The sequence below is a fragment of the Lysinibacillus sp. 10T31 genome (assembly GCF_056394365.1).
In genome coordinates, this window is record NZ_JBFTHS010000005.1 from 1 (window position 1) to 57,671 (window position 57,671).

Sequence of the window (57,671 nt, forward strand, 5' to 3'; positions counted from 1 at the left end):
TATCTGCTATATGCACTGGATAGGGAGGGGTAATGGGATACCCCAATCTTGAGAACTGTTCAAAACAGAAATGGACTGCGAACGCATAGTTACTCAGGAATCCCACTGACATTAGTCAGCTTGTCCCTTTAGGGGTGGGAGTCTCAACACGTTTCATAAAAACATATTGCATTTAATGTTAATTTAGAGGATTTAAAGAAAGCTAAAATATCGTTAAAATAGCATGGAATCATTACAAAAAATAGTAGGACGCTCAATGTATAAATAGATTGAGCGTAGTATTTTGATCCTAAAAAGGAATTATTAAACCTGTATTCATTTAAGACAATAATTGAATTTCTATTACTCTTCTTTTTTAAGATTCAAGAAATTACTAATTACCTTTATATATTCATTTTTTGGATATTTCTTATATAATTCGCTGGATAATCGAATCGGGTCGCCAAAAAAGTATCGCTCATATTGGGTTTGTCTTGTTCCAAATGAACTCATTGTTAGATCCCAAGCTAAACGAAATATTTTTACTCGTTCCTCTGCGGTCTTAGTAGCTCCTTGAAGATAAAAATCTAAGTCATTTCTAATAATAGAATGAAATGCTTTCTCGGTTGGCAATGTAATCATTCCACTAGCTCCGATTAGCTGAATAATTTCAGTGAAACGAGGATAGATTTTAGGAAAGATGTTACCAGCAACTTGAAGCGGGAAAATTTCTGGACGCATATATCCCCATTCATCTAATTTTGCGTTATTTTCAGATTTTTCTAATAAGGCTTTCATCGTTTCTAGACCAATGATGATTTCTGACATCTTTTCTTGGATATGTTGATACTCGCTTATATTAATCGTTTCTATAAGAAGCTCAGCAATACCTAAGACGAACTCTGTTTTTACAATTTGTCTGGTCAATACTTGGTGCTTAGTAAAGGGATGGAAAGAGCTTTGAATTGGGAATTCTCCGGCTACTTCTGCATTGCTGTAATAAAATACCCTATCCCAAGGTACTAATACATTGTCAAAGACAACGATAGAATCCATTTCTTCGAACCGCGAGCTTAATGGATGATTAAAAGAAGATTGTCCGCCGATGAATGTTTCCCTACAAATAAACTTTAATCCTTTTGTGTTAGAAGGGATCGAAAAAGCAAAAGCTTCATCTTCATTAAATAGAAATTTACCTACGCTAAATACTAATACTTCATCTGTTAAACCACCTTGCGTAGCAAGAAGACGTGCACCTTTAATGATGATTCCTTCTTCATTTTTATCAATAACTTTTGCGGCGATTGGCTCATCCGTATTTTCAATGTAGATATAAGAACGATTCACTTGTGGGGTAATAAAGGTATGTGTAAACGACAGGTCATTTTCCCTAGCCAATTCATAAAATGCTTGCAGATTGTTTGGAAAACATTTGTCCTTATTATTTAAAAAGGATACTGAAGAGGCAAAGCTCATTAAAACTGTGTTCAAATAATCTGGGCTTCTTCCCATGATACCCCCTGAATACCTAGCCCAATGTTCAATCATCTTTCTTCTTCTTATTAAGTCCTCTTTCGTTTTTGGTTGCAAATAGGAAAGACCAATAAGCTCTCCTGATACTGGAGAAATAAAAGTCATCTCATTTTTTATTTTTGGATCATGTTGCAAATCATAAAGATCCGCTTTGGACTGAATAAGTCCCTTGAAGGCAGGGTGTTCTGATAACAACCCCTCAATTTTTTCACCGTCGTACCAAATTTCATTATTTAGCTGATTTAATCGGTTAATGTAATCTTTTCCATTAATAGCCCCCCATGTTCCACTCCCCAATTTTAATTGATATTTAAATAAAATTATTCGTTTATAGCTGTTTTAACAAGTTAAGTCGTCGAATATTTTTTACTATTATTAAAATTATTCTATGTAACTAGAGCTTGCTAATATTCTTTCTATAACTAACGGAACAGGTTAGTTTAGGAACTTCCTTCCATTTATAGCGTCAAGTTTATAAAATTTATGCAGTTATTAACTATTAAAAGAGGTGGTATTATTAAAAAATTTTTTATTCTATTTACAGTAATTAGTGGTCTGTTAGTTGGTTGTTCGCAAGAAAAAAGCTATAACGTATGGGTTGATTCATCAACACAAACTCAAGAAAGTATTGATTCAGCGATAAAAAGGCTTACTAATGCCGAGGTTGATTTCATTATTGATGATAATGATAGTGTTTTAGTAAATGAAAAAGATATGGATAAGGCCGTGATGTGCTGTTCTTAAGCTAAAGGGATACGATTGTTCAATTAGAGCGATCGCTTCTTGTGCTAACGATGCAGTTTAGTTGAATAAGTAACTTTTAGTAGATAATTAGTATTCTATATAAACAAGGGGTGATTGTATTATAAAAAAACTGTTTATTTTCTTTGTGGTAATTAGTTTTGCATTAGTCGGCTGTAATCAAGAAGAAACAATAAAAGAACCAAAAGAAATACAAGCAGAGACACCATTTACAGTTGAAGAACGTCAAAGCAAAGGGTATAAAATTATAAAAGAAGTAGTTAAATCTGATGAAATAAAGACCGTTGTTGAAATAATTGAAAGCGCTGAATGGCAAGAAAACATTAAGGTAGAAAAGGCACTTCCTCCTGAATATCGTTTTAGTTTGAGTTCGATTAACTATGCTATATGGGTGACTCCAAATAGAGATAGATTGGAGATAATTCCTGAGGGTCAGTCAAAATATATAAAACTACCAATTAAAGACTCAGAGGTTTTATATAAAATAATTACTAGAAAAGAACTTTAAGGTAATAAACAGTTCTTCAACTAACGGAGTGCATTAATTGAACAGAGAAACATTTATTATGGTGTTTCCCTGTATTAAATAAACTAAAAATATTTCTGATAAAATTCCTTCCTAAGCTTTCCACTTATTTGTGCATAAATTCGAGTAGTTTCACTTTTTTCATGCCCCATTGTTTAATAGATATGTAGCTTAACTATGTCTTAATTGATGGGATGTATATCTTTATTAATTCCAGCACGACTGGAGATTTGTTTAATGATATACCTCATTTGCGCAAGACTCCTACGATGTGGATTTCTTTCAGTAACAAAAATCGCTGGATCTCTATCTTGACGACTTTCAATGTATCTTTTAAACCAAATATTACAGCGAATATTAAAGTAAACTTCTCTTTCTTTATCTCCTTTACCTCTAACGATTGCAGAGCGTTCTGACCAATTAATATTATTCTTCTCTAGTGAAGCAACTTCTCCAATTCTACATCCTGTTGAAAACATAAACTCAATTCATATGTTTCCCATGCTTTTGACATTAACAAAATACATTCCTCCAAAAATATTATTTATAGAGAAGTTATTTCCAATTTGCTAGAAAGAGTATACATAGAAAAAAATACTTCACTAACGGGCAGGATAGTTGAAGAAGGTTATAGAACTTTTTAGTGTAATATTTACACGCAGATGGAGGGAGAAAATGAGGTTTGTTATTATTGGATTGCTTTTGCTATTAATGGCAGGATGTCAATCAAATAATATTGAAGAAGTGATAAATGAGCACGGTGATATTCAAAATTTAGAGAGTCTAGATAGATTTGTTGAGAATATAAAAAATCAAAAAAAAGCTGAAATTAACTATGTACAGTATGGAATAGAGGGACAACGAGGGGTTAGTACTTTAGCATTTGATGGAGAACAAATTAATATTTCTCATAGTGTTGATGGGGATATTATTGAAGAATATAGCTGCAAAAAAATAATAGTTGAGACTGAAGAAGGAATCAATAAATATATTCTTAACGAATGTAAAGGGAATCTTAACGAGAATATTGAATTTTTATCAGTCCCCATTTCAAAAATAATACAACTAAACCATCTAATAGTTAGTTTGTGAAGAATAGTACTTAAACAAACGGGGGCTTTAAAATAAAGATTGATCAGTTGTAATAAAGTCCGATAATTTGAAAAAAGGTTTGAAACAATTGCATTGACAAGATGGACAATTCAACAAGGCCATTTTGCGGAACAAGGATTAGAAATCACAGGGAAAAAAGAGTTAGTATGGGTGAATATTTTGTGTACTCTATTTTGAGAATTATGGAAATGATATTTGGAATGTTTTAGGCCATGTGTGAAAGTGGCTTGTCTTAGGAGAGGAGATAAAAAATGATTGAATTACGAAAAATAACCGGGGATAACATAGATGAAGTAATAGCACTTGAAGTTGGAGAAAACCAGAAAGACTTTATAGAAACTACTAACCTCAGAAGCTTTGCAGACGCTCATACGTTGAACGCAGACGGGATACCAGCGACTCCCATTGCCATTTATGCCGATGGAGTTGCGGTTGGATTTTTGATGTATATTTATGATACGTTGGATCACGAATCATTTGAAAACGAAGTTTTTTACGGGAAGAAGAGCTATTTTATTTGGCATATTATGATTGAAAAGAGTTATCAGGGGAAAGGATATGGCAAACTTGCCTTTGAAAAAATGTTGATGGATATTGAAACTATGCCATTTGGGGAAGCAGAATATGTATCCCTCTTTTATCGAACAAGTAATGTCATAGCTAAAACATTATACGCTTCATTTGGTTTCATAGATACAGGCATCATTCAGGATAATTCGATATTGGCGATTAAAAATCTAGATGGGAAAATAGCAGAATCCTTAGTAGAATAGGATATCTCGGAAAGAAATGTAAGCTATCAACGTCTTGACCTATAATAAATACAAATATCCATAAGAAAAAACTGATTTTGTTAACACTGTCTTAGCAAAAATATAATATTTATACCGCAATCGGGCGCAATTCTTGTACAAGGAATTGTGTCTTCTTCAGTTATCACCTTCAAAAGTGGTATTGCTTACTTACTTGAAGCAAATTGTCCAGTAAATCAAAATGAAGAGACTAATGAAATAAAGCTTTTTAATAAGCAATTACGGTTACAAGTCCGCAGATGATATACTGGTATTCGTAGTATAAGATAAGGAGTAAAACTATGAATGAATTTAATAAAACGTTAACATATGTAAATAAATTACTTTATGAACCTAATCATTTGATTATAAAAAACATCCAAGAGGAAACTCAAAATTCTGATTACGGGGCTGGGATTTTTCAGTTGAATTCTAAATCTGTTAGATTTAGAGTCGCAAAAATAACACCTACCAAGGTAGGACAGTTTGTTTCCTTTTGGGAAAAGGATGCACCTAATAAAAACCAAGCTTTCTCATATGAGAACGCCACTGATTTACTGGTAATAAACACTTTTAATAATAATGGTGATTTTGGCCAATTTGTTTTTCCAAAAGAAGTTCTTTTAAAACAAAACATCCTTAAAACTGCTAATACAAAGGGGAAAATGGCTATTAGAGTTTACCCTAGTTGGGATACTCCCACCAGCAAACAAGCAATAGCAACTAAAAAGTGGCAATCACCATATTTTGTTAAAGTGGACGCTACTACTAGTTTATCAATACATGAGCTATTAAAATTATACTCTTTCTAAAATGAGATATCTTTAACTGTGTCATTCAAATATTTACTGTACATTTCGAGGGCATAAGCGTCAAATTTATAAAATTTATGCAGTTATTAACTATTATAAAAGAGGTGGTATTATAAAAAAATTATTTATTCTATTTACAGTAATTAGTGTTCTGTTAGTTGTCTGTTCGCAAGAAAAAAGCTATAACGTATGGGTTGATTCATCAATACAAACTCAAGAAAGTATTGATTCAGCGATAAAAAGGCTTACTAATGCCGAAGTTGATTTCATTATTGATGATAAGGGTAGTGTTTTAGTAAATGAAAAAGATGTGGATAAGGCCGTGATGTGCTGTTCCTAAGGGGGTGATTGTATTAATAATGGGTAAGGTTATTTTAGGGAAACTTCGTAATATATGTAAACGTTAAATCTAAAAGGAGCTGATTTAATGTTAGTAGATGTTTTTAATTATCTAAAATTTTCAATGGGTGTTTTTATTTTTAGTTTGTTAGTTACATTAATTTTAATATTATTAAAAAAATCTGTTGTAAATGGATATTCGGTCATTATGTTGGCCTTTGTTTCTTGTATCGTATCAGGGGTACTTATGATTATTGCGGGATACATTGCTGATGAAGTTCCATCGGGTGGAGACCCAATCACCTTATATATGTTTTTAGTTGTTCTATTACTAAGTATGGTGAATATGATTTTTGTTTCAAGAAAACGAAGGGAAATATAGTAAATAAAATAGAAGATAATCAACAAATTTTGTGGAAAATTGTACTTAAACAAACGGGGTGCGTTAATTAAAGATCATTGAGTTGCATCGGCAGCTCTTTTTTCTTTATTGAACTAACGGAGCCGGTTAGTTGAATAAGGAATATTCTCAATATAGAAGATTTTGATTTTCTAAGTATAAAGAAACTGATGTAGATTTAAAATAAAGATTGATCAGTTGTAATAAAGTCCGATAGTTTGTAAAAAGGTTTGATACAATTGCATTGACAAGTTGGATTATGACAATTCATCAATCGGGCCAGATTGTTGAATAACATTCTTTTATATATAGTTACTACGCGATGCTTTGGTAACTATTTATTACAAACTTGAATTATTCATAAATATTCCAATTGTATTTTATTAACATATATTGTATTATTAATTCAATTTAAAAGGAGGTAAAAATTATGGTCGTATATTTCTCAATAATTAACAAAACTACACATCATCATATTGATTAGTCTTGCTATCTTTATTAATTTTTTAATATTGAATAGGAAGACTTTTTCCCGTTGAATCGTATAATTAAAGCCGTTTTGGAGCTTTAGTGTTATACGGTTTTTTTATTTGCTAAAAACGAGGAGGAAGATATGATGAAAAAGATGGATTACCAAAATGTAAGAGGAACACAAGATTATTTACCTAAACAAGAAGCTATTCGCCGTACAATTCGTAGAACATTAGAAGATACGTTTATTTTATATGGCTGTAAAACATTGGAAACACCGATTCTTAATTATAAAAATTTAATGGCATCTAAATATGCAGGTGGGGCAGAGATTTTACAGGAAATGTATACCCTAACGGATCGTGGGGAACGTGATTTAGCGTTACGTTATGATTTAACAATTCCATTTGCAAAGGTTATTGCTATGAATCCAGAATTATCGATGCCATTTAAACGCTATGAAATTGGTAAAGTATTTCGTGATGGACCAATTAAGACAGGTCGTTTACGTGAGTTTACTCAATGCGATGTGGATATTGTTGGTATAAAATCACAAGCTGCTGAAGCAGAGCTTATGATGATGGCAGTTGATGCATTTCGTAAGCTGGACGTAGACATTCTCATTCAGTACAACAATCGAAAGTTACTTTACGGTTTGTTGCAATGTTTTGCTGTACCTGAAGCAGTGATGAATAGAGTTATATTAGTACTTGATAAAATGGAGAAAATTGATCGAATGACATTAGTGAAGGAGCTAGAAGAGTTAGCGTTAACGAGCGATTCATTAGCTGCAATCGAACAATTTTTAGATACTGAACCAGCACTTGATTATTTCGAGCAATATGCAACGTTGAATAAATTTGTGCAAGAAGGTATTGTAGAGCTGCGTGAGTTAGATTCGTATTTGCAAGCTCTAAATATAATGGACAATTGCATTTTTAATCCATTTTTAGCACGTGGCCTTGAAATTTACACAGGGACTATCTATGAAATTTTTTTAAAGGAAGGTTCCATTAAATCAAGTATTGGCAGTGGTGGTCGTTATGACAATGCAATTGGTGGGTTGATTGGCAGCGATCAAAGCTTTCCGACAGTCGGTATTTCATTTGGTTTAGATGTGATATTTACAGCATTTGAATTGAATGGAAAAGTTGCTGCTGAAAGTGAAATTGATGTTTATATTATTCCTATGGGCGTTGAAAAGGAAGCATTACAGCTGGCCACAACACTTCGTCAACAACGAAAACGTGTGGTCGTTGAACTGAGCGACAAAAAACTACGCAAGGCGATGGACAAGGCAAATCGAGAAAATATACCTAACGTTATTGTTTTAGGTGAGCAAGAAGTTAAGAATAACACATATCAACTGAAGAATATGATGACAGGAACGACTGAAGAAAAAAGTTATAATTTTAGTAAACCATTACTGAAAAGATAAACGGAGGCATAGGTGAAAATGCAATAATCTCCTGATGTTGCAACAAATAGCTTTAATTTCAGCTGTTTTGGAAACAGATAGAATTTATTCACCTTCTTATTCCACAATCGGGCGCTTTTCTGAAATAAGAAAGCGTCTTTCTTAATGAAAAGGGCCATTTAGTAGAATAAGAAGGCATGTAAATAAAGTCAGCAGAACATTAATGAATTTAAAAAGGAGGGATATCATATGAGGTTTGAAAATAAGGTAGCTTTAATTACCGGCGGGACTTCAGGAATCGGATTAGCCGTTGCCCAAAGTTTAGCCCAAGAGGGATCGAAAGTAGTTATTGTAGGAAGAAATCAGAAAAAGGGAGAGACAGCTTTACAAAGACTAAAGCAAATACATTCCGATGTCATGTATTTATCTGTTGATGTAAGTAAATCAAATGAAGTAAAACAAATGGTCCATAAAACCGTATCAACTTTTGGTAAATTAGATTTTGCTTTTAATAATGCTGGAAATGCTGAAAGTAAAACAGCACTCACTCATGAATTTAGCGAAGAGGATTTTGATAACATGATGGGTGTCACAATAAAAGGTGTTTGGCTTTGTATGAAATATGAGCTTCGAGCAATGTTAGAAAATGGAGGGGGTTCTATCGTAAATACGTCCTCGCTTGATGCTTTTTTATGCTCACCTGGTACTACCACCTATGCTACAGGTAAAAGTGGTATCATTACTCTAACAAAGTGTGTTGCCCATGAATACGGGAAGCAAGGAATAAGAGTTAATACTCTCACACCAGGTGCAATTAGAACTCCTATGATCGATAGTAAATTTGAAGGTTTATCAGCAGAAGAAGCAATAAGGCTCGAAGATAAATATAATAATCTAAATACTTTGGGTAGAATAGGAACACCTAAAGAAGCAGCGGCAGTCGTGACATGGTTAATGTCTGATGAGGCGACTTATATAACTGGACAAAATATCATTGCTGATGGTGGGGTAAGCTTTGTTTAGTGAAAAAATCATAAAATTACCTCTCTAGCATCTTTATGTATTATAAATGCATAAGAAATATCGGTCTTTTAAAATATAAATCTGTTTGATCTATTACCTTCTTCAATTACCATGTAAGAAAGATATTTTATATTCTGTGGTGAAGCGCTAATTTTATTCTTATTGAATAGCTAAAGTGGAGCCTATCTTAAATCATAATTAAAAAATACTCTAAAACAATCGGGCGCGATTGTTTTAGAATTACTAGGTAGAAAATGATCAAACTTTATTATAAAAATCGCATAGTATTTCACAAAGATTTAACCCGTTTTGATCAATCATTTTTCAAAACGAGTTCTTATCATTTAACTTAACCAGCCTATTCATGTGTTAACAAGTAGAGGGCGAGCAGTTTAGTTATCGGGACCAAGTCCCACGGGTGCTTCCGTTCTACTCCGGCTACTATCAATCTATAAATTGAATAAAAAATAGTCAACCAGATTTCTCCGGTTGACCTTATAATACGAATGGGAGCTTTACTTCAATAAGGAGTAGTGCATTTTTCTACCGGAGCAGTTTGGTTAGTTTAAGTACATGTATTCACAAATTTATATATTTTACTAAAAACATTCAGTTCACTTATTACAGGAAAGCACCTCCAATTATTGTGCCTCCCTATATAAGAAATAAAGGTTTATGAATTCTACAAAATTTACGAAATGAAAAATCCAACTATATAATGACTAACAAAAATTGCAACATAAATTAAAGTAATATAAGGTTGATAATCAATATAAAATTCTTTATGTGTTAACCTAAATTTATGGGGAATTAAAACCCAACTAATATAGTCAATTATTATTGAAAGTGTTGTCCATTGGATAACGGTAATAAGCATAAATTCTTTTACATTATCCGTATCAATCCCTTTACTATATAGCCATAGAAAAATTGGAAATATTAAAACATTGTAAAGAACCTGGAAGGGTCTAGATTTTACATAAACTGGTGATTTTAAAAAAGTTGTTCCTGCTTGTTTCGCATTTTGAACACCAAAAAATTTGTTGGAGATTAACATATGTATAAAAACTACTAACGTTGCGACTGTATAAGCAAGTAACATCCATATAAAAGATATACCTAAATTATTGAACAATTAACTTCACCTAACTTTCGTGTTCTAACAAATTATACCAATTCATTAAATTATCCTATAAAATAAAGTGATTGTAAATGAAATATTCCGAAAAGATATCCTATTACTTCGTTCGCTTAATGCGAATTTTAATAAAGGAAATCCGTTATTCAACGAACCTGTTCCATTAGTTGAATAACGGATAGAAAAAATTACAGATACTATACTTTTATTAAATATACTCAAACTATATCTTTAAACAAAAATAAAAGCTGAATTAATATCAAAATTAGTTCAGCTTAAAAATAGCGTATTATAATGTTGCACATTGTATATAGGATACGTGTTAATTACTTTACTCTTGACTATTAATAAAAACCAGTATCCTGTGTGAATAGGTTATAGTAAACCACTAAGAAGATAGAAAGCTGTTGCCCAAATAAAAATCGCTGAGCATTTATTAAAAATGTTCATAAGTTTCCCAGAGCTATCAAGTTTTTTCAAGGATGCTCCAGCAATGATAAGACCGAAAAACCACAACCAAGAAATCAAAACACATGCAGTAGTGAACAACATTTGCTCCGTCCCACTATATTTTAAAGCACTCGTCCCGATAACACCTACTGTATCTAAAATAGCATGTGGGTTTAAGAGAGAGACAGAAACCGCAAATAAAATTTGTTTTTTTATAGGAAGTGCTTCGTTATTATCGGCAGATGCAGGATTTGAGCGCCAAATTGTATAGCCCATATAGAGTAAGAAAAGTATCCCAACACTCATCAAGGTGATACGTAACCACTCAAATTGCAACACAATTATTGATAAACCGAATACCGCAAGCAGTATCAGAAGCGTATCACAAATTGAGGCAGTGATGCTGGCGGGTAAAGCACGAACTAGTTGCGGCTGTGTTGCACCTTGAGAAAAGACAAAGACATTTTGTACGCCTAAGGGCAAAATAAGTCCAAATGCTAAAATCATTCCATGTAGAAATGCTTCCAATGAAATTCCTCCTTTCACTAAACATTTTAAATATGTTATAACTAAAAGAAAACGACCAATTGGATGGTTATTGAGCCATCCAATTTCGAAAGTTTGAGGTGATACGAATGAGCTGGCAGCCAAGTAGACACGGTGAAATGACACTACAGCAGCAAATTATTCAGTGGATTACTGAACATATTGAACGGGGAGATTGGGTGGCAGGAACAAAGCTACCGACACAAAGACAGTTAGCTATGCAGTTTGGGGTCAATCGTAGTACTGTTCAACAGGCTTTAGAAGAGTTAAAAGCAATAGGAATATTGGAATCGAAGGTAGGCTCAGGTATTTATGTAGCACAAAATTCCTGGGATTCATTAATAACACAAACACAACCAAATTGGCAAAAGTACATAGAAACAAGTCTCCATAAGCCCAATTATCATACCATTCAATTAATCAATGAATACGAGCAGCGCGATGATGTTATTCGATTGGGAACTGGGGAGCTAGCACCAAGTTTATTGCCAACCGCTGAAATTGAAGCGTCATTGAAAGAGCTCTCTTTACAGCCGAAAGCTTTAGGCTATTCATCACCACAAGGTAGCGATAAACTTCGAGAAGCGATTTGCGAATACGTTAAAAAAAGAGGAATCCATGCAAAGCCCCAAAATGTATGTATTGTTTCAGGTGCACTTCAAGCATTACAGCTCATTGCTGTAGGACTGCTTGAGCAGGGGTCTATCGTATTCCAGGAACAGACGTCATATTTAAACTCAGTACATCCTTTTCAGTCTGTTGGTATGAAAATGCTATCTATCGATCGTGATGAACAGCTTGCACAAACCTTAGCTCAAAAGAAAAGAAAAAGGCAGGCTGTATTTTATGCTGTTCCTACGTTAAACAATCCGACTGGTGGGGTATGGACGTCGCTTGAAAAAAGGGAACTTTATCAAGCGTGTAAAGCGTCTCGCATTCCTATTATTGAAGATGATGTCTATCATGAATTGYTATTTGAAGCGGCGACGCCTCCAATTAAATCAATAGATGATAGCGGGCAAGTCCTTTATATTGGCAGTGTCTCGAAAACATTAAGCCCTGGACTTCGCATTGGCTGGTTAATCGGTCCAACTACAGTTATTGAGCGATTAGCAGATATAAAAATGCAAACAGATTACGGTTCAAGCGCAATCTCACAGGAAATTGTGCTGCATTGGTTGCAAACGGGTAAGTATGAAAACCATATTAAAAGTTTAAGGAAAGAATTATTACGGAGAGCCAATTTTGTTGAGGGTATATTACAAGAAAAATTTACGGAAATTGCTAGTTGGGATAAACCGAAAGGTGGCTTTTATATTTGGCTAAAGTTTCATGAGCCAATCGTTGATAAAAAGTTATTTACCAAGCTATTGCAACGGCAGGTCCTCATTAATCCTGGCTATATTTACGATCCTCAAGATACACAGCATATTCGGTTATCATATGCATATGGAACATATGAAGAGTTGGAGATTGGACTACAAATATTATTCGAATGTGTTGTTGGGGTGTAAAACGTAGAAAAGAATAAACCATCGCATCTTTAGGGATGTGATGGTTTTAATTGCTGAATTACCTTTTAACCCTAATTAAATTGTATTTGAATAATAGTGTCATTCCGATATTCATCAAAAAATGTACAAGAAAAGGTACTAAAATATTGTTTGTTTCAAAATAGATCCATCCGAAAATTAAACTTGGAACGGTTATATTTATTAACATTATAGGTTTTTTGAAGTATTGAGTATGCATCACTAAGAACAATAAAGTTGTTATTATAATTGCGGTCCATTTATGTTCTATAAATTCAAAAAGCAAATTTTGAATAATTCCCCTAAACAAAATTTCTTCAAATAATGCCCCTATAAACATAAAAGCAACAATACCTAACAACGAATAATCTTGATAACTTTTGTTAGTTTCGTCTATGTATTTCGATGGGATATACCATGTTAAAATTACGCCGAACAGAACAAAAGTAGACCAAATGAAGCGAGGACTACTCTCATTACCATTGTAAATGGCTGATTGAATGATAGGTAATCTTGTATTGTGAATACATCATAAACTATTAAAGCGAAAATGATTGCTACACAAACGAATGTAAAAGAAGAGAATACAAAAAAAGCGTCTTTCGGGCTAAAATCCTTCTTTATCTTTTTTGATTTGTTTTTATCCATATCTTTCCTTCTTTTCTAATGCATAAAAAATAAAGATATATTTTACCATAATGTTTTTGCGAAAAATGCAGTTTCTACTACTTATCCGATAAATCGTATGTTTTGAGAAAAAATCGAGGTTAGTAAAGGAAACCATGTATTCATTCAAATTCATATTTTCTAAAATTAGTAAAGGGAGCGAAGTGGTATGACAGGGGTTTTAGGTAATCCTAGGAAAGGTTGTTATCTTTGCTAGTGGGGTAAATTACACAAGGGGAAATGCTTAATGTTTGAACTTGTTTTTTGGTAGGATATATTCAAAAATATGCCAAATTACTATTGTGAAATAGTCCTTATTATGTATTAATGGTATAGTGTATTTTCTTTAAAAATGAAGATTTTATTGCGCCTTATAGCATTATTTCCAGTTGCTATAATGAAACTCGCCACAACTAAAAACTCACTGTCCTAAATGTGTAGCCTAAACAATAATTAGGGAAGATCTCTTTTCTAGGATTGGTTTTGCTGACTTAATTCTACCAAGAAAAGGTCTTCCTTTTTGTCGTTTTATCCATTTACACAAAATATTTTATACTCTCTTTTTTAATTGTCTATTAATGCTCACTAATAAGCTAATAATAATAGAAAGTAAAGTAACTATTATTAGCCCAATAGACATTATTAGCCCATCTATATAATTAAGGAATCCTGCTGCGGCTAAAGCCAAAAAGCTGATGACACTTAAAAATAAAGTAAGGAAAAAAACTTGGAAATAATGCATGTTATCCACCTCCTAATTTTTAGATGTGGAACGGATTTTATTTAACTGTGGTTATTTTATGTTAGCTAATTTATAAAAATTGGTTAAGAGAAGCAAAATGTTGATCGAAAGAAAAGGTTTTGTTAACAGTGATATTAGGGTAAAACAGTTCCTATACCGCATGAGAAATTTCTTTCTTTTTATATTAATTTTTCATCCAAGTAAGTAATCTTACAATTTGAAAAGGGTCGTACCAAGTAATGAAGAAACTACAAAGGAAAAATGTTAGTACAGGCAAAAACTTGTATTTCCCCGTTCTCTTTTAAATACAGCACAAAGACTTAACAATAAACTTATAAATAATAAACCGAATCCAGATATCATAAGAATCTCAAAATTGCTGAATAAATGTAAGAGAAACTTAATAGAACAGCACCGATTACTGCGAAAATAATGGATAGTTTGCTAAACATTTAAAATCTCCCTTCGGAAAAAATAATTAAATTTCCAATTTATTGTAACAAACTTTTTTATAAAATTCTTTCGTGAGCTAAAGAAAAAGTTAAGAGGATTAGTTGAAAGAAAATGTATAGAATCTCCGGTTAGATCCTGTTCTTTTGCTTCTTACCAGTTTCAACACCTATTTCATAAATAAAGAGGATCATAATAAAGAAAAATGCAATTTTTATAGTAGAGTTAGTTGACCAAAAGCCCAAATAATACATAAACACAAGAAAGATAGATAAAAGCGTTTTAACAATCTTTAAAGTCATTGTGATACCTCCTAATATTTGGGTTATTAACTTGTAAAACAATAACATAGTCAGGAAGTTTTTAGAACTATGAATTGATTCATTTACTGAACAACATGAGTATTAAATGAAAAAAGAGCGATTAAAATATCGCCCTAAAATCTAATTTATCTATTTGTTTTACTAACTTTTTTAAAATTTAAATTTGTCGAATATGCCACTGACGAAAATAAAGACAGCCTTTAGTAAAGCAGGAATAGATACTCCATTCATCGGCACAACTCCTCATTTTTATCTTTATTATAATATGAAAAGCTGCAGCCTTTGCACACACTACAGCTCAGACTTGAAAGGCATTTGATGATTTCAAACAAGAAAGGTATTGCGGACCTCAGATACTACTGGATATATCGGTGGGATAGCAAACTGCAATGACGTTTGGGGCGATGCATAAGGTAAGCTATCCCGAAGTAAATATATGTAAAAGCGATTAATAACATTCCAACTGTAAATATGGTTTAAAAGGGAATATAAAATGAGATGGGCTATTACTAAACAAGCATTTTAGGGAGGCGCCAGGTTAAAAACGATATACATAAGTAGCGATACTTTGATAAAGATTTTGCTATCCTTGCAACTAAGCTGAAAGGAAAAGGGTGATCAAAGTAAAGAATCCATACATATTATATAATGATTTCTTTATGAAGAGGTGAATAATTGGAGAACATGCCCGATGGTTATTCTTATGTTCCGCAGCCTATTCGGAAAGATGGGGCGGGGTGGGTGGATAAAGGGCCGAGAGATATTATGAGGGATTTGGAAAATCCTGATATGCTTGTCCCTCCAAAAACAGATGCTGGACTTGTACCGAATTTAAAATTTTCTTTTTCTGATACGCATATGGTTTTAAAAAATGGCGGTTGGTCTCGAGAAGTTACTGCTCGTGATTTGCCAATTGCCACTACATTAGCAGGTGTCAATATGAGTTTGACACCTGGTGGAGTTCGTGAGCTGCATTGGCATCAACAAGCTGAATGGTCGTATATGCTTCTTGGTCATGCACGTATTACAGCGGTCGATCAAAATGGGCGTAATTTTATTGCCGATGTAGGACCGGGGGATTTATGGTATTTCCCGCCAGGAATTCCGCATTCCATACAAGGTCTTGAGGATGGCTGTGAATTTTTGCTGGTGTTTGACGATGGGCATTTCTCAGATCTAAGTACTTTTTCAATATCTGATTGGTTTGCTCATACTCCTAAAGATGTGCTGTCCTCCAATTTTGGTGTTCCAATGAGCGCTTTTAATCATATCCCGAAAGAACAGGTCTATATTTATCAAGATAAGGTTCCAGGACCTCTTGACACACAAAAAGTACAATCCCCATACGGTACAGTCCCCCAAACCTTCAAGCATGGCTTGCTTGCACAAACTCCTATAAAAACTCCTGGTGGCAGTGTCAGAATTGTGGATTCGACAAACTTTCCTATTTCTAAAAATATTGCCGCAGCACTTGTCGAGATCAAGCCTGGTGCAATGAGAGAGCTGCATTGGCACCCAAATAATGACGAATGGCAATATTACCTTCAAGGAAAAGGGCGTATGACAGTGTTTACAGCAAATGGTGTGGCTAGAACATTCGATTATCGTGCAGGAGATGTCGGATACGTGCCCTTTGCAAATGGTCACTACATTCAAAATACCGGTACTGAGACATTATGGTTCCTTGAAATGTTTAAAAGTGATAGATTCCAGGATGTTTCATTAAATCAATGGATGGCTCTTACTCCATCCGAGCTAGTACAAAGCAATTTAAATGTTGGTCCTGAACTTCTTAATGTATTAAGAAAAGAAAAGTGGCCGGTAGTGAAATATCCTGGATTTTCGTATTATCCAAGGTGAATATTAAAACAAGTAGGTGAGAAAATGTTTTTTCTCACCTACTTGTTTTTAATATTGATATTTATTTCTAGTAGCAAGCAGTATACCGATTGCTGGGACAGAACAAATAAGCATTGCTGCAAATGATAGTCCTGGTGAAATCTCGTATAAATAGCCGCCTAAAAATGTAAGAATAGCTGTACTTAAGCCCATTGCTAATGCAGAGTATAGGCCTTGTGCATTTGGAATTTGCTCCTTCGGCAATGTTTTTGTTAAATAGCCGATAAAAGCGTAATGCGCAAGAGCAAAAGATAATGCATGTAATGTTTGAGAAGCGATAAATACCCAGACATTCGGGAATAGGAAAATGAGTAGCCAACGTAATGATGAACCACTTGCTGCTAAAAGTAATAAAGAAGATGAGCGCCATTTTTTAAATAGTGTATCAGCCTTCATAAAGTATAAGATTTCACAAATAACGGCGATGTTAATAATCATCCCCATATAGAATGGATCAACATGTAAATCACCTAAATATATATAGCCATAGCTGTAATAAGAAGCATGTGCGCCTTGCAACAGAATAACGACTAATAAAACAATTGGGAAGCCTTTAATAGTCCATAATGTTTTCATCGACAATGAATTTGCACGTTGTTCTTTTGTCGGTACAACGAGTAACTCTTTTGGTGTAGCCATTTGCTGCATCAACAGCATACCGATCAGGCCGACCACCATACTCCAAAAGATAATGTTATTGCCAAATGCACCTGTTAGCATACTAATGATTAATACTGCAATGACAAAGCCAAGGGAACCATAGGAGCGGCTTTTACCATAATGTACATTTCCATGCTGTACGAGCGTTGCCGCGCTACTTTCAACGGCAGGTAACAGTGCTGGATAGAAAACACTAAATAAAAGGGTAACAATAAGAAGCGAGATAAAGCTTGTGCTTAGTAAGTAAAATAAAGTTGTGATTAGGGCACCTATTGCTAGAATACTAACGAGTTGTTTTTTGTTCACATATTTTGCAAGAGTCGGGAAGAAAAATAGATTTGAAATTGCTCGTGCTAAAAGACCGCAGCCCATTACGATGCTGGCCTGTGAGACAGTGAGGTGTTTGGCATCTACAAGCCAACCAGTCCAGTAAGGTAAGAAAATACCCCATGTAAAGAAAAATGCAAAGAAATTTTGAGAAAGCCATCGTTGATTGTTCATAAATTTTCCGTACCTCCAATTTAACTATGTTGAATAATAGCACGTTCATCGGTACAATAATGTGAGATATCTCACATTTTTTTCGGAGGAGAGAGAAAAATAATGCATATACTGACAGCTGAGGAACGTTCATACTATCTCGATAAATATCCAATTGATGATTTTTTTTCTTTTGATATTGATCCATTTTTGGAAGTATGTAAGTTTGATAAAGGCGAATGGATTTTTCAGGAAGGATCATTTCCAGATACGCTATACTACATGATTGAAGGAAAAGCGAAAATATATATGACGCATAAAAACGGAAAGGTATCGCTTATCGAATACCCAGAGGCACCGCGTTTTATGGGTGAAATTGAGTTGCTTAATGAGGCGAGATATACGAAGGGGATTCAGACAGTAACTGAGACGATTTGTTTTTCGATTACACAGTCCTGCAAAGAAAAGTTACTCACGGATGTACTATTTTTACGTAAACTTTGTGTGTTTTTAGGGGAAAAGGCGACCAAAATGACGTCAAAATATACACAAAATCAAGCATATCCACTTGAAAATCGACTTGCTGCATTTATCCAGTTATCGTCAGATCAAGGAATCTATAAAGAAAAGCATACGGAAATCTGTGAATATTTAGGGGTTTCTTATAGGCATTTATTATATGTACTTGCACAATTTTGTGAAGAAAAAATTTTAGAAAAGAGAAAGGATGGCTATCACATTATCAATGAAAATCGTCTTTCCGAATTGTCACAGGAGATACTTTGAGGAATACTAAAGCTTATTGTATTCACTTTTTTTAATCAACCAGCGCGCTATCTCCTTGCCGCTATGGTAGAAATTAACCGTATTGACTCTTTGATTTTGTACGGAGATATTTAGGGTTTCTTCTATAACGCCAAAAGGTATAATCCCTAAACATTGGTGTGTGTTGGATGGAATCTTTTTGTGCTTTACCTCAGTTTTAATGTGAGTTTTAGCAGATTTTTGTGCATTTCGGAATGGACAAGCAAGTAATTCTCCTTGTTCCAATGTTGTGCTTGGTGAATAACAATTACTTTTCATTCAACATGCCCCCTTTGTCGTTAATGTTATTGTACAAGACATGCGGTCGGAATAGTCTTCATTTACAAGGCTTTAACGAAAACTTAAAGATTTGTCAGTCAATTATGTCTTGGCATAATGCAGGTCGGTTAGCCGTTATCGCATGGATGAGATGATTTTAGGCAAACATTCTTAAAGAACTCTTTACCGATTTCCGTGACATCCGCCGCAGGCTTTAACTTATTTCAGCGGGTACGCCCGCTGAAATAAGTTAAAATTAGTAAAATGTAACCGCATTCATGCTTTTAACGAATAAAAATCATAGAAAACTTGTATAATTTCAAGAGAAAAACACGTACTCAAACTATTGTGAATTTTCCATACACAACGTATTATTGTAAGTAGGTTTAACGTGAAAGGCTTCACATAGTCACGTAATCGCGAGGAGGAATTTTTAATGAGTGCAATTCGAGTAGGTATTGTAGGTTATGGAAATTTAGGGCGCGGAGTAGAGTATACTATCTCGCAAAATCCAGATATGGAATTAGTAGCGGTTTTCACACGTCGCGATCCTTCAACTGTAAACATTGCAAGTAATGCAAGTGTATATTTAGTGGATGATGCTGAAAAATTCCAAAATGACATTGATGTAATGATTTTATGTGGTGGCTCAGCAACAGATTTACCAGAGCAAGGCCCACACTTTGCACAATGGTTTAATACAATTGATAGCTTTGATACACATGCGAAAATTCCTGAGTTTTTCGAGGCTGTTGATGTAGCAGCACAAAAATCTGGTAAAGTATCAGTCATTTCAGTTGGCTGGGATCCAGGTTTGTTCTCATTAAATCGTATACTCGGGGAGACAGTTCTACCAGTAGGCACAACTTATACTTTCTGGGGAGACGGTTTAAGTCAAGGTCACTCAGATGCTATTCGTCGCATCGAAGGTGTTAGCAATGCTGTACAATACACATTACCAATTAAAGAGGCTGTGGACCGTGTTCGCAACGGTGAAAATCCTGAGTTAACAACGCGTGAAAAACATGCACGTGAATGCTGGGTTGTTCTTGAGGCAGGTGCAGATGCTGCGAAAGTTGAACAAGAAATTGTGACGATGCCAAACTATTTTGACGAGTATGACACTACAGTAAACTTTATTTCTGAAGAGGAATTTAAAGCAAATCATACAGGCATGCCACACGGTGGATTCGTTATTCGTAGTGGTGAAAGTGGCGCAAACGAAAAACAAATTCTAGAATTCTCATTAAAACTTGAAAGTAATCCAAACTTCACGTCTAGTGTTCTAGTTGCTTTTGCACGTGCAGCTCATCGCTTAAACCAAGCTGGAGACAAAGGTGCTAAAACAGTATTCGATATCCCATTCGGTCTGTTATCACCAAAATCAGCTGCTGAATTACGTAAAGAACTTTTATAATATACTTATACAAAATCCCGATTATCGTATTATTTGATAATCGGGATTTTCATTTTTAGCAAGTCAATTATATAAAATAACATATAGAATATGGTAAACTGTCAATAATTTAACTCTTCTCAAGGATTTTTTATTTTTACTATGAAGTTGAAACCTTACATAACCAGTTGAATGGGGAGGTTATCACCAAATGACAACAGACATTATTATCCAATCAAAGTGTATTCCACCGAGTCCTTCCAATCATTGTATTAGTAGAGCTACATTAATGAAAACATTAAAAAAAAGCCTAAACCATTCTTGCACACTTATTCATAGTGGAGCAGGGTATGGTAAAACAACAATCCTTACACAATTTCTACATGCTCAATCAAGCAAATTTTCCTGGTATAGTGTGTCGGAGGAAGATGATAATATATTGCCGTTTTTAAGGCATTTATTTTTTAGTATCACACGTATTGTTCCGAACTTCGGTCAAGAATTTGATGCATGGAATCAATTATCCCGTTTTCCAAAAATAGAGGAACTTAATCGTTGGTTTAAGCTGTTTGTCAATAGTTTATGTGAAATCGAAGGGCCGATTTTAATTGTCATTGACGACTACCACCTCGTTGACCATGAATTTCATATTAATTATGTGATGGAAAAAATCATTGAGTTTTCACCACCGAATGTTCATTTTATCGTCGCCTCTAGAACGATGCCGAATTGGGATATTACGAGAAGATTAAAGCTACAAAAAAAATTACTCGTTATTGCAGAAGGAGAATTAGCGTTTTCTTCAGAGGAAATCGCTGTTTTTTTCGAGGATTACGTAGCAGTTCATTTAACAGAAGATGAAATATCTAAGGTTTTGGAAATTACAGAGGGTTGGGCAATTAGTATTTCTTTATTAGCTGAACAATGGAACAAGGAGACATTAGCTCATTGGCTAAATATCTCTCCAAATGACCTTTTCACCTATTTATCGGAGGAAGTTTATCTTAAGATGTCAGCATTCGAGCAAGAAGCCTTATTAAAGCTGGCGATTTTCCCTACTTTCTCAGAAGAGTTTATCACACAATTTTATGGCACGGAAATTGCAAATACGTTAAAACTGTTTGTCCACCGACATTTATTTATTCAACCGATCACGACGGAAGGTTTATATCGTTTTCACGCCTTGTTCAGTAGATTTTTAGAGCTAAAATGGCAACAAAATGCTTCGAAGTATATTGCATTGCATAAACAAGCAGCATTGTATTATGTAAAACAAAACAATATACAAGCTGTTCTTCATCATGCATTTAAAACGAATGATCATGATTTTTGTGGTGAGCAATTACAAAATCATGCTGACAGTCTAGTTCGTGCTGGGCAATTTGAGTGGTTATTAGAAAAAATAAACCGATTTACAGCTGGTGAAAAATCCGAATATTACAAATTGCATTATTTTGAAGGTGAGTGCCACCGCTATCGTGCTTATTATGAAAGAGCGAAGCAGTCCTATGAAAATTGTGCAAACATCGCAAAAAGTAAGAATGATTATCTCTTTATGACGAAAGCACAAGCAGGTTTAGCACATATTTATCTCGATACAATCCAGCCAGCATTGGCAGAACCGCATTTAAAAAGGGCGTTAGAATTAGCAAATCATACGCCGTTAAACGAAGAGGAACTTCACGAATTGCAACGTCAGTATGCTGAAAATTTGGTGAATCTAGGGAAGGCAAAAGGAGCGCAAATTTTTACAGATGAAGTTGCATTAACGGAGGATGTGCTACAAAGAGCAAATGTTGACGTTCGGATATTGTTAAGAACAGGGCAGCTTCTAGAAGCAAAGGAATTGCTGACGCAGAGATTGGAATTACCGCCACAGCTTGTCGCGACGCATAGAGAGAGTGAGTTGTTAGCATCATTTGTTTATGCGTTATTAGGGCTAGGGAAGGATGCTTGGTATGCCGCTCAGCATGGGATTCGTAGGGGGTTACGTGAAAAATCGGTGTTTATTGAGGCTGTTGGCTATATTCGCAAAGCACATGCCTTATTATTAGTAGATTTTCCAGACTATCAAGGAGCGTGTAATGCATATGAGAAAGCCCTTACATTAATGAATACCATTAATATTTCTCGCGTAAAGGCCGAGCCATATATGGGACTAGCAATTGTCAAACATGCGCAAGGAGATATTGTCACTGCTAAAAAATATGTAGCACTTGGATTACGTGAAACGGAGCAAGTACAAGATGCATGGATGACTGCTCTTATATTAATCGCTGAGGTAAAAATTATTATTTCTCAACAAGAATTTGAACGGGCACGGCAATTATTAATAAAGGCACAGCGACTTTTTAACGATTGTGGCGATCAAAATGGCGAGATGCATGTATTATTCTTTCAATCTGTCATTGCCTTCAAAGAAAATAATCCCCAGCAATTTAATCATTATTTTCAGCAGTTTGCACAGTTATGTATTAATAATGGCTATGACTACTTTTTACAGAGGAAAACCATACTCGGTCCACCGAATCGAATGATTTTTTATGAGCTTTTACAATTTAGTAGAAAATGTGATGGAGAAAATGCAGCTATTTTGACGATGCGTAGCTATTTTCAAGTTGAGGACAATATTGTTTATCCGCAGGAGGAAGTACAGGTGAACTTTTTAGGAAGTTTAGATTTAATTAGAAAGCATCGAAAGCTTGAGGATAAAGAATGGCAGCGCGATAAATCGAAGGAGCTCATCGTCTATTTATATTGTCATCGCAATCGGTTTACCCCAAAGGAAGAGATTGCACAGGCACTATGGCCAGAGCGGAATGTTGAATCGCTAGATCGAGATTTTAAAGTTGTCTTGAATACGTTATTAAAGGTTCTTGAGCCAAATAGAAATGCGCGTCAGGACAGCTTTTTCATCCAGCGTAAAAATAATATGTACCAATTGCAGCAAATTCAATTTCTGCAAATCGATGTCGAACGCTTTCTTTATTTTTATGAATTAGGGATGGAGGAGTTCGATCCACAATTATCAAACGAATGGCTACATCTTGCTGAATATAGCTATACGGATGTACTGTATGCTGAAAAAAAGCAGTTAGATTGGCTTATACAGGATCGTGAAAAGCTACAATCATTATATATTGAAGTACTGGAAAGGTTAGCACAAAATGCAACGCGGCAACAAAATTATAAGCAAGCTATTCTTTATGCAGAAAGAATGATTCGTGAGGATGCATTATGGGAAGAAGGCTATCGGTTGTTGATGTATAGTTACTATCAATTACAAAACCGCTCCCTTGCGTTAAAATGGTATGAAAAATGTGTGCAGCAATTAAAAAGTGAACTAAATACAACACCAATGGAATCGACGATGGGTGTTTATGATTTAATAATGGGTTAGTGTATAATTTGTGCAACAACCATTTTTTGTAATTATGGCTCGTGAATTGGATTGGAGACTGGGCGACTCCTAGGAAAGCGTCTCAGTCGGAACGGAAATCCACTTTATTATAATATTCGGAGGAACTACTATGTCATTTTGTAAGGTAAGTTAGGCGAATATTTACTATGAAATAATTGGGACTGGAACACCAATCGTTATGCTCCATGGATATTCTCCTGATCATCAACTAATGAAGGGATGTATGGAGCCCGTTTTTGCAGAAAGGGAAGGCTGGAAACGAATTTATATTGACCTTCCAGGAATGGGCAAGACGACAGACTATGAAAAAATCAATAACTCAGATGAAATGCTCGAGGCCGTAATAGAACTAATTCACTCCTTAATACCAAATGAACGTTATTTATTGGTAGGAGAATCTTATGGTGGATATTTAGTGCGTGGAATCATGAGGGAGTATCATGAACAAATTTTAGGGGCTGCGTTTATTTGCCCATTGATTATTCCTGATAAACAAAGTAGAACAGTACCACCACAAAGTATTGTCTCGGCGGATAAAGCGTTTTTATCGACACTAACGAGACAGGAACTTGAGGATTTTAGCTCCCATTTAGTTGTTTTAGATGAATATAATTGTCACCGTTACACAAATGAAGTATTGGCTGGTCAAAAAAATGCGGATGTGGAATTTTTAGAAAAAATCCAAAAGAGCTATAGTTTTTCTTTTCTTGTAGATGAGATTTCATTTGATAAACCTTCCTTATTTTTGTTAGGTAAACAAGATTCCATGGTGGGCTATAAGGACGCTTTTGCCATTTTAGATAAATACCCAAGAGCAGCCTTCATAATTTTAGATAAGGCTGGGCATAACTTACAAATCGAGCAAGCGAATTTGTTTAATAGCCTTATGCATGAATGGTTGGATCGGGTAGAGGAATTTATCGATTGAAATACTTTTCTTATTTATGAATTAAATAAAGACAGAAAAAATCCATGAATAATCAATATTTAATGGATTTTTTTCTGCCTATTTATTGAGACCCTACATTAAAATAAGAGTCGCTACGCTGGATATGACCCTAAAAACCTGAGAGGTGTAGAATACATCTTTTATAACTATGAAACAAAAGAAAGCCATTGTTCTAGCAAAGTACGTACTTCATTATTACTTTTGTGTAAAATAATTTTATTGAATAAGACCTCTACGTAATGCTTCAGCTACTCCTTGTACACGATTGAATGCATCAAGTTTGCGAATGGCGGAACGAACATAATCTTGAACAGTAAACTCACTAATACCAATAGATGCTGCCATATCCTTTGTACTTTCGCCCCAAGACATTTTTTGCAAAACTTCTATCTCTCTTTTACTAAGTTTCTTAGGATTGTTTGAGTAATCGTCTTTGCCGAAAATTTGTCCTAAATGTTCACCGTACATGCCTAAAGAATACATGAGACTATCCTTTACAGTAAAGGTATCCGTACTCCCCATACAAGCGTAACCAACTACATGTGAGTTGTCACTGAGAGGAACTACAAGCATTTCTGTGGAGACACCATTTGTATATTTTACAGGAATCTCTCGAATCAAATTTGTATCGATATGTTTCGGTTTTCGTTCTTGAATAGCAGCATAAATCGGTGGCATGTTTCGTACATCTTCTCGCCAATCTTTTAATGAAGAAATCCCTTGTTTGTCTATTCGTAGTATACCTTCTCCAACCTTGCTGAGTGTGGAATAGAAATATAGTCCTACACGTGAAAATTGGAAAATATCAATGAAACCCCTAACGGCAAGAACTTGCTTTTCATCAAGAGAAGTAGCAGAAGATATCGATTGTATTTGATTTTTAATCGTTGTACTAAGCAAAAACAAAACCCTCTCTCAAATATAATTATAAGAATATTCTAATAATATCAAAAGTACTGTCTTTTGAAAATTAATAAACTCCTTTTCCACGTTGTTAATGAGTTTATTTATATATAATGCTGAAATTGTCAATTTGAAACCCCCTATTTTTAGGGATATGTAAAAGTAAAGGAGCAAGTTAAGATGGAAATGTAAACCCTTACATTGTGAGGAAGCACCGTATAAGGGTAGGTATGATGTACATCATTTCCATAGTGTTGACTATTACTTTGAAAAGTAGGTGGGAGAAATGCATAATTCTTTTGCGGAATTCCATTTAAGAACTGCTATCTCAAGTGGAGTAGGTTCAAGGAAGCAACTTTTACAAATGATTCATGGTTTAGGTGGCAAAAGAGTTTTATTAGTAACAGATAAAGGGCTAGTTCAAGCAGGAATTGCTAATGAAATCATTGATTTGTTTCAAGGTCCAGATAGATTTATAGAATTGGTTGGTATTTTTGATGCTATTGAACAAGATGCCAAAGCACAAAATATTACGAAGGCGGTTCAATTTTATAAAGATCACCAGGCAGATACGTTGGTTGCTCTTGGCGGAGGAAGTGTACTAGATGCGGTGAAAGGGATTAAGTGGTTGCTCGGGAAAGAAAGTGATGATATGGAGGAGCTATTGCTTAATAGTGTGAGAGAGTTTCCTCCAGAAGCAAAGCCTAGTAGCGTTCCACACATAGCAATCCCAACTACTGCTGGAACAGGCGCAGAAGTATCGCCAATGGCCGTTATTTTCAATGAAAAATTAGGTGCGAAATTTGTTGTAAGAACACCTTATTTAAATGCAGATATTGCAATTTTAGATCCAGAGTTAACGGTTGGATTGCCTCCTCGGATAACAGCATTTACAGGAATGGATGCATTAACGCATGCAATTGAGGGGTACTTTTCAACAACTGCTACACCATTCACTGATTCGTATGCATTGCATGCAGCTCAAATAATAGCAGAAAATCTACCGGAAGTAGTGAAAGACGGGGCAAATGTAAAAGCACGTGAAAATATGCTAATAGCGAGTGCGATGGCAATCACCGCTTTTGGCTTTGGAAATAATGGCGTGCCCGTGCATAATATGGCGCATGTATTTGGAGCAAAATTTAGAATTCCACATGGATTAGCAAACGCCGTTCTTTTACCGAATGTAATGGCGGCCATTCCTTCATTCTATTTGCCCAAAATTAAAGACTTTGCAAGAGCGTTAGGAATTGAAGATTCGCATTCGGATGATGTGACTTGTTTAAATGAAGTTATTCAGTTCATTCGAGATTTACGCAATGAAATAGAGTTGCCAGAGACATTTTCTGAATTCGACCTTCAACCTTCTGCGCTAGTATCGATTGTTCAAGAGGTCCAAAACGATTCAGCAGCAGGAAAGTTTCTTATCCCAGCAGAAATTATCTTGAAAGTGACCAATGAAGTTTCAGCTGTGACATTGCGTAAAGTTGAACAGTGAGTAGGAGAAGAGGAGGAGAACATATGCTGGACCCTCAGGCAAAAGTATTTTTAGATACTTTGAAAGGAAGACCTTCAAACTCGACATTAACGCTTGAAGAAAATCGAGCAAAAAACAAAGAACTTCGCAAACTTGCAGGTCCTACTGAACCTGTAGCAGAGGTGCGTGACTATACGATTCCGGTAGAAGATGGAGAAATTGGACTGAGGATTTATAAGCCAGAAGGGGAAGGGATATTTCCTATTTTTATCTACATTCATGGCGGAGGCTGGGTTTTAGGAGATCTTGAAACAGTAGATGTGCCCTGTCGGAATCTCGTAAATAAAGCAAGATGTATCGTAGTATCTGTAGACTATCGTTTAGCTCCTGAGCATAAATTTCCAACGCCATTGATGGATTGTTATGCGGCTGCAAAATGGGTGTTTGAACATGCTCATGAATTAAATGGGGACTCTGAAAAAATAGCTGTTGGCGGAGATAGTGCAGGTGGGAATTTGGCAGCAGCGGTTACAATGATGGCGCGAAAAAGTGGAGAATTAAATTTGGTGTCACAAGTTTTAATTTATCCAGTGGTGGATTTCTCCTTTGATACCGATTCGTATAAAGAAAATGGAGAAGATTACTTTTTAACATATGAGAGTATGGTGTGGTTTTCACAAGCATACTTGGAGAACGAAACGGATAAAGGAAATATTTATGCGGCACCGTTACTTGCAGGAGATTTAACTAAGCTACCTCCAGCATTAGTCATCACAGCAGAATATGATCCTTTACGTGATGAAGGATTAGCATATGCAGAACGACTAAAGTCCGCAGGTGTTCCAGTAACTTCGACATGTTATAAAGGCATGATACACGGATTTTTTTGGATGAGTGGAATTTTAGAGCAAGGAAAAGAAGCGGTTAATGAGGTTGCTACCTATTTACGTACTCAATTTCAATAAATAAAAACAATTTCAGAAAGAGGGGATACCATGGCAAATACAAATAAGAGTGTAAATGTAGACGCAATTGTTATTGGAGCAGGCTTTGCAGGGTTATATATGGTCCACCGTTTAAGAGAAGCGGGATTCTCTGTACAGGCTTTTGAAGCGGCACCAGATGTAGGTGGTGTTTGGTATGCCAACAGATATCCTGGAGCGAGATGTGACTCAGAAAGTATTATTTATAACTATACATTTTCAGAAGAATTAATTCAGGAATGGACATGGACTTCTAGATTCCCAGAGCAAGAAGAAATATTAAAATATTTAAACTTTGTAGCAGAACGCTTGGATTTACGACGTAGTATTCAGTTTAATACACGCATTTCAGCAGCTCATTATGATGAAATGCATAAAAATTGGCTTGTTTATACGGATGATGGGAAAATTTTCATTGCAAAGTATTTTATCACGGGTGTAGGCTGTCTATCTGCCTCGAATATTCCAAACTTTAAAGGCTTAAATAGTTTTCAGGGGCAAGCTTATCATACAGGACATTGGCCACACGAAAAGGTAGATTTTACAGGAAAACGAGTTGGTTTAATTGGGACAGGCTCAAGTGGAATCCAAGCTACGCCAGTGATTGCACAAGAAGCAGAACATCTTACTGTTTTCCAACGAACTCCCGCATATAGTACGCCTGCAAGAAACTATCCGTATGATCCAGAATTTCTTAAACAGGTGAAGGAAAACTACGCTGAAATTCGTCAAAAAATTCGCTGGTCCAAAATGGGGTACCTTCATACGATTGTGAATGATCGTTCCGCTCTTGAAGATTCACCAGAACAACGTAATGAAGAATATCAAAAGATTTGGGAACGAGGCGGCTTAGGATTTAGTCAAACGTATAATGATCTTTTAGTCGATGAGGCTGCCAATGAAACAGCAAGTGAATTTATTCGTTTGAAAATTGCTGAAACAGTGAAGGATCCAAAAGTAGCTGAAACATTACAACCAAGTTATTACTACTCGGCTAAACGACCAGTATTGGATACAAATTATTACGAAACTTTTAATCGTGAGAATGTCACTCTAATTGATGTGAAATCTGCTCCAATTGTAGAAGTGACACCAAAAGGCTTAAAAACTTCTGAGCAGGAGTATGAATTGGATATTCTTGTCTTTGCGACAGGGTATGATGCAATGACGGGACCGTTATTTAAAATTGATATTCGTGGTAAAAACGGTGTAACACTAAAAGAAAAATGGGGAGACGGTACTCAAACAAGAACTTATTTAGGGCTTACAACTGCAGGATTCCCGAATATGTTTATGATTACGGGACCTGAAAGCCCATCTGTACTTTCCAATGTACCAATATCAATTGAGCAACATGTAGAGTGGATTGGCGATTGTATGGAGCATATGCGTGAGCATGGGATTGAATCGATCGAAGCGAAAGTGGAAGCGGAAGAAGATTGGAGTAAGCATTGCTTTGAATTAGCACAAAGAACGCTTATGACAAAAGTAGACTCATGGTACACAGGGGCAAATATAGAAGGGAAATCTCGAGGATTCCTCATTTATGTAGGTGGTGTAGGTGAATATCGCAAAATTTGTGATCAAGTAGCCGCTAAAAACTACGAGAGTTTTAACTTAACTCTCAAAACAGATAAGATACCGCTTTCGTAAAATGGTGCACGTTTTTTATGAAGTCTATTATGAGCAGAGGATGTGTTGACTATGTATATTAACGGGAAGTGGATTACGACAGATACGTTGTTTGATGTTCATAATCCAGCAACTGGAGAGAAAGTAGATACGGTATATTTTGTTGGTGAAAAAGAAACAGAGGACGCAATTAGGGCAGCAGAAAAGTCCTTTAAAGAATGGTCTTCACTTGCCGCTGAGCAGCGAAGTTCATATTTATGGAAAATAGTCGAAAAGCTCAAAGAACAAAGAGAAGAATTTGCTCAAATCATTACGAAAGAGATGGGGAAAACCATTCATCATGCGAGATAAGAGGTTGCTTCAAGTATAGCTTTCTTTCAATGGTACGCAGAAGAGGCTCGTAGAATATATGGTGATATTGTTCCTGCATCAGCAGCTAATAAACGTATCCAAGTAATAAAGCAACCCGTGGGAGTAGTTGGAGCGATTACACCTTGGAATTTTCCGTTGTCGATGGCTGCGAGAAAACTGGGACCTGCTTTAGCAACGGGCTGCACGATTGTTTTGAAACCGTCTAAAGAAGCGCCGTTATCATCTATTGCACTTTTTAAAATCTTTGATGAAATTGGACTTCCGGAAGGGGTAGCAAATTTAGTGATGGGGAGTTCCGGACCTATCGCAAATACATTGATGAAAAGTAAAGCCGTCAAAAAAATTTCATTTACAGGATCTACGGAAGTAGGAAAAGTGTTAATTGGCCAATCCGCAGAAACAGTAAAACGTGTATCGATGGAGTTAGGTGGACACGCACCATTTATCGTTTTTGATGATGCGGATCTTGAATTAGCTGTTGATGGACTGATAAAAAGTAAATTCGGTTCTAATGGCCAACAATGTGTTTGTCCAAATCGTATTTATGTCCAAGAAAAAATTTATGATGAGTTTTCTGAAAAAATAAATAATAAGGTTCGGAGTATTCAGGTTGGTAATGGATTAGATGAAAAAAATGACATGGGACCTTTAATCAATGCGGAAGCACTTGAAAAAGTTCACGAACAAGTTGAAAATGCGGTGGGGTTAGGTGCTACCATTTTAAATGGTGGAAGAAGATTATCTGATGATCAGCTTGATCAAGGCTATTTTTATGATCCAACAGTTTTAGCTAATGTTACAGATGACATGTTAATCGTAAAAGAAGAGACATTTGGGCCTGTTATTCCATTGATTAAATTCCAAACAGAGGAAGAAGTAATTCAACGAGCAAACGATATTGAATATGGATTAGCTTCGTATTTTTATACAACGGATTTATCCCGCAATTTTAGGGTCTCTGAACAATTGGACTATGGAATGGTTGGGGTGAATGATGCATTACCATTCGCAGTTCAGGCACCATTTGGTGGTGTAAAAGAAAGTGGAATGGGTCGAGAAGGCGGCAAGTACGGCTTAGAGGACTATCTAGATATCAAAATGATTTCGGTCCAAATTTAGGATCACTACTAAAATCTGTTCTTGAATTAATAACGTTGAAAAGCACATTCGGCAGCGGGAGGCCAGGTCCATGGCAAAGCTTCCTCCCGAAGCGGAACGTGCAGTCAAGTACATATTTTGGTAAAGACCAAATTTCAAAAAATAGCTTTAGGTCATAGTGTACTAAGAAATATATCCAGCAAAATCAAAAAGTGGAATCACCACCTTTTTTCCGTGACACAAAGTTTTTACTAACCATGTAGGAGGAATGCTTATGCGGTGGATTGTACTCAGTATTCTGTTTTTGGGTTTTTTAATTAACTTTGCTGATAAGAGTGTAGTTGGTCTAGCCTCGGAGCCCTTAATGAATGAGTTGGGATTGTCCTATGCACAATGGGGCATCATTGGCAGTAGTTTTTTCTGGATATTCCCTATTGCTGCCATCGTAATTGGGGTACTGACAGATAAATTCGGCTCTAAAAAAATGATTACTATTATGCTATTAGTGTGGTCAGTGCTTCAATTTGGAGGCTATGTGATTGTTGGATTCTCTACACTTCTTTTGTATCGCATTTTACTTGGTCTGGCTGAAGGTGGTTATGCACCAGCCTCTTTACGCCTACTATTCTCTTATTTTCCGACTGAAATGCGAGCGAGGGTTACGACTATTTTCACATCAGGTGCAACAATAGGAGCTTATGCTGTTGCACCGGTAGTTGTTTTTTTAATTCAATCTTTTGGTTGGAGACATACATTTGCCATCATGGGGCTAGCTAGTCTCTTATTACTTATTTTATGGGTGTTTGTTGTGCCTAAAAAGAGTCCAACACTTTATGAAGAAGTAGTAGAAACTCCAAAAAACAAAGTGACATGGTCAGAATTATACCCAGTATTATTTTCTAGAACGTGCTTATTCACGCTATTTGCAACGTTTGGTTATTTCTGTTTATCTAGTTGGATGCAAATTTGGATGCCTTTATACTTTACACAAGTTGTTAAATTGTCTCATATGAATATGGCATACTCTACGTTGATGATTGGTGGATCATCTGTTTTTATCGCCTTCTTATTGGCATGGATTTCTGACAAAATGTTTAAGAAAACAAAGAGTCTTCGTAGAGCACGTGTTGGTGTAACTGGGGCTGGAATGTTAGTAGGTTCTTTATTCTTCGCTTCACTTTATTTTATTCATTCACCAATATGGTCGGTTATTGCAATTAGTTTAGCGTATGGCTTAGGATACCTTATTCTTTCAACATCCCATATTATTATGAGTCATCAACTTCCAGAACGTACATCAACTTTATCAGGTATTATCGTGGCCTTTCAAAATATAGCTGCGGCAATAAGCCCAATTTTAACAGGCTTTATCATTGAAATGGTTGGGAAAGACCATATAGTACAAGGGTTTAACTATTCAATTTTAATGGTTGCAGGGATTATTTTTATTGTAGCTATATTGTTTATAGCATTAGTTCATCCAGATCGAAAAAAAGCAGAAATGCAAGAAATTGTTGATTAAAAATTGGCAAGATAGAGGAGTGGGGATATGGAATTTACAGAAAAAGTTGTGTTGATTACAGGTGCAGCTGGAGGTATTGGTAAAGAAACTGCAAAGCTATTCGCTTCTCACGGAGCAAAGCTAGTATTGATTGATTTGGATAAGAAAGCGTTAGATTCACTTGTCGAAGAATTGCAGTTAGAAGATTACTTAATTCAAGAAGCAGATGTTACAAATGAGCAGCAAGTAGTAAATTTTGTGCAAAATACAAAAGCTAAATTTGGAAAAATAGATGTATTTTTTAATAATGCAGGCATAGAAGGAAAAGACGCTTCTATTATCGAAACAACTGCAGAAGATTTAGATAAAGTTTTAAATGTAAATATTAAAGGTGTTTTCTTTGGATTAAAACATGTGTTGGCGGTAATGGTGGGACAGGGATATGGTAGTGTTATCAATTCAGCGTCTATTACAGGGCTTCGAGGATCTAGAGGACTCGCACCATATTCAGCATCCAAACATGCAGTAATCAGCTTATCAAAATCAGCAGCATTAGAAGTTGTAGATGCTGGAGTTCGTGTAAATGCTATTTGTCCTGGCTATGTAGATACACGTATGATGCTTGCGATTGAGGAAGGTAAAGCATCTGGACAAGCACAGCAATTAAGAGCAAAGACAATGGAGAATGTTCCAATGAAACGTTATGCAAAGCCAGAAGAAATAGCTAATCTCGTGTTATTTTTAGCCTCAGATGCGTCTTCATATATTACGGGAAGTCAATACGTGATTGATGGTGGTCTTCTAGCGTAATAATGGCTCATCACCAACTTTTGGTGGTGAGCCTTTAGGGTTACTTATTAAAGATAAGGTTCACCTTAGTCCTAAATAATCAACTGCCTCATTATTTTCAATTAATATTTGAATTTGACAACTATAAGATTCAGTATTAAAGAAATCGTTATATAACTCCACTTCAATGAAGCTCTTAACGTTTAAATTGTTCTCTTTTACATATTTAATTATTTTATTTTTAAATTCCTCTTCATTCTCTTTACCATAAGCTAACGTTAAATACTCTCCTTTGGGTAATATTTTTATATTTTGTTTATCTTCTATAGTGGCGTTGCCTTGAAGTCTACTAAAAACATATCTTGGTACTACATTCCAGTCTGCATTAACGCTATATAGGATCCCTCTTTCCATTGACATTTTCCCACCTTTATCTTGAATGATTTTTTCTAAGGCAGAATAGTAAAGTAACTCCTGTAAACTTCCCACTTCTTTACAAGGCGCTACAATTACATAACGCTGTTCAAAGAACTGAATAGACATCCCATCGTTAATTAATATATCCTTAGCAGTCTCTACCTCCCTATTTAAGTTATCAATGGTTTTGATGACTTCCTGCATTTTCTTTATTTTTACTTCAGCTTCATATTTTTTTAATTGTAAAAATGCTAGTAATTCATTAGTATCACAGTTCTTAAAAATTTCTTGAAGTTCGACTATGCTTGTGTTTAAATCTCTACAGCTTTTTATAATATCTATATGAATAAGTTGATCTATAGAATAATATCTATAACCYGTTGTTTCATCAATATGTTTTGGAATAAGAATCCCCATTTTATGATAATATCTTAATGCTTTTATTGTAATGTCTTTCATTTTCGAAACTTCACCAATAGAAAATAAATGTTGCACCGAAATCACTTCCTTTATTTTTTCCTTACAGAATTGTTGACTCTCCTCTTAGGGGAGACCTTATTATCATAATAAGGTATTCACAAGAAATACTAAATAAATTTACTTATAAAACAGGGAGTTTTTAAACATGGAAAAAGTAATATACAGATGTCTAGTTAAAGAAGATTATGAATCCGTTAAAGAATTGATTGGTGAAGCATTTGGTTTCAATGAATTAATTAAGGATAAGAAATTTTTAGATTCTGTATTAACCATCTATCTACAAGGTTGTATTTTAGAAAGCTCATTTAGCAAAGTAGCAGAAAAAGACAATAAGGTGATTGGTATTATTTTGGGTGATTCAAAAAAAGACAAAAACCGTTTAAAGAAAGCTCATAATATTTTCAGTCTTGCCTCTTCCATGCTTAAAGCACTCATGGCTAATAAGGAAAATAAAAAATTCATGAAAGAGTTTGGAAAGGTTCAAGAGGCATATAAGGAGCCTATAAACGGAATAGAAACTGATTTTCAAGGTTGTATAGAATTATTTATTGTTTCGGGGGAATCAAGAGGTCTTGGGGTTGGAAAGGCTCTAATGAATTATTTGTTTAATTATATGGAAAGTATGGATGTAAAATCTTTATATTTATATACAGATACTAGATGTAACTATGGATATTATGATAGTCAAAACTTCGATCGTATAGATGAAAGAGAAATTCAATTTGATTCAACGGGAGAAAAACTTAACGTATTTTTATATAGTTATGATTTTTAACTATAGGTTTGAATATACTTTTACTTGAAATAATCTGTTTGCTAAGAAATATTGATATGCATACAGCAAATAGGAGTTTATAGGGAGTGAAAAATCTCTCTATACAGAATAAGGGAAAGAAGGTAGAGCAGTAGCAAAAGCTAGGGCAGAAAAGTATTTTTAGATGCAATGAATGAATAATATACAATAAATAGAGGCTGGGACAAAACTGGTCAAAACCTTAAGCGTGAGAAATCAATTTAGAAACATTGATTTCTCGCGCTTTTTTTATAAATTTTTTAATTTTGCCTTGAAAATATGCTTATGTCATAAGCGATACAAATAGTGTCACATTTTAGGTAGCTATCGATATTTTTCGAAAGTTGGTAGATAAATTAAAAAAGTTAGTAGATAAAATAAAAAAGTTGGTTGATAAACAATCAAAAGTTCTCGATAAATCTCAAAACTGTTTCGATAAAATCCTCATACCCGGAAAAACCACACTTCCGTCGCGCTTCGTTCCACTTTCGCTGCAGAGATAGTCGACTCAGTAAACTGAGCCAACTATCTTGTAACTAATTTGTAACTGCAGTTTTATATAGTGGACATAGCAACGAAAGCGCTTTCTTTTTAGCTTATTATGAAAGGGGTTATGGGATGAAGAAGCATTGGTTATTTGTGCTTTTATTGATGCTGACGATGTTGATGGTGGCATGTAATTCAGAGGGGACGAAGGATAGTTCAACTGATGGTAAGGCTTCGGAGGATGATACAAAGGGGACTGCTGAGGAAGGGGGCACTATTAAAATTGGTGTGCTTGCGTCATTGACGGGTGCTCTGGAGTCGTATGGGAAACAAACAAAGAATGGCTTTGAATTAGGGATTGATTATGCTACAGGCGGCACGATGGAGGTTAATGGTAAGAAAATAGAAATTGTTTATGAAGATACTGAAACAAAACCTGAGGTTTCGGTACAAAAAGCGACAAAGTTATTAGAAGATGACAAGGTTGATTTCTTAGTAGGTTCCTCTAGCTCGGGTGATACGCTCGCTGTTTTACCTCTTGCGGAAGAATACCAAAAGATTATGGTGGTGGAGCCTGCGGTAGCGGATAGCATTACGGGCTCAGAATTTAATAAGTATATTTTCCGTACAGGTCGAAATTCTTCACAGGATGCTTATGCAGCAGCGGCAGCGATCGCAGGAAAGGGTGTTAAGATTGCAACGTTTGCACCGGACTATTCTTTTGGCTTGGATGGGGTAAAAGCCTTTAAGACAGCTGCAGAAAAGTTGGGCGCAGAAATTGTTTTAGAGGAATATGCAGATCCAGCAGCAACTGATTTTACGTCCAATTTGCAAAAAGTAATTGATAAAAAACCAGATTATTTATTTGTTGTATGGGCAGGTGCAAACTCACCGTGGAATCAAATTGCAGATTTAAAAATTCAAGAAAAGGGCATAAAAATTTCAACGGGTGCACCAGATATTATTGCATTGAAATTTATGAATCCATTAATCGGTATGGAAGGGTTCTCTGTTTATTATCATACGTTACCACAAAATGATGTGAATAAATGGTTAGTGGAGGAACATCAAAAACGCTTCAATGAAGTTCCGGATTTATTTACGCCAGGAGGCATGTCTGCAGCTATCTCAATTGTAGATGCGCTGAAAAAATCAGATGGTGATACAGATGCAGAAAAACTTATCGGCATTATGGAAGGGATGTCATTTGAAACACCAAAAGGAAAGATGACATTCCGAAAAGAAGACCATCAAGCTTTACAGTCGATGTATTCTATCCGTCTGGAAAAACAAGATGGTGTAGATTATCCAGTACCAGTGCTAATTCGTGAGCTTAGCCCTGAAGAAACGGCACCTCCGATCATGAATAAGTGAAATTACGAGACAGATATTTTTCTGTCTCTCTTCACCCACTTTCAAATGAGAATGGGTGAAGAGCGATAGAAGTACTTGAAAGGAGAATACGATGGAACCTATTTTACGAACAGAAAACTTAACCATTCGTTTTGGCGGACACACTGCTGTCGACCAGGTGAATTTTAATATGCCGGAAAAGCATTTGAAATCAATTATTGGACCAAATGGAGCTGGAAAAACAACCTTCTTTAATTTACTAAGTGGAGAATTAAAGCCGACTGCCGGGGATGTCTATTTTAAGGGACAATCGCTTGCTCAAAAATCAGCTATTGAAAGAACGCGAATGGGGCTAGGGCGCTCTTTTCAAATTACGAATGTTTTCCCGAACTTGACCGTTTTAGAAAATGTCCGTTTGGCTGTGCAATCTAAGGAGAAAGTTCGTTATCAATTATTTCGCCATTATAAAAGCTATAAGGCGATTACAGAAAAAGCGGAGGAACTATTATCACTTGTCTTGCTTGACAATAAAAGAGATGCCCTTACGACAATGCTGTCCCATGGGGAAAAGAGAAAGCTTGAGATTGCTATGCTGTTAGCACTTGATACGGAAATCCTTTTACTTGATGAACCAACGGCAGGCATGTCCTTAGAGGAGGTGCCAACGATTTTAGAGGTGATTCGCACTATTAAAAATCAAGGCGATAAAACCATTCTTCTCATTGAGCACAAGATGGATATGATCCTAGATTTATCGGACTCGATTATGGTGCTATTTAATGGCCAGCTTCTTGCGGATGGAACACCAGGGGACATCATGAAAAATGAAACCGTACAAAATGCATATTTAGGAGGTCTGTACGATGAACACATTACTGAAATTAAATGAAGTCCACACATATATCGGTCAATACCATATTTTGCAAGGGGTCAATTTTGAGGCAATGGAGGGGCAAGTAAGTGTACTGCTCGGCAGAAATGGTGCAGGTAAAACAACCACTTTAAAAACGATTATGGGGTTAACGCCCGCTTCAAAGGGCGAGGTAGAATTTCGCTCACATTCTATTAAAAAAAGCCCGACGTATAAAGTTGCAAAATTAGGAATAGGCTATGTACCTGAAAACCAAGGTATTTTTGCAGATTTAACCGTAGAGGAAAATATGAAAGTGGCCATGCGCAAAGAAGATACAGCTACTTTAGAGCGACAAAATTATGTGCTGGAGCTGTTTCCTGATTTAAAGAAATTTTGGAAGAAGGCTGGTGGACATCTTTCAGGTGGTCAAAAACAAATGCTGTCCATGGCACGGGCATTTATCAACGATAGTAAATTAATGTTGATTGATGAGCCTTCTAAAGGACTAGCGCCAATAGTGGTAGAGAAAGTGATGGAGGCCATCGTTGAAATGAAAAAGCAAACATCCATCATTCTTGTAGAGCAAAACTTTATGATGGCGAGCCGAATTGGCGATACGTATACGTTGATTGATGATGGCAGAACAGTTCATTCGGGCAAAATGCAGGATCTTATCCATCATGAAGAACTAAAAAGAAAATATCTTGGAATCGGATAAAGGTGGTGTATTGGATTGGAGCTTTTCGTCAATTTAGTCATTAATGGTCTGGCAACTGGCATGTTAATTTTTTTACTGGCGGCGGGTCTGACGTTAATTTTTGGATTAATGGATGTTTTGAACTTTGCTCATGGCGGTTTATTTGTTTGGGGGGCTTATGCAGGGATCTTCACGTATATGTATACAGAGAGCTTTCTAATTGGCGTTGTAGGTGCCATCGTAACAGGAGCTTTATTGGGACTTATTACAGAAAAATTAATTATCACACCTGTGTACGGCAATCATATTCAGCAAATTTTAATTACATTAGGGCTGATGCTTGTGCTACAGGAGTTGATTAAAGTTGTTTTTGGTCCAAATGGTGTAGCAGTGAAAACACCGAGCTACTTAACAGGTAGCTGGGAAATTGGAGACGTTATTATCATTAAATATCGTTTATTTATTATTGTTGTAGGTTTTATCATTTTCGCTATTTTCCAATACATGCTAAAGAAAACGAAGATTGGGCTAATTGTTCGGGCAGGTGTACAGGATAAAGAAATGGCTCAGGCACTTGGCATTCATATAAAGCGGGTATTTTTATATGTCTTTATGGTTGGTGCGGCACTAGCAGCACTTAGCGGCATGTTAATGGCCCCGTATTCAGGTGTCATCTATGCGGAAATGGGCATGGAGTATGCGATTTTAGGCTTTATCGTTGTCGTAATCGGAGGAATGGGCAGTTTTTCAGGCTCGCTACTGGCAGCAATATTAGTCGGCTTAGCAGGTAGCTTTATGGCTTATTATGTGCCAGTGCTATCGCTCGCGGTCAATATGATTTTAATGGCCATTGTTTTAATTTTCCGTCCACAAGGTTTATTTGCTATGCGAAAGGAGAGATCGACATGAAAAATAAGCTTTCATTAAAGTATGTAGGCTTTTTCCTCATGCTGGCAATATTAGTGCTTCTCCCTTTCGTCAATGATTCAAGGACGCTCATTATTTTATTAACACAAATCTTTATTTTCGGTATTTTAGCGATGAGTTATGACATTCTCCTTGGCTATACAGGTATTGTGTCGTTCGGGCATGCTATGTTTTTTGGTTTAGGTGCTTACACTACGGCTGTCATGCTGAAACAATTGGAGCCAACACTTTCAACTTTTTTATTATCTATCGTCGTCGGCATATTGCTAGCGGGGTTCATTAGTTTTTTAGTAGGATTACTGACACTTCGATTAAAAAGTCACTTCTTTGCGATGCTGACATTATCTTTTTCGGGGCTATTTTTAGTAGTGGCAGAAAAATGGCGTTCCGTCACGTACGGAAATGATGGTTTTACATTTAGAGCACCTGAAATATTTAGAGATCGGATGACGTTCTATTTCTTTGTTCTAGCATGCTTAGTCGTTATTTTTCTTGCGCTTTATCGCTTCGTTAACTCGCCAACTGGTCGAATATTAATTGCTGTTCGGGAAAATGAACAACGAACAAAATCATTAGGCTATAACACTTTGTACTATAAAGTAATTGCCTCAATTGTGGCAGGTATCGTTGCAAGCTTAGCAGGCTCCTTATATGCTGTGTCACTACGATTTGTTAATACGAGTGTGATGACAATGGACATTACACTAGATGCATTATTAATGACGATTATTGGTGGTGTGGGCACGTTAGTTGGACCATTACTAGGGTCGGCTGTTATTGAATATGCACAGCATGCACTTTCTGGGTTAGCTCGTGATTATCCAATATTTGAACGTTGGATTATCTTCTTTGGGATTCTTTATATTTTAGCTGTTATCTTTTTCCCAAAAGGAATTATTGGATCACTGCGCCTGATGTTTTGGAAATGGCGCTTAAAGCACAAGGAAAAAGGCCAAACATCGGTTGCCCCGTCGCAGGAAAAGGAGCGATTTGAATGACAGTAGGCATTGTAAGTACAGGAATCTATATTCCGCAAACGAGAATGACAGCTAAAGAGATTGCGAGCCTTTCCAATATTCCAGAGGATATTATTCGACAAAAAATGGGTATCTATGAAAAGCCTATTCCTGGTGAGCACGACCATACGGTTCAAATGGGGATATGGGCAGCACAGGACGCTATTCGCAAGGCTCATATCGACCCGAAGGACATTGATGTTGTGATTTATATGGGAGAGGAGCATAAGGAGTATCCCTTGTGGACTGCCTCGATAAAAATGCAGGAGGAGCTAGGGGCCGTAAATGCTTGGGCATTCGATGTGCAATTAAGATGCGGCACAACCATTATGGCGCTAAAAATAGCGAAAAGTTTAATGGCGTCAGATCATTCCATTCATACTGTACTCCTAGCTGGTGGCTATCGAAATGTTGATTTTATTGATTACAGCAATCCTCGCACACGCTTTATGTACAATTTAGCAGCTGGTGGTGGCGCTATCCTTTTACAAAAAGACTATGACAAAAATCATTTATTAGAGGCAGATATTATGACGGATGGCTCGTTCTCTGAGGATGTAGTCGTGCCTGTCGGTGGTACAAAAAAACCTTTGACGCCTGATGATTTAGAGAACAATTTGTATCAGCTCGATGTGATAGATCCGATTGGGATGAAGGAGCGCTTAGAGCAAAAATCTTTAAGCAATTTTTTGAAGGTAATTCGAACAACCTTGGCGAAAAGTGGATTAACTGAGGGAGATATTAGTTATTTGGCGATGCTTCACATGAAAAAATCTGCTCATGACTATATTTTATCTGAACTCGGCTTACAGCAGGAGCAGTCCATATACTTACAAGAGTACGGACATATCGGACAGATTGACCAAATATTATCATTGCAGCTGGCGTTAGATGAAGGCCGTATCCACGATGGAGACATCGTCACACTTGTTAGTGCAGGTATTGGCTATGTTTGGGGAGCTATTACGATTCGATGGGGATAAGGGGGAAATGCGATGTTAAAAACTGTTCAGCTATCTAATGGAGAAACGATTGCGTATCGTAAACGTCAAGGGGGAGAACGTGTTTTATTGCTTATTCATGGTAATATGACATCCTCCAAGCATTGGGACGTTCTAATCGATGCATTGGATGAAAAATATACAATTTACGCGATGGATTTACGAGGCTTTGGTGGTTCATCTTATCATAAACCGATTTCCGCGATTAAAGATTTTAGCGATGACGTGAAGCTTTTTGTGGACGCCATTCAATTAAAACGGTTTGACATGATTGGCTGGTCTACGGGCGGAGCTGTATGTATGCAGTTTGTTGCTCAGTATCCAGGCTATTGTCAGCAGCTTATTTTACTAGCCTCAGCATCTACGAGAGGCTATCCGTTTTACACGGATTTAGGTACTGGCAATCAAGCAGCATTAAAGAGGGCATTTACCTATGAAGAAGTACTCGTCGATACATCTAAAACAAAATTAGTACAAGGCTTCTATGATTCCAAAAATGTGCAGGGCTTACAATCGGTCTGGAACGCACTTATATACACTCATAATCAGCCTAGCCTAGAACATTATCAGACATATGTGGAGGATATGCTGACGCAAAGAAATCTCGCTGAAGTTTATCATGCATTAAATATCTTTAATATAAGTGTTATTGATAATGAGGTCACAAAAGGCACTCATGAGGTACAACAGATTACCATTCCAGTTTTAGTGTTAAGAGGGGATCGCGATTACGTCATAACAGAAGGAATGAATGACGAAACAATGCTCGATTTAGGTGCTAATGCACAATTCGTCAGCTTAAAAGACTGCGGTCACTCCCCATTAATTGATGATTTACCACAGCTTACAACTGAAATTGAAGCGTTTTTAGAAATTGGAGGAAAAAATTATGCGTTTAAACAATAAAGTTGCCATTATTACAGGAGCTGCGAATGGTATTGGCTTTGCTGCTGCTGAACGATTTATTGAAGAGGGTGCATTCGTTGTCATTGCGGATTTTAATGAGGAAGCGGGTGTTTCAGCAGCCCAGCAATTAGGGGATCAGGCATTTTTTGTGCAAGTAAACGTTGCGGATAGAGAGAGCGTCAAGAAGCTAGTGGCAACGGTTATAGAGCATTCTGGCCGGGTTGATATTTTAGTGAATAATGCGGGTATTACACGTGATGCGATGTTAACAAAAATGACAGAGGATCAGTTTCAACAGGTACTTGATGTGAATTTGACTGGCGTTTTTCATTGCACACAAGAGGTGATTCCACATATGATTGCTGCCGGTGGGGGCAAAATTATTAATACATCCTCTGTTAGCGGTGTCTACGGCAATGTTGGCCAAACAAATTACGCTGCCACAAAGGCGGCTATTGTAGGCATGACCAAATCATGGGCGAAGGAATTGGGGCGCAAGGGTATCAACGTTAATGCGGTGGCCCCAGGCTTTACTGAAACCGATATGGTGAAAAAAATGCCAGAGAATGTGCTGGCACAAATGCGCTCTATCGTGCCATTACAAAGATTAGGAACACCTAGAGATATTGCCAATGCTTACTTATTTTTAGCATCTGATGAGGCTTCTTATGTCCACGGTCATACGCTTCATGTGGATGGAGCAATTATGATGTGATAAGGAGGCTTTCAAGATGTTTGTAGAGCAATCCTGGATTTTAAAACGTGCTTCGTTAACACCTCAACGTCTAGCATTGGTGAACCTAGAAACTAAGGAACAGTGGACTTATCAGCAATTAACAGAAGAAATCGCAAAATGGAGTCATTTTTTTGAGCGCCAAAACTTGCAGGCAGGAAGTCGTGTAGCCGTATTTGCGAAAAATCATATTCAGCTTTTTGCTGTCTTATTCGCCTGTGGATTAAGAGGACTCATCTATGTGCCATTGAATTGGCGTATGAGTACGAAGGAATTACATGATATTTTGACGGATGCTACGCCTTCTTTACTGCTATACGATGAAGAAATGAATTGTCCTATATCATTCGAAAACATGCATTCTCTTCGTTTAGCTAATGAAGGAGCAGTTCTCAGCATTCGAGAAGTAGACCTTAATGATCCTTGGTTGATGATTTATACAGGGGGCACAACTGGCAAGGCAAAGGGTGTTGTACTATCCTTTAATTCAGTAAATTGGAATGCCATTAATACAATTATTAGCTGGGGCTTGTGTGATAGTGATTGTACGTTAAATTATATGCCGTTGTTTCATACTGGAGGTTTGAATGCCCTATGTATACCGCTGCTAATGGCTGGCGGTACAGTTGTAATTGGTGATAAGTTTGAGGCAGAAAACGCTCTTCAGGCGATAAATCAGTACAAGACGACGATTTCGCTTTTTGTGCCAACCATGTACCAAGCGATTATTGCGACGGATTACTTTAAGAACAGTAGCTTCCCTTCAGTGAAAGTATTTTTATCAGGGGGAGCTCCATGCCCGTATCCAATATATGACGCGTTTTTTAAGAAGGGGCTATTTTTTAAAGAGGGCTACGGCTTAACAGAAGCGGGGCCGAATAATTTTTATATTTCTCGAGAGGCAGCCTATTTGAAAAAAGGTGCCGTGGGGAAGAGCATGCAATTCAATGAAGCTAAAATTATCAATAGTGCAGGAGAAAGCTGTGCGCCAAATGAAGTGGGAGAGCTATTGGTTAGAGGAAAGCATATGTTTCGCTTTTACTGGAATAATCAACAGGAGACTGAAAAAATCATTCAAGATGGGTGGTTAAAAACTGGCGATTTAGCAATGGTGGATGAGGATGGTGACTTTTATATTGTTGGTCGCAGTAAAGAGATGATTATTTCTGGGGGTGAAAATGTTTATCCCCAGGAAGTAGAACAATGTATTTTACGCCATCAGCTAGTGCAAGAGGTTGCGGTGATTGGGGTGGAGGATGATTATTGGGGAGAAATTGTGGCAGCCGTTATCGTTTGTCAGGAAAAGCAAGCTACTATATTAGAAGAAATCAAAGAAATCTGTAGCAAGCATCTAGGCCGCTACAAAATTCCGAAAAAGATTATGTTCATCGATGAATTACCAAAAACAAGTGTCGGAAAGATTGATAAAAAAGCATTACAAATGTACGCGAAAGCCGCGAATTAAGCCATTTCTCGCTGGCATAATTATAGCAAACGCTTCAGAAAACGAAGAAAAAACGCTTGGATATCCAGGCGTTTTTCAGTTTTATAAATGAAATGCTTCCTTAATGTTCAAAGCAACTTCTTTCTAATATCGTCCCCCATCAAGTAAATACTAATATCCCTTAAAGATTAGGATAAACAGATAGAAGAGGCTATTCAATTGGACCAGATTGTTGAGAATTTACCTTCTATCTATGTTAAAATATTGCGAGTGAAATCAGGTTCTTATCGATTTTATCAAGTATCTAGGAACATAATTAGGAAACAAAGAAAGGGCAGTACTAACATGGAAAACGTATCAAATGTAGAAAAATTGGAATCAATAAAATCTTTACAATCGACAATCAGTAAACTCGAAAACGCCTTATCCCAGATGACTCAGAAAGGCGCAAACACTACCTTAGTAAAGAAACGACTCAAAGCTGTTTGTATTGGATTAGCAATGCTAGAAAACGTTTGGAATCAAAGCCCCCATCAATACACCCAGGCAGAATTAGCAGATGCTCGCAATGTTCTTACTGGTTTATTTCCATCAATTGAGAACGTATATGTTAAGTCAAAGGCTGGTAGTCCCCAAAGAACGCTTTTAGAAAGAAGAATTAAAGCGTTGGAACTAGCTGTTCAAGCAATTGATGAACTTTCCAATAAATAACTTATTCAATGGGAGTTTTAGTGAATAAGTTTCATAAACTCTCCACTTCTCTAGATATATTAACATCCAAAATGAAGAATTTTAGTTTACTAGCGGGAGTTGGTGACAGTGGAGACTGGACGACTCCTTGAAGATTAGCAATAGAGGAACGAAAGCTAAAACCATCACGTCCTGTGATAACGCCTTCGTGACCAACATCGTGTTGGCCCGAGACCTTGCAGCTAAGTGAAGAGTCTCATCGGACGCCACAGGAAGCTTTGCTCTGCGCTAAAGCGAAGCGTCAGAGGCAAATGTTTTAACTGTGCGAAAGCGAAGCGACAGCAACAATTTTTTAACTGTGCGAAAGCGAAGCGACAGCAACAAATGTTTTAACTGTGCGAAAGCGAAGCGACAGCAACAAAGCCCACAGTCGGAACGGAAATCAACCTCACATTGTGAATTTACTGTCTTTGCCACTGCTCCTAACAACCTATAATGATTAAAAATGTTAATTTATTGATAATGTATTGAAACTATTTGCAGAATAATGTTTAATAAACTTGGCTTATATTTTATACATAATATTCCTGATAAATATGAGAAAGGAGAGATAAATTTATTGCGCACTTTTAAAATAAGTACAAAATTTAATTTACTTTTAGTCGGAGTCATCCTATTTTTAAGTGTAATGATTGGATTTGTTTCCCATATACAAGTGAAACAAATTATGCGTAACAATTTTGAGCAAAGCATAACCCATATTTCCAAGGTCGGTTATATGCTACTAGAGGAACGATTTAAGGGAGATTGGGCGATAAAAGATGGGGAACTTTACAAAGGGAATACAAAAATCGTTAATCAAGAAGCCTTTGTTGATGAGGTGGGAGAAAGCATCGATGGTGGTGTAACTATTTTCCAAGGCTCAAAAGGACTAATTACCAACCTAAAGCTAAATGGAGAACGCTTGGTTGGCAAAGATGCTGATCCAAAAGTCGTTGAAAATGTAATGAACAAAGGGGAAACCTTCATAGGTGAAGCAGATGTAGTAGGGACAAAATATTTAACACTCTATGCACCGATTAAAGATGCAAGTGGAGATATTATTGGGATGTGGTTTGTCGGGGAAACGATAGACGGGGTTAATGCTATTATTTTTGCATTTATCGGTAAGCTTCTCATTGTATTGTTCATCGGAGCTGTCATTGCTGTATTAGGAAGCTTCCTTTTCACAAGAGCATTTGTGAAACCGCTTCGTGAAATAAATATTCAACTACATGACATTGCGGATGGAGAAGGAGATTTAACAAAACAGCTACAAATTAATTCCAAAGATGAAGCAGGTGAGCTTGCGCAATCCTTTAATAAAATGCTGACAAGCTTACAAGTATTAATGCAACAAATAGCACAATCCTCTAAACAGGTTGATGTATCATCTGATGGCTTAACAACTAAATCGCAGCAAACGGCGGATATGACGAGACAGTTAACATCAATATTAGAAGAAATAGCGGATGGTTCAAAAACTACATTACATAGCACAAGTGATAGCCTGACTGCCATGCAAGAAATGGCGATTGGCATCCAACAAGTTGCTGAAACCGCTTCAACTGTTTCAGATGCTGCTGATTTAATGAGTGATGAGGCTGCACAAGGCAATGACTCATTAAATCGTGTATTGAATCAAATGACCATTATTAATGAATCATCTGACAATGTAGAGGCGCAGGTCCGTATATTAGGTGATCAATCACAGCAAATTGGAAATATCGTTGATGTGATTACAAGTATCGCTGATCAAACAAATTTGCTAGCATTAAATGCAGCCATTGAAGCGGCTCGTGCTGGCGAACAAGGAAAAGGCTTTGCAGTCGTTGCAGATGAGGTTCGCAAATTAGCAGAACAATCAAAGGAATCCGCTGATCAAATAGCAACACTAATTCATTCTATTCAAAATGATACAGCCAATGTAATTACGGCTATTTCTAGTAACTCGAAGGAAGCTGCAGCAGGTATGGATGTTGTAGATGATACAAAGCTAGCCTTCCACAAGATCATGCAGTCGATTAAAGGAGTTAGCACACAGTTGCATGACATCTCTGCCGTGACGGAGCAAATGTCCGCAAGTGTTGAAGAAGTGACTGCCTCAACAGAAGCAATGGCTCGCATTGCAAGCAAGGCGACAGAAAGTACGGAGCACGTTACGCTAACAGCGAAGGAGCAATTAGCTTTCATAGACAATATGGCTTCTTCAGCCAAAGAGATGGCACAACAGGCAGACGAGCTTCAAAGCTTATTAAAAAAATTCCAATATTAAAGATGTTGAAAAATGCTTTATATCCTAACAGTTTAAAGTAAAACAAGTACAGAAAAGAAATGGGAATATTAACTATTGCTCATTAGAAGCAATGGGTTAATAGTCTATACTAAACGATAGAATATATTAAATGAACTGCCCCGCAAAAGTTAGACACCAATCTAACTTTTACGGGGGTTTTTTTAGATAAGTGGTTATATATGTTAAAATTGGATATATAAATAATGGAATGGGAGGAAGCTGAGAATTCTTGAAACAAGTGGTCTTATTGATAATGCCTTAATCGAAGAATATAAAAATGATGTTGACTTGTATGGGACATACCTAAAAAGGTGGTTTGAAAATGAAACTGAGACTTTTGTTTGGTATTTTTCTTTTAATTAGTTTGACAGCTTGTTCATCATCCAAACAAACCGATATTACAGATGAGGTTATCTTCTATGGCGAGGGAGAATATTGGAATGTCAAGTATATTTACAATCCTGAATTGTATGTTGAGAAAAGAGTAAATTGGGTTGAAATGGAATTGAAAGATTTAAAACTATCGCAGGGGGATTTATTTAATATTGACATTGAGTTTGAAGGAAGAGATGGGTTAATTACAGGGAATGTTGGAGATATGAAAACAAAAATTAAAGGGAACGTTATTTCATTTTTGGTTGGTACTGTTAATGTTGAAACATATAAAGAGGATAAATATAAAATCAAAATAAAATTCAAAGATACACAAGATGTTATAAGGTTGCAGTCATTGAACTAGGGGGTGGCTTTAGTGTATTAGCGAAATAAACATGTTGAAAATGATATGGTAACTCTAACAAACCCGATCCAAAGAGATGCGGTTTTAAGACATAAAGGCCCAATTGTAAAATAATAGATGCCTATAAAATCTACATATGTGGATTGAAACGTATAAAAATCAAAGATTTAAAAATAAATGGCATCTAGAAATATTTCATAGCTGGGAGATAGAGAAAATTTAGATGTAGAGCTATTAGATACCATTGAATAAAGGCACGAAATAAAGGGGAAATCTCTGTTTATCGTTATTTTAAAAAAATAGTTGTGCTAATAGATATTTATTTTTTCACAAAGGTTCCCATAATACGAACATATCAGTAAAATAGAGTAGGTTAGGGGGACTATATTTTGAAAGATCAACGCTTTAAAATTGCGCATCGAGAGGCGCTTATCGGTATCGGGCTTGTGATCGTTAACTTTGCGATTTGGTTTGGCTTTGCCTATGGATTAGGCTCTGGTGATCCAGCAAACTATACGTATGTATTCGGTTTCCCTGCATGGTTTTTCTATAGCTGTATTGCAGGGACAGGCTTTATGATTATTTTAATCTGGGTCGTCATGAAACTCTTTTTCAAAGAAGTACCATTTGACGATGAGGAGGTGGATCAATAATGCATTGGCAAGTTATTTTTCCACTGTTATTATTTTTAGTCATCATCTTTGGTATTGGTATCTGGTCAAATAAGCATATACGCTCTTCCAATTCATTTTTACAGGAATACTTCCTCGGTGGTCGTGAAATGGGAGGCTTCATCCTTGCTATGACAATGATCGCTACGTACGGCAGTGCAAGTAGCTTTATTGGTGGTCCAGGCGTTGCATACACGAAAGGGCTTGGCTGGGTATTACTGGCGATGGCTCAGCTGCCTGCAGGTTATTTTGTTTTAATGATTTTAGGGAAGAAATTTGCTATTATTGCAAGACGTTATCAAGCCATCACGTTAATAGACTTTTTACGAGAACGCTATAAGAGTCATGCGATTGTTATCCTATCAGCCATTAGTATTATCATCTTTTTATTTTCTGCAATGATGGCACAATGGGTCGGTGGTGCTCGCTTAATTGAATCATTAACTGGCTTAAACTACACAACGGCACTCTTTATTTTTGCGATTTCCGTATTAGTGTATGTTATTATTGGGGGCTTCCGCGCTGTTGCACTAACGGATACGGTGCAAGGCTCAATAATGGTTATCGGAACCATTATTTTATTAATTGGGACAATCATCGCTGGTGGAGGAATCGATAATATTATGGCCTCACTTGTCGCTGAGAATCCGAATCTAGTGTCTCCATTTGGAGCAGAAGGTGAGTTAACGCCATTATACGTATCTACTTTTTGGATTTTAATTGGTGTTGGAGTTGTGGGACTCCCACAAATCGCAGTTCGCGCTATGAGCTATAAAGATTCAAAAAGTATGCATTTAGCCATTATCATTGGCACTATTGCCATAGGGACAATTATGTTTGGGATGCATCTAATTGGTGTTTTAGCACGTCCAGTGATACCAGGTATTGAAATTGGTGATAAAGTTATGCCGCTGCTGACATTAAAGGTTTTACCGCCATTTTTAGCTGGCATTGTCTTAGCAGCACCGATGGCAGCAACGATGTCTACAGTTAATGCGCTATTGATGCTTGTAAGCTCAACAGTAGTGAAAGATATTTACTTAAATTATATAAAACCAACAGCGAATGATACGGAAATTAAGCGTGCAAGCTTTATAGTTACAGCAGTAATCGGTTTAGTAGTAATCGTTTTTGCACTAAACCCACCAGATTTATTAGTATGGCTTAATTTATTTGCTTTTGGTGGACTTGAAGCAGTCTTTATTTGGACTGTCGTATTAGGACTATATTGGAAAAAAGCCAACAAATATGGTGCGATTTCCTCAATGATTTCGGGTATGGCCTTATATATTATCATTGATCGTTTTTATCCTTCTGTCTTTGGCATGCATACTGTGACAATTCCAATTGTCGCTTCCTTTTTCATTTTTGTTATTGTTAGCTTATTAACAAGTCATAAATTTAAAAATGAAAAGTTGTTTATTTAAATTAGAAAACGCCGTAGAGTGAAAAACTACGGCGTTTTTTATTATAGTCAAAAAGAGTCGGATAGGATGTTCGAAATGATGGATAGACTGTCCAAAATCGTGGATAGAATCTTCGAAATCGTGGATAGAACCTCTGGATTGATGGATAGAAAGTTCAAAGTGACGGATAGAACCTCCGGAGCGACGGATGAAACCTTCGAAGTGACGGAAAGAATCACTGAAACGACGGATAGTACCTTCAAAATGATGGATAGAATCACCAAAATCGTGGATAGAATCTCTGGATTGATGGATAGAAAGTTCAAAGTGACGGAAAGACCCTCCGGAGTGACGGAAAGAATCACTGAAGCGACGGATGGAACCTCCGAAGTGACGGATAGTCCCACTGAAACGACGGAAAGAACTTGAAGTGACGGATAGTACCTTCAAAATGATGGATAGAATCACCAAAATCGTGGATAGAACCTTCGAAATGATGGATAGAAAGCCCAAAGTCGTGGATAGAACCTTCGAAATGATGGATAGAACGTCCAAAGTCGTGGATAGAACCTTCGAAGTGACGGAAATAACCACTGAAACGACGGAAAGAACTTGAAGTGACGGAAAGTACCTTCAAAATGATGGATAGAACCGCAAAAATCGTGGATAGAACCCACAAAATCGTGGATAGAGCCTCCAAAGTGACGGAAAGTACCCTGAAGCGACAGATAGCCTCTCCGAATTAAAGGAATAGAACGCCAAAGTTTGTCGACAAACTAAAACGCCGTAGAGCTAGATATCTACGGCGTTTTTTATGTAATCATAAGCATTTTTTGTTAGCAATGTAATCGTTACGATAATGAACAATACGCGGACAAAGCCGCTACCTTTTTTAATCGCGACACGCGAGCCTACCATTGCACCGGCAATTTGAGCGATACCCATTAGTAAACCATAGACATAATGAATCTGACCTAAGTAGGCGAACATTAAAAGTCCGGCAAAATTACTTGCTAAGTTTAAAAATTTGGCATTTCCTGCTGCCTTTAGAAAATCGAAGCCGACTAATAAAAAGCTGAAAATTAAAAATGAGCCAGTTCCTGGACCAAGAAATCCATCATAAAAACCAATGCTAAATAACAATAGCATGAATAAAACTAAGTGCGTAAACTTTAAATTTTTGACCGAAGCTACTGAACCCCAGTCTTTTTTAAAGATTGTATAGACTGCAACAGCAGCAAGCATTATGAGCATAAGTGGTTTTAGTAATTCAGGATTGATTAAATGAACTGTCCATGCACCAAAAAGTGATCCCACAAAGGCAAGGGGAAAGTATTTAATAACCGAACGAATTTCTAGCTGACCGGAACGATAAAAGGAAATGGTTGATGTTAATGAACCCATTGTACCCGCAAGTTTATTGGTGGCAACGGCTGCTGCTGGATTTAAACCAGCAAACATAAGGACAGGTAACGAAATTAAGCCACCGCCCCCAACGACCGAATCCACAAAGGCGGCTAAAAATCCGAAAGATATTAATAATATGACTACATTTAAATCTATTTCAAATAGCATGTTTACACCTCTTTAAATAGTTACTACTGAAATAGTAACTAAATTTCGTGTAGCTGTAAAGACTAATTTTTTTGTTGGCTTATCTTCATAGCCTTAATTTATAATAAAGGAAATGGAGGGATCGAATGGTTGCATTAATCGCCCAATTAAAAGAACTGGGATTCACAGAATATGAAGCAAAGGCCTATACTGCACTCGTACAAAATAGTCATGTTAGTGCCTATCAAGTAAGTAAAAACTCCGGTATCCCACGTGCAAGAATATATGACATACTTAATGTACTTGTTGAAAAAGGGTTAGTACTGAAAGAAGAAACGGCAGATCAAACGACATACTCGTCCATTCCTGTCGCTGTGTTTTTACAACAAATTCAGCAACGCTGGCAATCGAATTTTACATCGATTAGTGATCAATTAGAAAAATTAGAGGTAAAAGAGCAAGAAGCGGAGCATAAGGTTGTTACGCTAAAAGGAAAAGAGGCAATCGTCAATTACTGTCAGTCATTATTAAAAAAGGCACAGAAAAAAGTACTATTATCGATGTGGGAAGATATGTATGAAGAATTGCGAGAAGATATCCAGGAGGTCGCGAAGCATATCCCTGTTCATGGAATTACTTTGTATGTTGAGGATCATTTAGCTTCCATTGACCAACACCGTATCACTCGCTATACGAGGAATGCATCTACACCTCATTGGTTTATTTTATCGATAGATGGAAAGCAAATGATTTATGGTCACTCACCGTCAAATCAAGAAACGGCTTTTATTTCAAATGATCCTGTTCATATTTATTTATTAGAGGATTATATATGGCATGACGTACTTGTCAACCGACTGTTAAAGCGCGATGATACCGATCTTGAGGAATGGATTACTAAAGAACGTAAAGCATTTTTCTTAGAATGAAAGTATTGAAAAAGAATCTGCAAGCCGTCATGTACATTACTGAAGGCGAGCAGATTCTTTTTTCATTAAATATTAATAAAATACTTTATCAACATTGTATTTAGCGCGGAATGAATTGATCGCGTATGTTTCGTAAATTTCACGTTCCATTGGATCTTCCACTTCATACACTTCAATTTTGAAAATTTCATCACGATGATTTTTCATCGGTGACACATTGTCCTCAAAATGCTTTTTAATACGTTGACGAATTTTACGTGCTTTACCGACAAATAATAGTTCGTTCTCTTCATTATAGAATAAGAAAATACCACCGTTTTCACGTGTGATTTTATGGAAATCAATAAAACCATGGTACGGTGTGATTGGTACATCACCTGGCTTTAAATCTTGTTCGCGTTGGCGAATTACTAAATCTGGTTTTGGAAATTCAATTTTAATCAAAGTATTCACGTTCCTCTCTGTTACTAAAGGTATATGTTAACATAAGTACAGCATGTTTACCATCAAATAATGAATGTAAACATTCAAGATTAGTGTTAATCAAATTACATAATGACATGCATGATTAATAACAAAATATTCTATGTATTATTGATATTCTTAATTGTTCATGTTACAATTCTTTTTAATTAAATAATCTTATCATGAGAAGTTGAGGGATTTGTTTTAGAAACCCAGTCGTACCAAGTGTTTGAAGCGCGTGATAAGATGTTGAGTAGTTTACAGTTTATTTGTTTTTAATAATACACTTCTTGTTGTCTATTAATTTAGATGAGGAGAGGTGTATTTTTTTATGCTGTTAAAGTTTGCTTATGATGATTTTATTGCAGACAGAAGATTTAACAATACGACTCAGGCAAATATCAATAGTTACAAATACATGATTAAGCCGTTTATTGAGTATTGCATTGATGAGGGCGCAATCAATGTAGAAGATGTAAATCGTAATCACTTAAAAAGCTATCTTGTAATGTGTCAAGAACAAAATAAAAAGCCTAACACAATAAATACGATAATTTTACGTGCTAAAGCCTTTTTTAACTATTTAGTTGATGAGGGCATCGTAAAGGAAAACATTGCAAAGAAGATTAAAGTCCAAAAAGTGGATATTAAAATTGATACTTTTACAGACAATCAAATCAATCAAATGTTAGCTTTCTACCGTGTACAAAAAAAGAGACATCAATCATATAGCAGTTACCGTAACTATTTAATTATTTTGGTATTGCTAGGAACGGGCATTCGCAGAAAAGAAATGATTATGTTGAAGTGGATAGATGTGGATTTTAAAAATCAGACATTCAGTGTATATGGAAAAAATCGTAAATATGAAACGGTATTTCTTACGGATAAATTAACAAAAGAGTTATTAGCATTTAAAACATTCTCGAATAATTCCTTTAAAGATGAAAATGAATATGTCTTTGTAACGAATAGCAATATGCCATTTACAATCAATACCATCGACTATGTTTTTCGAGAGTTGAAAATGAAAATGAACTTTAAAAATATAAGGGTTAGTCCGCATACGTTTCGCCATACGTTTTGTCACAGATTAGTAATGAGTGGTACGTCAGCGTTTGCAATACAAAAACTAATGCGCCATGAACATATTGTTACGACTATGCGCTACGTAAATTTATGGGGAAGCGAATTGAAACAGGAAAACGATAAGCACAATCCCTTAAACAATTTTGATTTTTAAGGGAGGTAAATGAATTGGAAAAAGTAATCGTAGAAACAATCAATGGTATGCGTCAAATAGCGGCTAAATACAATCCTGAATTTAAATCAGTAACCTTTGAGGAAAATTCGGTGCTACACGATGGTAGGCAATTTAATGTAAGCCGAATGACATTAAGAAAATCAGATGTACAATTATGATAAGCGATTTTAAGGAGCAGTTCGAAAAGAATCTAATCAATATTGAATGTAAGCAACTGTTACAGCAGATGCAGATGTTTATTGAGAATAATGGAAAGTTAGATAATAAGCGAGGAAATACAGATAAGAATCACGATGATCTAGTTATTGCAGGAGCATTATCCGTACAAGGAATGAAGACGAATAAGTGGTACATATAGCAGAATTATATTAATGATTAGTTAAGTGTAATGTATTACTATTATTGGAATGTGGGAGGTGACTAGATGGAACATATATTAGTCTATAATAGTAAAGAATATAAATTACCGTATGAAACAATTCAATTAATCATTCAAACAAGGAATATATTTGTAGATGGAAAATCGTTAAAGATTGCATCAGTGTCTGTAGATTTAGATGGTAAGGTATATATTCGCATATAATTATTAATACATAAAGGTCACATCTAACAAGGTGTGGCTTTTTATTATGCCTTAGGCGGTTGAGTATGAAATTGAAAGAGGAAAATTTAAAAGGATCACCCGGAGGATAGTGACCCTTAATAATGATTTGGAGGTGTAAGGTTAAACTGGTATTACCTTACAATAGTTATGAGCATTATATGCGGTAATGGCGGTATTGGGTATTAATAACATCTATTCATAAAACTAGTGCCGACAATAATCAGAAGAATGAATAGAACAACGATTAAAGCGAATGGGTTTCTTTCGCGACGCTCTTCGCGAATTTCTCCGCAGTATCCCATAAAATATCCCTCCTTTCTATAATCTATAATATGTATAGTTTTCAAAAGGGATTGCGATATTTATCTTAGGCGTTCCTTTGAAAAAGATTTAATAATAAAAATAGGATACGTTATCAAGAACATAATGTTAGATGCTAACAAAAGGTCACATCCAATAGGTGTGGCTTTTATTATTTTGTACGCTACCATATCAATTTTCACACGCCCATAAACCTAATTCAATTCTTAGTTGTCATTCTTCAATTAGTTCTCTCATAAATATCATAAATAGGTAATTTTAGGTTAAGAAATGAGGCGTGTTGATGAGTAAGAAAATGAAGCAGTTCGGAGATAGCAAAGTTAAAATCATTCCAACAGTAAAGGAGATTGTTTACAAAACGCCTGTAACAGAAGGAGAATTAAAGGAAGCAGAAGAGAATAGAAAGAATATAGAAGATATGATAGTGGACATGTTCGTTAATTATATTAAAAAGAATAATTAGTAGGGTGTACTTTTGGGTACGCCTTTTTTGTTTGTAATATTACTTCTTAAATAAATCAATTTTCACACGTCTATAAAAAATAGGTATTCCCTTACAATTATATCATTGGTAATATATAACTGTAACTAGTGAAAATAGGAGTGTTGTGAAGTGAGGAAAATTAAATGGTTATCTCTAATTATTGGAATTATAATGATTCTATCAGCATGTGTTAAGGATGAATCTGTGAAGGGTGATGTTAATAATGTATCAGAAACTGAACCTAATGAGAAAATTGAAGTAGCACAAAAAGAAATGGAAGAAGAGGTTATTGACCCACAACCTAAAAATGATTTAAGTGCAGAAGTTGATATAATTATGAAAGATTTCAATATCATCTTGGTTGAGCATCAAGAAAACTTGATTGAATATTTGTTAGGCACTTCCAATTTACCATTAGAGGATTATCAAATGAAAGAGTTACTCGAAACTGGTGAATCAGTTGAAGAAAGTATGAATAGTATCAAATTAAATACTATTACTGAAGGAGATAAAAAGATTGCATACCTATTTGAGGAACTGAAAAAATACCAAGATATAAGGTTTCAAGCACTTAAAAAGTATATAGATGAACCTAATGATTATGACTTAGAAATTATTAAGGCTAATACAGTTTTAGCTTCTGATATTGCATTAAAGATGATTGACATTAGAGCAAAAGGAATTGAAGAATGACAGGGTACTCTCTTTTGATAGGTGGCTTTTTTATTTGTAAATGCTATACACTTCTTTTTTTCAGAAGTATGAGTTATAATCAAAATTACATAGACTTTATAAGAAGTGGAATAAACTAACAAGTAAATGTATTACTCCCAAACATAATGACATGCATGATTAATAACAAAATATTCTATGTATTATTGATATTCTTAATTGTTCATGTTACAATTCTTTTTAATTAAATAATCTTATCATGAGAAGTTGAGGGATTTGGCCCGATGACGCTTCAGCAACCTCTAACAAAAGTTAGAAAGGTGCTAATTCCAGCAAAGGATTTGTCCTTTGAGAGATAAGAGTGAACGTGGAAAAATCCTTCTCATTCTATCTCATATGGAATGAGGGGGATTTTTTAATTTTATCGTTTGATATTTGAGCTTTACACAGGGCCCGTGCATTGATTGATTTTAACAGAGAGAAACAAAAGAGAGGGGAATGCAAGATGCCAATTAATATTCCGAAAAACTTACCAGCTGGAGAACATTTACGTGAGGAAAAAATCTTCGTAATGGAAGAGGATAGAGCAAAAACACAACAAATCCGTCCGTTAAATATATTAATTTTTAATTTAATGCCGGAAAAAGAAAAAACGGAGCTGCAATTACTACGTTTATTAGGTAATACACCGTTACAAGTAAATATTACCTTTTTAAATACAGCTACGCATGAATCGAAAAATGTTAGTAAATCACATTTACAGTTATTTTACACG

Annotated in this window: 57 protein-coding genes, 3 pseudogenes and 1 riboswitch (1 of these 61 running past the window's edge); of the genes and pseudogenes, 44 read left to right on the forward strand and 16 right to left on the reverse strand. The window is 36.0% G+C overall.

Annotated elements, in window-relative coordinates; translation table 11 throughout:
* Positions 1–342 precede the first annotated feature (342 nt).
* The gene (gene hpaB / locus AC1DCY_RS04120; RefSeq protein WP_477347700.1) at positions 343–1,809 is read right to left on the reverse strand and encodes a 4-hydroxyphenylacetate 3-monooxygenase, oxygenase component; all 1,467 of its coding nucleotides are present in this window, start codon (positions 1,807–1,809) and stop codon (positions 343–345) included.
* Between the two features lie 186 nt (positions 1,810–1,995).
* On the opposite strand from hpaB, the gene AC1DCY_RS04125 reads away from it, so the two are divergent.
* On the forward strand, positions 1,996–2,256 hold the full coding sequence (locus tag AC1DCY_RS04125; protein WP_477347702.1) for a hypothetical protein: 261 nt from the start codon (positions 1,996–1,998) through the stop codon (positions 2,254–2,256).
* Between the two features lie 145 nt (positions 2,257–2,401).
* The gene (locus AC1DCY_RS04130) at positions 2,402–2,782 is read left to right on the forward strand and encodes a hypothetical protein (RefSeq protein WP_477347704.1); all 381 of its coding nucleotides are present in this window, start codon (positions 2,402–2,404) and stop codon (positions 2,780–2,782) included.
* An 83-nt stretch (positions 2,783–2,865) separates the two neighbouring features.
* On the opposite strand, the pseudogene AC1DCY_RS04135 reads toward AC1DCY_RS04130, so the two are convergent.
* Positions 2,866–3,285, reverse strand: a pseudogene (locus tag AC1DCY_RS04135) (tyrosine-type recombinase/integrase); the annotation flags it as partial.
* 190 nt (positions 3,286–3,475) lie between these two features.
* On the opposite strand from AC1DCY_RS04135, the gene AC1DCY_RS04140 reads away from it, so the two are divergent.
* The 6 genes from AC1DCY_RS04140 to AC1DCY_RS04165 all read left to right on the forward strand — a co-directional run bounded on the left by AC1DCY_RS04140 (position 3,476) and on the right by AC1DCY_RS04165 (position 9,166).
* Complete coding sequence (locus tag AC1DCY_RS04140; RefSeq protein WP_477347706.1) at positions 3,476–3,892, forward strand: DUF4362 domain-containing protein; 417 nt, start codon at positions 3,476–3,478, stop codon at positions 3,890–3,892.
* A 272-nt stretch (positions 3,893–4,164) separates the two neighbouring features.
* Positions 4,165–4,686, forward strand: a complete 522-nt coding sequence (locus AC1DCY_RS04145; protein ID WP_477347708.1) for a GNAT family N-acetyltransferase — start codon at positions 4,165–4,167, stop codon at positions 4,684–4,686.
* A gap of 320 nt (positions 4,687–5,006) precedes the next feature.
* Complete coding sequence (locus AC1DCY_RS04150; protein WP_477347710.1) at positions 5,007–5,516, forward strand: MepB family protein; 510 nt, start codon at positions 5,007–5,009, stop codon at positions 5,514–5,516.
* 427 nt (positions 5,517–5,943) lie between these two features.
* Positions 5,944–6,237, forward strand: a complete 294-nt coding sequence (locus tag AC1DCY_RS04155; protein ID WP_477347712.1) for a hypothetical protein — start codon at positions 5,944–5,946, stop codon at positions 6,235–6,237.
* 634 nt (positions 6,238–6,871) lie between these two features.
* Positions 6,872–8,164, forward strand: coding sequence for a histidine--tRNA ligase (locus tag AC1DCY_RS04160; protein WP_477347714.1), 1,293 nt, complete (start codon positions 6,872–6,874; stop codon positions 8,162–8,164).
* Positions 8,165–8,392: 228 nt separating this feature from the next.
* Entirely contained in the window at positions 8,393–9,166 is a 774-nt protein-coding gene (locus AC1DCY_RS04165; protein WP_477347716.1) for an SDR family NAD(P)-dependent oxidoreductase, read from the forward strand.
* Between the two features lie 691 nt (positions 9,167–9,857).
* On the opposite strand, the gene AC1DCY_RS04170 is transcribed toward AC1DCY_RS04165, so the two are convergent.
* Both AC1DCY_RS04170 and AC1DCY_RS04175 read right to left on the reverse strand, forming a co-directional pair.
* Complete coding sequence (locus AC1DCY_RS04170; protein WP_477347718.1) at positions 9,858–10,301, reverse strand: hypothetical protein; 444 nt, start codon at positions 10,299–10,301, stop codon at positions 9,858–9,860.
* Between the two features lie 378 nt (positions 10,302–10,679).
* Complete coding sequence (locus AC1DCY_RS04175) at positions 10,680–11,282, reverse strand: LysE/ArgO family amino acid transporter (protein ID WP_477347720.1); 603 nt, start codon at positions 11,280–11,282, stop codon at positions 10,680–10,682.
* A gap of 107 nt (positions 11,283–11,389) precedes the next feature.
* Between AC1DCY_RS04175 and AC1DCY_RS04180 the strand changes: the two genes are divergently transcribed.
* Positions 11,390–12,814, forward strand: a complete 1,425-nt coding sequence (locus AC1DCY_RS04180) for an aminotransferase-like domain-containing protein (RefSeq protein WP_477347722.1) — start codon at positions 11,390–11,392, stop codon at positions 12,812–12,814.
* Positions 12,815–12,872: 58 nt separating this feature from the next.
* On the opposite strand, the pseudogene AC1DCY_RS04185 reads toward AC1DCY_RS04180, so the two are convergent.
* The 3 genes and pseudogenes from AC1DCY_RS04185 to AC1DCY_RS04195 all read right to left on the reverse strand — a co-directional run bounded on the left by AC1DCY_RS04185 (position 12,873) and on the right by AC1DCY_RS04195 (position 14,992).
* Positions 12,873–13,480, reverse strand: a pseudogene (locus AC1DCY_RS04185) (lysostaphin resistance A-like protein).
* A 568-nt stretch (positions 13,481–14,048) separates the two neighbouring features.
* The gene (locus tag AC1DCY_RS04190) at positions 14,049–14,240 is read right to left on the reverse strand and encodes a hypothetical protein (RefSeq protein WP_477347724.1); all 192 of its coding nucleotides are present in this window, start codon (positions 14,238–14,240) and stop codon (positions 14,049–14,051) included.
* Between the two features lie 581 nt (positions 14,241–14,821).
* Positions 14,822–14,992 (reverse strand): hypothetical protein, encoded by a 171-nt coding sequence (locus AC1DCY_RS04195; RefSeq protein ID WP_477347726.1) that lies wholly within the window; start codon positions 14,990–14,992, stop codon positions 14,822–14,824.
* A 705-nt stretch (positions 14,993–15,697) separates the two neighbouring features.
* Between AC1DCY_RS04195 and AC1DCY_RS04200 the strand changes: the two genes are divergently transcribed.
* Positions 15,698–16,873, forward strand: coding sequence for an oxalate decarboxylase family bicupin (locus tag AC1DCY_RS04200; RefSeq protein WP_477347930.1), 1,176 nt, complete (start codon positions 15,698–15,700; stop codon positions 16,871–16,873).
* A 48-nt stretch (positions 16,874–16,921) separates the two neighbouring features.
* On the opposite strand, the gene AC1DCY_RS04205 is transcribed toward AC1DCY_RS04200, so the two are convergent.
* On the reverse strand, positions 16,922–18,073 hold the full coding sequence (locus tag AC1DCY_RS04205; RefSeq protein ID WP_477347728.1) for an MFS transporter: 1,152 nt from the start codon (positions 18,071–18,073) through the stop codon (positions 16,922–16,924).
* A 102-nt stretch (positions 18,074–18,175) separates the two neighbouring features.
* On the opposite strand from AC1DCY_RS04205, the gene yeiL reads away from it, so the two are divergent.
* Positions 18,176–18,838, forward strand: coding sequence for a transcriptional regulator YeiL (gene yeiL, locus AC1DCY_RS04210; RefSeq protein ID WP_477347730.1), 663 nt, complete (start codon positions 18,176–18,178; stop codon positions 18,836–18,838).
* A 6-nt stretch (positions 18,839–18,844) separates the two neighbouring features.
* Here yeiL and AC1DCY_RS04215 read toward each other — a convergent pair whose 3' ends face one another.
* Entirely contained in the window at positions 18,845–19,135 is a 291-nt protein-coding gene (locus tag AC1DCY_RS04215) for a hypothetical protein (protein ID WP_477347732.1), read from the reverse strand.
* A 436-nt stretch (positions 19,136–19,571) separates the two neighbouring features.
* Here AC1DCY_RS04215 and AC1DCY_RS04220 point away from each other — a divergent pair, with 436 nt between their 5' ends.
* The 3 genes from AC1DCY_RS04220 (at position 19,572) to AC1DCY_RS04230 (ending at position 24,880) form a co-directional block, all read left to right on the forward strand.
* On the forward strand, positions 19,572–20,552 hold the full coding sequence (locus tag AC1DCY_RS04220; RefSeq protein WP_477347734.1) for a diaminopimelate dehydrogenase: 981 nt from the start codon (positions 19,572–19,574) through the stop codon (positions 20,550–20,552).
* Between the two features lie 190 nt (positions 20,553–20,742).
* Positions 20,743–23,931, forward strand: a complete 3,189-nt coding sequence (locus tag AC1DCY_RS04225; RefSeq protein ID WP_477347736.1) for a BTAD domain-containing putative transcriptional regulator — start codon at positions 20,743–20,745, stop codon at positions 23,929–23,931.
* A 160-nt stretch (positions 23,932–24,091) separates the two neighbouring features.
* Positions 24,092–24,880, forward strand: a complete 789-nt coding sequence (locus AC1DCY_RS04230; protein WP_477347932.1) for an alpha/beta fold hydrolase — start codon at positions 24,092–24,094, stop codon at positions 24,878–24,880.
* Positions 24,881–25,117: 237 nt separating this feature from the next.
* On the opposite strand, the gene AC1DCY_RS04235 is transcribed toward AC1DCY_RS04230, so the two are convergent.
* Positions 25,118–25,801, reverse strand: coding sequence for a LuxR C-terminal-related transcriptional regulator (locus AC1DCY_RS04235; RefSeq protein ID WP_477347738.1), 684 nt, complete (start codon positions 25,799–25,801; stop codon positions 25,118–25,120).
* A 289-nt stretch (positions 25,802–26,090) separates the two neighbouring features.
* On the opposite strand from AC1DCY_RS04235, the gene AC1DCY_RS04240 reads away from it, so the two are divergent.
* The 6 genes and pseudogenes from AC1DCY_RS04240 to AC1DCY_RS04265 all read left to right on the forward strand — a co-directional run bounded on the left by AC1DCY_RS04240 (position 26,091) and on the right by AC1DCY_RS04265 (position 33,677).
* A complete protein-coding gene (locus AC1DCY_RS04240) occupies positions 26,091–27,302 on the forward strand; it encodes an iron-containing alcohol dehydrogenase (protein ID WP_477347740.1) in 1,212 nt (403 codons plus the stop codon).
* 23 nt (positions 27,303–27,325) lie between these two features.
* On the forward strand, positions 27,326–28,246 hold the full coding sequence (locus AC1DCY_RS04245; RefSeq protein WP_477347742.1) for an alpha/beta hydrolase: 921 nt from the start codon (positions 27,326–27,328) through the stop codon (positions 28,244–28,246).
* A 30-nt stretch (positions 28,247–28,276) separates the two neighbouring features.
* Positions 28,277–29,917, forward strand: coding sequence for a flavin-containing monooxygenase (locus AC1DCY_RS04250; protein WP_477347744.1), 1,641 nt, complete (start codon positions 28,277–28,279; stop codon positions 29,915–29,917).
* A gap of 51 nt (positions 29,918–29,968) precedes the next feature.
* Positions 29,969–31,387 (forward strand): annotated as a pseudogene (locus AC1DCY_RS04255) (NAD-dependent succinate-semialdehyde dehydrogenase).
* Between the two features lie 253 nt (positions 31,388–31,640).
* Positions 31,641–32,888 carry an MFS transporter gene (locus AC1DCY_RS04260; RefSeq protein WP_477347746.1) on the forward strand — a complete coding sequence of 416 codons (1,248 nt, stop codon included), beginning with the start codon at positions 31,641–31,643 and terminating at the stop codon, positions 32,886–32,888.
* A 27-nt stretch (positions 32,889–32,915) separates the two neighbouring features.
* Entirely contained in the window at positions 32,916–33,677 is a 762-nt protein-coding gene (locus AC1DCY_RS04265) for an SDR family NAD(P)-dependent oxidoreductase (RefSeq protein WP_477347748.1), read from the forward strand.
* Positions 33,678–33,737: 60 nt separating this feature from the next.
* Here the strand turns inward: AC1DCY_RS04265 and AC1DCY_RS04270 are convergent, their stop codons facing one another.
* The gene (locus tag AC1DCY_RS04270; RefSeq protein WP_477347750.1) at positions 33,738–34,568 is read right to left on the reverse strand and encodes a MerR family DNA-binding transcriptional regulator; all 831 of its coding nucleotides are present in this window, start codon (positions 34,566–34,568) and stop codon (positions 33,738–33,740) included.
* 130 nt (positions 34,569–34,698) lie between these two features.
* Between AC1DCY_RS04270 and AC1DCY_RS04275 the strand changes: the two genes are divergently transcribed.
* The 16 genes from AC1DCY_RS04275 (at position 34,699) to panF (ending at position 50,624) form a co-directional block, all read left to right on the forward strand.
* Complete coding sequence (locus tag AC1DCY_RS04275) at positions 34,699–35,328, forward strand: GNAT family N-acetyltransferase (protein ID WP_477347752.1); 630 nt, start codon at positions 34,699–34,701, stop codon at positions 35,326–35,328.
* A gap of 636 nt (positions 35,329–35,964) precedes the next feature.
* Entirely contained in the window at positions 35,965–37,206 is a 1,242-nt protein-coding gene (locus tag AC1DCY_RS04280; RefSeq protein ID WP_477347754.1) for a substrate-binding domain-containing protein, read from the forward strand.
* 91 nt (positions 37,207–37,297) lie between these two features.
* Entirely contained in the window at positions 37,298–38,074 is a 777-nt protein-coding gene (locus AC1DCY_RS04285) for an ABC transporter ATP-binding protein (RefSeq protein WP_477347755.1), read from the forward strand.
* Positions 38,049–38,756 (forward strand): ABC transporter ATP-binding protein, encoded by a 708-nt coding sequence (locus AC1DCY_RS04290; protein WP_477347757.1) that lies wholly within the window; start codon positions 38,049–38,051, stop codon positions 38,754–38,756. Before AC1DCY_RS04285 ends, AC1DCY_RS04290 begins: the two co-directional genes overlap by 26 nt.
* A 15-nt stretch (positions 38,757–38,771) precedes the next feature.
* Positions 38,772–39,644, forward strand: coding sequence for a branched-chain amino acid ABC transporter permease (locus AC1DCY_RS04295; RefSeq protein ID WP_477347759.1), 873 nt, complete (start codon positions 38,772–38,774; stop codon positions 39,642–39,644).
* On the forward strand, positions 39,641–40,660 hold the full coding sequence (locus AC1DCY_RS04300; RefSeq protein WP_477347761.1) for a branched-chain amino acid ABC transporter permease: 1,020 nt from the start codon (positions 39,641–39,643) through the stop codon (positions 40,658–40,660). The genes AC1DCY_RS04295 and AC1DCY_RS04300 overlap by 4 nt, the downstream gene beginning before the upstream one ends.
* A complete protein-coding gene (locus tag AC1DCY_RS04305; RefSeq protein WP_477347763.1) occupies positions 40,657–41,661 on the forward strand; it encodes a 3-oxoacyl-ACP synthase in 1,005 nt (334 codons plus the stop codon). The genes AC1DCY_RS04300 and AC1DCY_RS04305 overlap by 4 nt, the downstream gene beginning before the upstream one ends.
* 12 nt (positions 41,662–41,673) lie before the next feature.
* The gene (phaZ, locus tag AC1DCY_RS04310) at positions 41,674–42,585 is read left to right on the forward strand and encodes an intracellular short-chain-length polyhydroxyalkanoate depolymerase (RefSeq protein WP_477347765.1); all 912 of its coding nucleotides are present in this window, start codon (positions 41,674–41,676) and stop codon (positions 42,583–42,585) included.
* Complete coding sequence (gene fabG, locus AC1DCY_RS04315) at positions 42,569–43,300, forward strand: 3-oxoacyl-ACP reductase FabG (protein WP_477347767.1); 732 nt, start codon at positions 42,569–42,571, stop codon at positions 43,298–43,300. The genes phaZ and fabG overlap by 17 nt, the downstream gene beginning before the upstream one ends.
* 16 nt (positions 43,301–43,316) lie before the next feature.
* Positions 43,317–44,783 carry a class I adenylate-forming enzyme family protein gene (locus AC1DCY_RS04320; protein WP_477347769.1) on the forward strand — a complete coding sequence of 489 codons (1,467 nt, stop codon included), beginning with the start codon at positions 43,317–43,319 and terminating at the stop codon, positions 44,781–44,783.
* A gap of 324 nt (positions 44,784–45,107) precedes the next feature.
* Positions 45,108–45,473 (forward strand): hypothetical protein, encoded by a 366-nt coding sequence (locus AC1DCY_RS04325; RefSeq protein WP_477347933.1) that lies wholly within the window; start codon positions 45,108–45,110, stop codon positions 45,471–45,473.
* Positions 45,474–45,774: 301 nt separating this feature from the next.
* A complete protein-coding gene (locus AC1DCY_RS04330) occupies positions 45,775–45,948 on the forward strand; it encodes a hypothetical protein (protein ID WP_477347771.1) in 174 nt (57 codons plus the stop codon).
* A gap of 123 nt (positions 45,949–46,071) precedes the next feature.
* Complete coding sequence (locus AC1DCY_RS04335) at positions 46,072–47,766, forward strand: methyl-accepting chemotaxis protein (RefSeq protein WP_477347773.1); 1,695 nt, start codon at positions 46,072–46,074, stop codon at positions 47,764–47,766.
* 343 nt (positions 47,767–48,109) lie between these two features.
* Positions 48,110–48,526: a hypothetical protein gene (locus AC1DCY_RS04340; RefSeq protein WP_477347775.1), complete on the forward strand. Its 417-nt coding sequence runs from the start codon at positions 48,110–48,112 to the stop codon at positions 48,524–48,526.
* 389 nt (positions 48,527–48,915) lie between these two features.
* Positions 48,916–49,179, forward strand: a complete 264-nt coding sequence (locus AC1DCY_RS04345; protein WP_477347776.1) for a YhdT family protein — start codon at positions 48,916–48,918, stop codon at positions 49,177–49,179.
* The gene (panF, locus tag AC1DCY_RS04350; protein WP_477347778.1) at positions 49,179–50,624 is read left to right on the forward strand and encodes a sodium/pantothenate symporter; all 1,446 of its coding nucleotides are present in this window, start codon (positions 49,179–49,181) and stop codon (positions 50,622–50,624) included. The genes AC1DCY_RS04345 and panF overlap by 1 nt, the downstream gene beginning before the upstream one ends.
* Here panF and AC1DCY_RS04355 read toward each other — a convergent pair.
* The 3 genes from AC1DCY_RS04355 to AC1DCY_RS04365 form a co-directional block, all read right to left on the reverse strand.
* Positions 50,583–51,053: a hypothetical protein gene (locus AC1DCY_RS04355; protein ID WP_477347780.1), complete on the reverse strand. Its 471-nt coding sequence runs from the start codon at positions 51,051–51,053 to the stop codon at positions 50,583–50,585. The genes panF and AC1DCY_RS04355 overlap by 42 nt on opposite strands.
* Positions 50,965–51,303: a hypothetical protein gene (locus tag AC1DCY_RS04360; RefSeq protein ID WP_477347782.1), complete on the reverse strand. Its 339-nt coding sequence runs from the start codon at positions 51,301–51,303 to the stop codon at positions 50,965–50,967. Before AC1DCY_RS04360 ends, AC1DCY_RS04355 begins: the two co-directional genes overlap by 89 nt.
* A 92-nt stretch (positions 51,304–51,395) precedes the next feature.
* Positions 51,396–52,178, reverse strand: a complete 783-nt coding sequence (locus AC1DCY_RS04365; RefSeq protein WP_477347784.1) for a TSUP family transporter — start codon at positions 52,176–52,178, stop codon at positions 51,396–51,398.
* 125 nt (positions 52,179–52,303) lie between these two features.
* On the opposite strand from AC1DCY_RS04365, the gene AC1DCY_RS04370 reads away from it, so the two are divergent.
* Positions 52,304–53,086: a TrmB family transcriptional regulator gene (locus tag AC1DCY_RS04370; protein WP_477347785.1), complete on the forward strand. Its 783-nt coding sequence runs from the start codon at positions 52,304–52,306 to the stop codon at positions 53,084–53,086.
* A gap of 72 nt (positions 53,087–53,158) precedes the next feature.
* Here AC1DCY_RS04370 and AC1DCY_RS04375 read toward each other — a convergent pair whose 3' ends face one another.
* Complete coding sequence (locus tag AC1DCY_RS04375) at positions 53,159–53,530, reverse strand: nucleotide excision repair endonuclease (RefSeq protein WP_053485542.1); 372 nt, start codon at positions 53,528–53,530, stop codon at positions 53,159–53,161.
* Between the two features lie 352 nt (positions 53,531–53,882).
* Between AC1DCY_RS04375 and AC1DCY_RS04380 the strand changes: the two genes are divergently transcribed.
* From AC1DCY_RS04380 to AC1DCY_RS04395, 4 genes are all read left to right on the forward strand, one after another.
* Positions 53,883–54,794: a tyrosine-type recombinase/integrase gene (locus AC1DCY_RS04380; RefSeq protein ID WP_477347787.1), complete on the forward strand. Its 912-nt coding sequence runs from the start codon at positions 53,883–53,885 to the stop codon at positions 54,792–54,794.
* A 14-nt stretch (positions 54,795–54,808) separates the two neighbouring features.
* The gene (locus tag AC1DCY_RS04385; protein ID WP_477347789.1) at positions 54,809–54,973 is read left to right on the forward strand and encodes a hypothetical protein; all 165 of its coding nucleotides are present in this window, start codon (positions 54,809–54,811) and stop codon (positions 54,971–54,973) included.
* The gene (locus AC1DCY_RS04390; RefSeq protein WP_477347791.1) at positions 54,970–55,173 is read left to right on the forward strand and encodes a hypothetical protein; all 204 of its coding nucleotides are present in this window, start codon (positions 54,970–54,972) and stop codon (positions 55,171–55,173) included. Before AC1DCY_RS04385 ends, AC1DCY_RS04390 begins: the two co-directional genes overlap by 4 nt.
* A gap of 66 nt (positions 55,174–55,239) precedes the next feature.
* Positions 55,240–55,398 carry a hypothetical protein gene (locus tag AC1DCY_RS04395; protein ID WP_477347793.1) on the forward strand — a complete coding sequence of 53 codons (159 nt, stop codon included), beginning with the start codon at positions 55,240–55,242 and terminating at the stop codon, positions 55,396–55,398.
* Positions 55,399–55,601: 203 nt separating this feature from the next.
* Here the strand turns inward: AC1DCY_RS04395 and AC1DCY_RS04400 are convergent, their stop codons facing one another.
* A complete protein-coding gene (locus AC1DCY_RS04400; RefSeq protein ID WP_400910943.1) occupies positions 55,602–55,721 on the reverse strand; it encodes a YjcZ family sporulation protein in 120 nt (39 codons plus the stop codon).
* Positions 55,722–56,023: 302 nt separating this feature from the next.
* On the opposite strand from AC1DCY_RS04400, the gene AC1DCY_RS04405 reads away from it, so the two are divergent.
* From AC1DCY_RS04405 to metA, 3 genes are all read left to right on the forward strand, one after another.
* Positions 56,024–56,203 (forward strand): hypothetical protein, encoded by a 180-nt coding sequence (locus AC1DCY_RS04405; RefSeq protein ID WP_477347796.1) that lies wholly within the window; start codon positions 56,024–56,026, stop codon positions 56,201–56,203.
* A gap of 150 nt (positions 56,204–56,353) precedes the next feature.
* Positions 56,354–56,917, forward strand: coding sequence for a hypothetical protein (locus tag AC1DCY_RS04410; RefSeq protein ID WP_477347798.1), 564 nt, complete (start codon positions 56,354–56,356; stop codon positions 56,915–56,917).
* Between the two features lie 230 nt (positions 56,918–57,147).
* A riboswitch (SAM riboswitch) is annotated at positions 57,148–57,258 on the forward strand.
* A 143-nt stretch (positions 57,259–57,401) separates the two neighbouring features.
* Positions 57,402–57,671, forward strand: partial view of a homoserine O-acetyltransferase MetA gene (gene metA, locus AC1DCY_RS04415; RefSeq protein ID WP_477347800.1) — the 5' portion only. It continues 666 nt past the right edge of the window; the window shows 270 of its 936 coding nt (coding positions 1–270); its start codon is at positions 57,402–57,404; the stop codon falls past the right edge of the window.

Coding starts and splice junctions, on each gene's coding strand:
- AC1DCY_RS04160 (WP_477347714.1), top strand. CDS start 6,872: ATGAAAAAGATGGATTACCAAAATGTAAGAGGAACACAAGATTATTTA.
- AC1DCY_RS04285 (WP_477347755.1), top strand. CDS start 37,298: ATGGAACCTATTTTACGAACAGAAAACTTAACCATTCGTTTTGGCGGA.
- AC1DCY_RS04380 (WP_477347787.1), top strand. CDS start 53,883: ATGCTGTTAAAGTTTGCTTATGATGATTTTATTGCAGACAGAAGATTT.
- AC1DCY_RS04140 (WP_477347706.1), top strand. CDS start 3,476: ATGAGGTTTGTTATTATTGGATTGCTTTTGCTATTAATGGCAGGATGT.
- AC1DCY_RS04305 (WP_477347763.1), top strand. CDS start 40,657: ATGACAGTAGGCATTGTAAGTACAGGAATCTATATTCCGCAAACGAGA.
- AC1DCY_RS04215 (WP_477347732.1), bottom strand. CDS start 19,135: ATGAAAAGTAATTGTTATTCACCAAGCACAACATTGGAACAAGGAGAA.
- AC1DCY_RS04165 (WP_477347716.1), top strand. CDS start 8,393: ATGAGGTTTGAAAATAAGGTAGCTTTAATTACCGGCGGGACTTCAGGA.
- AC1DCY_RS04340 (WP_477347775.1), top strand. CDS start 48,110: ATGAAACTGAGACTTTTGTTTGGTATTTTTCTTTTAATTAGTTTGACA.
- AC1DCY_RS04280 (WP_477347754.1), top strand. CDS start 35,965: ATGAAGAAGCATTGGTTATTTGTGCTTTTATTGATGCTGACGATGTTG.
- AC1DCY_RS04365 (WP_477347784.1), bottom strand. CDS start 52,178: ATGCTATTTGAAATAGATTTAAATGTAGTCATATTATTAATATCTTTC.
- AC1DCY_RS04240 (WP_477347740.1), top strand. CDS start 26,091: ATGCATAATTCTTTTGCGGAATTCCATTTAAGAACTGCTATCTCAAGT.
- fabG (WP_477347767.1), top strand. CDS start 42,569: ATGCGTTTAAACAATAAAGTTGCCATTATTACAGGAGCTGCGAATGGT.
- phaZ (WP_477347765.1), top strand. CDS start 41,674: ATGTTAAAAACTGTTCAGCTATCTAATGGAGAAACGATTGCGTATCGT.
- AC1DCY_RS04125 (WP_477347702.1), top strand. CDS start 1,996: ATGCAGTTATTAACTATTAAAAGAGGTGGTATTATTAAAAAATTTTTT.
- AC1DCY_RS04155 (WP_477347712.1), top strand. CDS start 5,944: ATGTTAGTAGATGTTTTTAATTATCTAAAATTTTCAATGGGTGTTTTT.
- AC1DCY_RS04265 (WP_477347748.1), top strand. CDS start 32,916: ATGGAATTTACAGAAAAAGTTGTGTTGATTACAGGTGCAGCTGGAGGT.
- AC1DCY_RS04320 (WP_477347769.1), top strand. CDS start 43,317: ATGTTTGTAGAGCAATCCTGGATTTTAAAACGTGCTTCGTTAACACCT.
- AC1DCY_RS04150 (WP_477347710.1), top strand. CDS start 5,007: ATGAATGAATTTAATAAAACGTTAACATATGTAAATAAATTACTTTAT.
- AC1DCY_RS04395 (WP_477347793.1), top strand. CDS start 55,240: ATGGAACATATATTAGTCTATAATAGTAAAGAATATAAATTACCGTAT.
- AC1DCY_RS04205 (WP_477347728.1), bottom strand. CDS start 18,073: ATGAACAATCAACGATGGCTTTCTCAAAATTTCTTTGCATTTTTCTTT.
- AC1DCY_RS04275 (WP_477347752.1), top strand. CDS start 34,699: ATGGAAAAAGTAATATACAGATGTCTAGTTAAAGAAGATTATGAATCC.
- AC1DCY_RS04195 (WP_477347726.1), bottom strand. CDS start 14,992: ATGACTTTAAAGATTGTTAAAACGCTTTTATCTATCTTTCTTGTGTTT.
- AC1DCY_RS04300 (WP_477347761.1), top strand. CDS start 39,641: ATGAAAAATAAGCTTTCATTAAAGTATGTAGGCTTTTTCCTCATGCTG.
- AC1DCY_RS04370 (WP_477347785.1), top strand. CDS start 52,304: ATGGTTGCATTAATCGCCCAATTAAAAGAACTGGGATTCACAGAATAT.
- yeiL (WP_477347730.1), top strand. CDS start 18,176: ATGCATATACTGACAGCTGAGGAACGTTCATACTATCTCGATAAATAT.
- AC1DCY_RS04220 (WP_477347734.1), top strand. CDS start 19,572: ATGAGTGCAATTCGAGTAGGTATTGTAGGTTATGGAAATTTAGGGCGC.
- AC1DCY_RS04390 (WP_477347791.1), top strand. CDS start 54,970: ATGATAAGCGATTTTAAGGAGCAGTTCGAAAAGAATCTAATCAATATT.
- AC1DCY_RS04145 (WP_477347708.1), top strand. CDS start 4,165: ATGATTGAATTACGAAAAATAACCGGGGATAACATAGATGAAGTAATA.
- panF (WP_477347778.1), top strand. CDS start 49,179: ATGCATTGGCAAGTTATTTTTCCACTGTTATTATTTTTAGTCATCATC.
- AC1DCY_RS04245 (WP_477347742.1), top strand. CDS start 27,326: ATGCTGGACCCTCAGGCAAAAGTATTTTTAGATACTTTGAAAGGAAGA.
- AC1DCY_RS04225 (WP_477347736.1), top strand. CDS start 20,743: ATGACAACAGACATTATTATCCAATCAAAGTGTATTCCACCGAGTCCT.
- AC1DCY_RS04250 (WP_477347744.1), top strand. CDS start 28,277: ATGGCAAATACAAATAAGAGTGTAAATGTAGACGCAATTGTTATTGGA.
- AC1DCY_RS04400 (WP_400910943.1), bottom strand. CDS start 55,721: ATGGGATACTGCGGAGAAATTCGCGAAGAGCGTCGCGAAAGAAACCCA.
- AC1DCY_RS04405 (WP_477347796.1), top strand. CDS start 56,024: ATGAGTAAGAAAATGAAGCAGTTCGGAGATAGCAAAGTTAAAATCATT.
- AC1DCY_RS04200 (WP_477347930.1), top strand. CDS start 15,698: ATGCCCGATGGTTATTCTTATGTTCCGCAGCCTATTCGGAAAGATGGG.
- AC1DCY_RS04325 (WP_477347933.1), top strand. CDS start 45,108: ATGGAAAACGTATCAAATGTAGAAAAATTGGAATCAATAAAATCTTTA.
- AC1DCY_RS04290 (WP_477347757.1), top strand. CDS start 38,049: ATGAACACATTACTGAAATTAAATGAAGTCCACACATATATCGGTCAA.
- AC1DCY_RS04190 (WP_477347724.1), bottom strand. CDS start 14,240: ATGCATTATTTCCAAGTTTTTTTCCTTACTTTATTTTTAAGTGTCATC.
- AC1DCY_RS04260 (WP_477347746.1), top strand. CDS start 31,641: ATGCGGTGGATTGTACTCAGTATTCTGTTTTTGGGTTTTTTAATTAAC.